The following is a 57,671-nucleotide window of genomic DNA, read 5'->3' on the forward strand; positions in this document are numbered from 1 at the left end:
TCATTACGCACGATATGGGCGTCGTGAACGAAATCTGTGACCGCGTTGCCGTCATGTACGCCGGCAGGATCGTCGAGCAAACGCTGACGGACGAACTGTTCGATCACCCGAAACACCCCTACACGCAAGCGCTACTGGACAGCATTCCCAGCCTCGACGGAAGAGAGACCCTCAATCCGCTGGCGGGACAGGTACCCGACCCAACCGCCAAACCGTCTGGTTGCCCGTTCGCCCCGCGGTGTCCGTCGGCGACGGCCTGTTGCGATACAGAGTTTCCACTCCTGTACCCGGTAACCGAATCGGATGAACCGCTCCCCGTTCGCGACGGTGGGGCCGACGGAGCCGCGCCGTCACCGCGCCGAGATGAACTGACCGGACACGACGTTCACTGCGTCCTCTACGGTAGCGGCGATAGCTTGGCACCGCATCGGTCTACGGCCGATCGGACCCGGCCTGAGGCGACTGGGGGTGAGTTATGAACGCGAACCACGAACACGACGTGGGTGTCGCTGACGGAGCAGCCAGCGATGCGGAGCCGCTGCTGGAAGTCTCCGAACTCGAGAAGTACTTCCCCGTGAACGAGGGGTTGTTTGCCTCGCTAGTCGGGGAAACACGGTACGTCAAAGCAGTCGATGGCGTCTCACTGACGCTCACCGAGAGAGAAACGTTCGGTCTCGTGGGTGAAAGCGGATGCGGCAAATCGACGCTCGCGCGGACGTTGCTTCGACTGGAAGACCCGACCGGCGGGTCGATTACCTATCGCGGGCACGACCTGACCGAGCTGTCGAACCGCGCGTTGCGCCCCTTCCGTTCTGAGATCCAGTTCATCCATCAGGATCCCTCTTCTTCACTGAACCCGCGCAAGCGGATTGGGAAAATCCTTCGACGACCGCTCCAACTTCACCGCGACCTCGACGAGGACGCACAAGACGCGGAGATCCGATCACTGCTCGATCGCGTCGGCCTCGATCCAGGGATGCGCCATCGGTACCCACACGAGCTCTCTGGCGGCCAAAAGCAACGCGTGGAGATCGCACGGGCGATCAGCGTCAACCCAACGTTCATCGTCGCCGACGAACCCACGAGCGCACTGGATGTCACGGTCCAAGCGCAGATCTTGGAACTCATCACCGAGATTCAGGATGAATACGACCTAACGCTCGTATTTATCTCGCACGACCTGCGAACGATCCGGTATATCACGGATCGCGTAGGCGTAATGTATCTCGGCGAGATGGTCGAGGTCGCACCGACCGAGACGATCTTCGAGGATCCGAAACACCCGTACACGCAGTCACTCCTGTCTGCGGTTCCGGAAATCGGTGAAGCCGGAAGTGAAAAAATCCGACTGGAGGGACAGCCACCGGACCCGATAAATCCTCCCTCTGGATGCCGGTTTCATACTCGATGTCCGCTCGCCCAGGAAGCGTGTGCGGCGGTCAAACCCGAGCCTGCCGTCGAATCACCCGAGCATCAGTATCTGTGTCATTTCACCAATCCCGATACGCGATCTGGAACGGTCGGGGGGGTGACGGGGGTGGCTCCGGATCAGCTCCGCGGCACCGTTCCGGAGGATCCGGATGACTGACACGGAATCGTTTCGTCGAACGACCGCCCTACGCTCTCGTCTCGAGACCGGTATCGATCAGGGGCTGTTTGACGGTGCTGTCGTGGTCGTCGGATCGACCGACGGTGTCGATACACACCTCGATACGGGTCAACGAAACTTCGCTGGCGATCCGGTTACGCCGGACACAAAATTCGATGTCGCATCACTTACGAAGGTGGTTGCGACGACGACGATCGCCCTGCGCCTCGTTGAAACTGGGAAACTGACACTCTCGTCAACGGTGGGTTCACATATCGACGAACTCCACGATACACAACGAGGTGCAATCCCGCTACGGTCCCTGCTGACGCACACGTCCGGACTCCCTCCATACAAGGCCTTTCCGTTCGGCTGGGAATCCAAATCGGCTGTGCTCCAGTCGCTGTTCGAGAGCCCGCTATCGGTACTCTCAAAACCGGACGAGTGGTACGTCTACAGCGACCTAAACTTCGTTTTCCTCGCAGAGGTACTCCGCCGAGTAACCGGTGAGAGCCTTGCAACGCTCTTCGAGACGCACGTGACCGATCCGCTCGGACTTGGGGACACGGCGATCGGACCGATTCCAGCTGAGAACGTGGCTGCGACGCGTGATCGTCGCTGGAAAGATCGGGTTCTTAGGGGGGAGATACACGATTATCTCGGCCGAGCGATGGACGGCGAAGCCGGAAACGCCGGCGTCTTCTCTACCGGTCGGGATCTAGCGACCGTCGCACAGATGTTGTTGCGCCGAGGCATCCACGAGGGGGGACGATTCCTCTCACCGGACATGGTCGATCAGCTTCGCACGGATGCGATCGATTCTATCGACACGCCACAGGGACTCGGCTGGAAACTCGGACAAAAAGACATTCCCGGAACCGCGTGGTCACCGAGCGCGTTCGGTCACACCGGGTTTACGGGTACCTCGATGTGGATCGATCCAGATCGCGATCAGTTCGTCGTCCTGCTCACGAACCACGTTCTGACGACGGACCCCGACGGATCGCTGCAGTCGTTTCGTCAGCAGGTTCACGACATCGCCGCCGCAACAACAAAGCGGGCAAACGACTCATGAACGTGACCGTCCGTCCGTACAAGCGGGACGACCTCGCTACGGTCGACACCATCCTGTCGACGACGACCCCGTGGACGGAGTATGAATCTCCGTTCCGCCTCGACGCTGCGACCGTCGCAGACGAGGATCTGCTCGCCGTCGCGACCGTTGACGAGGTTGTAACGGGCTTCACGTGGGCCGTTCCGAACGGCGCGTTCGACCGATCCGGCTATATCAAACTCATCGGCGTCGCGGAAAATGCACAGGGGAAGGGAATCGGAACGACATTGTTGGACCACGCCGAGCGCTACCTCTCGTCGGAGACCGCAAGCGACGACCTGTTTCTTCTCGTATCTGACTTTAACGAAGCAGCACAGGAGTTCTATCGCCGTCACGGCTACGATCGAGTTGGAGTACTCGAAAACTACGTGGAGAGCGGTATTGACGAATACGTGTTCAGAAAACAAACTTATGACCAGTAATCCAGAGCAGTCGACTACGCAACCGAATAGCCCAGATGAATACCACCAGACGAGTGTGTCGTCTGATACGCGCTCTCGATCCGGTCGGTCATCCGTACGAACGGATGGCGGCAACGCGAGGTACGCCGTCGGGATCATGTCAGGAACCTCTCTCGACGGCATCGACGCTGCCTGCTGTTCAGTGACGGAGACAGGAACGAACGAAGAGTACCCATACGAAGTTGCCGTTGAATCCTTCGTCTCCGAGAGCTACCCGACGGACCTCAGAACGCGATTGGTCGAACTGTGTGACGAAGAGACGGGGACCGTCGACGAGGCGTGTCGGTTGAATATCGGCCTCGGGACGCTCCTTGCGGATGTCGCAACAGCTGCGATGGACGAAGCTGGAGTCGACCCCGAAGACGTCGACGTAATCGGGAGTCACGGTCAGACGATCTGGCACATCGGTGTCCAAGAAGAACTCCCGGGTGTCGACCACCCCTGCCGATCGACGCTTCAAATCGCGGACGGAAGCGTCATCGCCCGCGAGACGGGAGTAATAACTGTTTCCGACTTCCGGACGGCTGATATCGCGGCTGGTGGTCACGGTGCCCCGTTGGCACCGTACTTGGACGCAACAGTATTCAGCGACGGGGAAAAACATCGGTCATTGCAGAACATCGGTGGCATCGGAAACTGTACGCTCTTGCCACCATCGCCGGGCCGCAGTGATGTGCGTGCGTTCGATACCGGCCCGGGAAACATGGTCATCGACGCCGTCGTCGAAATCCTCACAGATGGTGAGCAAACGTACGACATCGACGGAGAGATCGCCGCACAGGGAACGCCAGATGAATCCGTAATCGACCAATTTCTGAACGAATCCTATTTCGAAGCGTCGCCCCCAAAAACGACTGGACGTGAAGACTTCGGTCACGAATACGCACGACGGTTCATCGAGGCTGGACGTGAGCATGGACTTGACGACGCAGACCTCGTAGCGACGGCGACGGCGTTCACGGCCGCGACAATAGCTGACGCGTACGATCGCTTTGCCGATCCGTACCCGGACGAAGTGTTTGTCTCGGGCGGCGGTGCGTACAATCCCACGCTCCTGACGATGCTATCCGACCGCGTAGCGTGTGATGTCGATCGACTCTCGTCGCTTGGGTTCGACCCGGATTCGAAGGAGGCTGCGTTGTTCGCGCTTATGGGCATCGCCCGTCTGGACGGTCGACCGAACAACGTCCCCGGCGCGACGGGGGCGGAGGAGCCGGTCGTAATGGGGAAGGTGAGCCTCCCATGACGAACCGTTCGATCGACGAGTCCCCCGGCGTCACCGTCCCCGAGACGTCGGCGTGGGAAACAGCCTCTCGGCCAGAACTCGTGGTGTTTGATTTCGATGGCACCCTCGTAGACCAGCGTGGCGGCTGGCTCCTCCTCCAGGAGCTATTCGGAACGCGCGACCAAGGGAAGGTACTGACCGAGCAATTCCGCGAGGGCGAACGGACGTTCCCGGAATGGTGTGCGGAGAACGCGGCCTTACTGGCCGATCGCGGCGTCACTGAAGCCCACATTCGCCGTGCTGCGGCGGCCGTGAAACTCACCCGAGGTGCGGGGGCCTTGCTCGAGACGATCGAGAACGCTAACGTTCCGTTCGGGACGGTTAGTGCCGGAGTGACCAACCTACAGGACGTGCTAACGGAGTTCGGCCCCGAATTTACCTTCGGAAACGAGATTCAGTTCGATGATTCGGGGACGATCACGGGTGTCGATGCCGGAGTCGGCCCGGATGATAAAGACGACGTACTCGAACGAGTCTGCCGAGATCGCGGGATTACGACGGACGACGTGTTTTACGTCGGTGACTCGCACACGGATGAAGAGGCGTTCGAGGTCGCGGGAACGTCGGTGTTATTCGACCCAGATGACCGGATCGACGACGGCGTGTATGAAGTAGTTGATGTGGTAATTGACACACGTGATCTCCAGTTGGTCGAAAATCTGTTCGCCACCATCATCCGCTAGCGAGTACGGTTACCGGTTTCGCGCGTGAATCTCTCGGAAGAGGTCCGCGATTTCTTCTGTGAGGAACGCAAAGAGGATATCACCCTTTTCTGCGGAGGCTCGCTTCGGTGCACCGATCGCACCCGACTCCGAGTAGTCCTCGAACGGCCGGTAGACTCCGAGTGGTCCCGGCTTGATGAGGTCTTCGTCACCGAGGTCGTACGGTTCGTCGAACGGCTCCGCGTCCATCGCGTCCCGGTCAACGAGAGCCGTGTCCAGGTGGAGCATGAGCGACGTTTCGAACTCTCCACCGTGGGCCATTCCACCGAGATCACTGTCACGAATCTCCTCGACGACATCGGTCGCGAGGTCGAAGTAGGTAAATCCGAGCACCTGATTGTCCGGATACGCATGTCCGACCTCGCTGACGACGGCACCGACGAGCGCCCGATTCCCGCCGTGGCCGTTGACGAGGACGACGGCGTCGAATCCGTTTGCGAGTCCGGCCTCTACAATGCTCCGGGTGTGAGTGAGAAGGTGACCGAACGCGGCCGTGAGCGTCCCACCGAGCGATCGGTGATGGGGCGAGTAGCCACACCAAATCGGCGGCGTTACGAGCACCGGGAGATCTTCCTCAACGGCGTCAGCACTTGCCATAGAGACAGCCGTTGCAAGCATCGTATCGGTCCCGACGGGGAGGTGGTATCCATGTTGTTCGATGCTACCGACGGGAACAACCAGAACGGACCCTTCCTGGGAGCCGATCGCACGAATTTTGTTTGCTGGAGTTGCAGCCCACGCTACAGACCGATAGCTGTCGTCGAAGCCGAGCATATCAGGAACTCACGGAGGAACCTCATAATTCATTCGACGTGACCGGCCGACAGGGAAACGTACTTGATGAACCCGCGGTAACGATTTACAGTACATGGACAACCGGGTACTCAAGGGTCAAACAGCTATCGTTACCGGTGGGGCGAACGGAATTGGACGGGAGATCGCATCCACGCTCGCCCGAGAGGGGGCCGCAGTCGTGGTTGCCGATGTCGACGCGGAAAACGCGGCCGAAACCGTATCCCGGATCGAGGATGCTGGTGGAGAAGCACTCTTCGTAGAGACCGATGTGACCGAGACGACATCCGTTCGTTCGATGACCGGCGAGACGGTTGAGGAATTCGGGACGGTAGACATCCTCGTAAATAATGCCGGCGGCGCGCTCGACGACGATATCGCCCACACCGTAGACCAAGACTCCTGGGAGACGATCATCGATCTGAACCTGACCGGGCCATACACCTGCACACGCGAAGTGTTGCCGGTGATGATCGAATCGGGCGGCGGGTCCATCGTGTTCGTTTCCTCAGCAAACGCGCTCACCGGTATCGGCCTCCCCGCATACTCAGCGGCAAAAAATGGGATACACGCCTTTTCGCGTCTAATTGCCACGCAGTACGGTCGGTACGGAGTTCGATCGAACGCCGTCTGTCCAGGAACGATCATCACCGAATCCCGACGTGAACAACGCGCCGCGGACTGGGACGAAGACTTCCACGAACAACTGCTCGACCAGTATCCATTGCAAGAGTTTGGGACACCCGATGATGTCGCGAATGCAATTCTCTACCTGACCAGTGACCTCGGCCGGTTCGTAACCGGAACCGAAATCGTGGTTGACGGCGGGTTAACGTGCGGACTAGATCAAACCTTCCAGCGGACGCTCTACGACATAGACCGACTCGAGTGAGCGTGATACGCTCGTAACCGATTTTAGCGACTCGCCAAAATGAGATTGTCGCTCTCTTTACCGCTGTAACACAAGCCACGAAGCAATGACCACGCAAATACTGAGGACGACGAGAAATCCACTGTACGCCGCCACGTAGCCCGATTGACTGCTCACGAATCCGACGTACGAGGGACCAAAGCTTCCGAACCCCATATACACCGTTCCGACGACGCCGTAGTCTCCCCCCTTCTTTTCATCCGGAAACGTAGTCATGAGGTGGGACGTCATCGGAGGCCAAAACCCGGTCAGGCCTACGGCGAGAAACAGTACTCCGGTCACGGCTTCGGCGACCGAGGTGGTAAACAGGAGCAGTGTCAAGCCGACGAAGGCGCTACCGATCGCGGTGACGACGGTAGGGAGCGGACCGACACGGTCGCCACAGTATCCCGAAATCGGGGTCGCCAGCACCCCAATAATGAACACCCCTGCGTACGCGGCGCTGCTTGTACTGCGAGTAAGTTCTTGAACGCTCTCGAGGAAAAGTGGTAAGAAGCTGACAGTACCATTCCAGACGAACATGAATAGCCCGGCAAGGAGAACGGCGAAACGGAGATTTGGAGCCTGAACAACCCGTCGAAAGGTCGGAAGAACGGTGAGTTGGGGCCTTTCTATACTGTACTCCTCCGGGCTCCAATAATTATACAATAGCGCGACACACACGAGACCGATTAGGATTGGAGCGAACGCATACCGCCACGTTGCAATCGTGATTGCGACGACTGCAAAACCGGAAGCGAACACGCCAGCTAGACTAACGGCCGCATCGTTCAGCCCGAACGCACGACCTCGTTTCTGCGTGAAGACGTCTGAGAGTTGTGCAAAACCTGCCGGGACGTACATTCCGAGTCCAATCCCTACGAAGGACACTCCGAACAAGAACGTCACGTATCTCGTTGCGGTCGCGAGGATACAGTAGCCGACGATTAGCGAGAAGAAACTGAGAACGATGGCTGTTTTCCGAGAGAGGTCATCGGAGAGACGACCGCCCGGATATCGAAACACCGCTGTAAGCAAGGCGAGTAAGCTCAGTCCGAAACCTGCCTGAATCTCCGAAATTGAGAGCGTTACGATGATTTCCGAGAGCAATGGCGGGAGGATAAGATATCCGAGCTGACCACAAAGCGTCCCAAGAGTGATTACAAGCAGAATCCGTCCAGAGTATCCACTCGCAAGTTTCTCGTCTGCAGTCTGTTGTGCTGTCGCTGAGCTCACTACTGTACGATTATCGATTTTGTACTTTAGCCTTTAGATTCTCACTGTCTTCCACCTAAAGCAGAGGATACGCGTTGCCAGACATAATGTCAGAAACAAAACTATATTAAAATACTAATCAGAATTAATATTTCAACGGTACTGTCTAGTTCTGAACCTCCTCGTCTGGCGTGTTTCCATCGTGCGATTGATTCGGTCTCTGGCGGTCATAGTAATGTGTAAATCGATCAATATACTTGCGTGTGCTCGGCCGACTACTGACCCACGAGTTATGGAAACGGTCGATCCACATTTTGAGGGGACGAAACCACTTTTCGATAGGGTTCGGTCAGTATAGTTCATTCGACTATTCAACCCTAATTGTGAAAGTGGAGTCCGGTAGCCGGATTAATTGACACGAAACTCACCGTCCGAAAAATCGTGTTTCTCACGGAATCCATAGAGAAATGCAGCCGTCGGACCAGTACCAATCTGATCAAACAACGCGACATCGAGAACCAACGTTGTCTCGAAGTATATTTCAGAATACAGCCAATATCATTCACGATTAATCTCGACGGATACACACGATTGCCATTCCGATCACGATCGCTGGCTTCCTGAACCGGCTGGTCACCGCGGGCGCACACCTTGCGTGTACGCTGCTCGTCGTCGGCAACGCCTTGCGATCGTTGCTCTCGAAATAACACCGAGAGCAACAGAACGTCGATCGATGACACACCGGTTCGTGAGCGCGCTGCGAGTCAATCCCAACGAGAGGAGCCGCTACTGATACCCGTTCAGAGTCGGTCGCTATTGGTACAGACGGATGGCGAAGTGAGACATCATCTTTACGAATACAGACCCATTCGCTGGGATTGACTTGGACAAGTGTTGCGATCCAGAAACTGAGAGGCCAGACAAGGACGCGAAAGCGATCGTCCAACGACTCCCACACTGACGTCGCGCCATCAGAGACGGGCCATCACGTCCTCGTTCAGGGAGGTCTCCCACCTGGGCGAAGCCGCCGAGACTGAGTCGAGATGTACGATCAATCTCGTTTCGTTACTGTCACAGCGGAGCACGTCAGCGGGACGACGATAGTGATTGATAGAAGCGGGACTGAACGATGCCCCCGACAGCTATGTGAACAGTTGAGAGGGGAAAATTGCGCCTGCAATGGCCGCATCTGCGAGGAAGAGCAAAAAAGCGAACTCCCTATTAAATTCGTGTTCAGACGTGCGAACCGACGCATAGACGTACGCGGCTAAACTGAGTACCATAACCCGGATCACGAGTCATCTTCTAATAAAGTAGTCGGACAACCCCATTCAGATCAGTCACTACGCAGCCGTAGTGATCAAGGGTATCACAAGATGTGACGCATGACGAAGCGGATTCTTCGGAAGAAATTCTGAAGATACCGGTTCGTGAAAACCCGACAGCCGTCCAACTACGATCGCCTGTGATTCAGTACTGCACCAATGACGATACCAGTCAACGGGCCAATCGTTAGCCGGGATTGGATATCGTCTACCAGATAACCGATTCCAGCACCGAGAGAAATTGTCACGACCAGCACCCCGCCGACCAGTGTCGCGTCGAATCCATCGATAAATCGTCACTCGACGTGAACCAGGAGATGGTTCGCCGTAAGAATCACTCTACCGGTTCCGCTCGGGTTGCCAGTCGGCACCGCTCTCATTCGATAGGGTATTCTATTGCGACGATAGATACTGCGCTATCCGACAGCGATCCCCCCGTCACAAGCCGAAGATCGCCGTCGTGGGTCGGCCTCCCCACACGCACAGCACGAAACTCACGATGACCAACCGTAGACGCACATCACGACGCACTCGTCGACGTTTGAACTCCGACAGCCTCCGAAACCGCACCGATACGCGGCCATCCCTCCCCGAGGGTAGCCGCGGTCGAGATAGCCAGTGGTTCTCCCGAATTCTGGCACTTAGTAACGGCGTTTTTGGCATCTCTCTGACTCTGCTCGTACTCAATATCACCATTCCTGCTGGGATGTCCCCCGCTGATCTCGGTCGGTCGATCGTCGATTTGCTGCCAAATTTCGTCGCGTTCGCGCTGACCGTCTTTATCGTCGCCTTGTACTGGTACAATCACAACTCTCTCTTCGAGTCACTCCGCGGAATCGATATGCCGATGGTCGGTCTCAGTATCGTCTATCTCGCGCTCATTGCCCTCGTTCCGTTTCCAAACGACCTTCTCGGGAACTATCCAACGGAACCGCTCCCCTACGTGGTCTTCGCAATCCTGCTGACCGGGCTAGCGACCGTGGATACATCAATGCTGGCCTACGCAAAACGGCGTGATTTGACAGATCCGCGTATACCGACCGAAACGCATCGCATCGACCTCCTGCGTGGCAGTATCACGATTGTAACCTTCGCAGTAAGCGTGCCGCTGTCGTTCGTGTTGGTTCAGTGGACACCATTATTTTGGCTGTTACTGCTCGTCTTCGATCAGGTGATCTCACGATACAAATGAGTTATAGATACGTTGCACGAGCGCATACTCGCGTCTTCAGGCGCGGGAAGAGGTCAATTCTGTAGACGCTGGCGCTCACCGTAGGTGAGGGTCCGCCAGACCCATTCGACGGGACCATATCTGAAATATCGAAGCCACAGCACTGACACTGGAATCTGGACCGCCCAGATTATGACTACGACTGCAAGCGCCTCCAACCGTGTAACCGTTCCGAACAGACCGAGCCCGTGTCCGTAAAAAATCGATGTTGCAAAAATTGTTTGAATCAAATAGTTCAGAAATAAATACCCAAGAGGAAGGTTTGTAGCTGTACCAAGCGAACAGTGGATATGGAACAACATATACTCGTTCCAATAGACCGATCGTCCAGTTCTGAGAGCGCCTTTGAATACGTCTTAGAAGAGATTCCACAGTCGAAAATAACCCTCCTGCACGTACTCAATCCACTCACCCTCTTCAACTACGTGCGTGCTGATGGATTCGACTATGAGAAGTCACAACAAAAAGAGCAGGAGCGACGCGAAGCCGTTGAAGAGATCTTTGACGAGTACCGCAGCAAGGGTGCAGCACGTGATCGTGAAATCAAAACAATCATTGAGGCGGGCGATCCTCCGGAGAAAATCCTCGAATATACGGAGAGAAGCGGTGTAGATCACATCGTAATGGGCAGTCGTGGCCGATCCAGTATTCAGGAAGCACTACTCGGTAGTGTGGCGAGGGCCGTTGTGAAGCGATCGTCTGTACCTGTAACGATCGTCCCATAGCAAATTGCTGTCGGCATGCTGCATACATTCTCTGTATCGGTCACGCAGATTCTGACAGGGAATGGGCAGATAGATAGCACTCATGCGAGATACACAGCGCATACTCACTGCGTCGACAATCCAGCACCGATTGCAATCCCAACGCCCATACCGATTGCAATACCTAACGCGATGTTATCCATCACGACTCCGAGCGCAACACCGAGTCCTGCTCCAATAGCGATTCCAACTCCCAGCCCTTGGTCATCTCCCTCAGTTTGACTCATTGATACTGTCTTTTTCCTATACGATATAAACGTTCTTCACCCATGGTCACAACTTGTACTCGTTTTGTGTTTCCACTGTTCAAAGGCCTGTATGCAGCAGAGTTCTACTGACATCTACTGAGTAGATTGGTCAGCCACTGCTGCATACAGAGCGCGAATGTGGCACGACATTCGGCTTGATCTGCGAACGAGGTGATCGCTTAGTACAGGTTACAGACAGAGCAGTCGAAGACATTCACTCAGATACTTACATAATTGTTATAGAGGAAGTAAACCGTCAATAGTTACAATGCCTGATAGAGAGAGTGAACGAACAGTTGTTATTTGTTCATCCTGCGGTTCTGTCTATGCGGCCGAGAGGGTCTGACGGAACGATTCAACCCATCGGGAGAAGGACGGGCTGTGATTGCGGGTCAGAAAAGTTCGATGTTATCGAATATACAGATAGTCCCACTGTCCAAGACGAAGAAATAGACTGACTGTTAACACTCGTTCAATATACAGTTGTACTGAATAACTGATTCATTGTGCCAGCAACTGTACACGATAGTTCGCGTAGTGTGGAGCGAAACAAACTACGGAGCAACCCTCCAACGGCGGAGGCTTTATTTGCTTGCGTTGTGAGGTAGCTGAACGATGGCTTCGCCTCCGTTGACCGACACGCTTCGTGAAACTCTTGCTCTCTTTGACAAGGAGGGAGCGCCCATGACGACAACAGAGGTAGCCGAAACGGTCGACCTCGGCCGCCGGAGTACCTACGAGCGTCTGGAGCGCCTCGTTGACCACGGCCGGCTCGAAACGAAGAAAGTCGGTGGCAATGGACGCGTGTGGTGGCAGCCACCCAGGGCAGAACGAGAGACAACGAGGGAACCGAAACCATCCGACGATCAGTTTCAGGCGCTCGTTGATGCAACCGACGAGTACGCAATTTTCATGCTCGATCCCGATGGGTATGTGCAGACGTGGAATGCGGGTGCCGAACAGATCAAGGGATACGAGGCCAACGAGATCATCGGTGAACACTTTTCAACCTTCTATAGAGCGGACGGTCGCACGTCTGGTGTTCCAGAGGCCAATCTCACAGAAGCCGCTCGTCACGGTTCGACCGAAGATGAAGGGTGGCGGGTCAGGGCCGATGGGTCGGAATTCTGGGCAAACGTGACGATCTCGGCGATACGGGACGACGACGGCACGCTCGAGGGATTTACAAAGGTCACCCGGGACATGACCGACCGGCGGGAATACGAACGTCGACTTGAGGCCCAAACCGACCGGCTGAAGCGCCAGCGCTCGACGCTCATCGATAATGTCCCGGGTATAGTCTACCGGTGTCGCAACGAGCCGGGCTGGCCCATGGAGTTCGTCAGCGATGCCTGTCGTGAGATCACTGGGTACGAACCCGAAGCCCTCGAGAGCGGCCAGATCGACTATGGACGAGATATCATGGTCGACGAAGATCGAGATGACGTGTGGGAGGAGATCCGACGGACGGTTGACGAGCAGGGATCGTACTCCGTAACCTACCGCATTGAAACCGCCGAAGGCGACATTCGGTGGGTCCGCTCACACGGTCGCGGAATCGTAGACGATGATGAACACATCGCTCTACTCGAGGGGATCATCTCCGACATCACGGAACAAAAGCAACGCGAAAAGACGCTCGAACAGCAAGCGGAGCAGCAACAGATCGTTGCCGACCTCGGTCAGGCTGCTCTCGAAACCGACGACCTGGACGAGCTCATGGACGATGCGGCTCGCAAGGTAGCGGACGTTCTCGACAACGAGTATTGCAAGGTACTCGATTTCGACCCTGAGGCCGAGGAACTCCTGCTCCGACAGGGGGTCGGCTGGCACGACGGCATCGTCGGCGAGGCGACCGTCTCCTCGATCGAAGCAAACTCCCAGGCTGCGTACACCCTCGCGAATAATCACCCGATCGTCGTCGAGAACCTCGAGACGGAGACGCGGTTTAGCGGTCCCAAGTTGTTGACGAGCCACGACGTCCGGAGTGGTATCAGTACTGTCATCGGCTCGTTTGACGACCCGTGGGGGATCCTCGGCACCCACGACACCGAGCGGCGGCAATTCTCCGAGGAGGACGTGACCTTCGTCCAGAGTGTCGCGAACATTCTCGCGGAGGCGATCGAGCGCCACCAGTACCAACAGGAACTCGAACAGTTAGTCGACGATCTCGAGGAATCCAACGCACGGTTAGAGCAGTTCGCCTATGCGGCTTCCCACGACCTCCAGGAACCGCTCCGGATGGTCTCGAGTTATCTGCAGTTGATCGAGAGCCGGGCCGATGACGAACTGAGCGAGGAGACCGAGGAATTCCTCGAGTTTGCCGTCGACGGAGCTGACCGGATGCGCGACATGATCGACGGGCTACTGGCATACTCACGCGTAGAAGCCCATGGGGAGTCGCTCGAACCGATCGACCTCGATGAAGTGGTCACAGACGTCCGCGATGACCTCGAAATGCGGATCACCGAACGTGGTGCCGAAGTAGACGTCGATGAGCTACCACGAGTGTGGGGAGATGAACGTCAGTTACAGCAGGTGTTTCAGAACCTCCTGAGTAACGCACTCGAGTATAGTGGGGACGACCCGCCACGTGTGCACATTTCCGCCGAACGGGACAGTTCCATGTGGGAAGTGTCGGTTCATGATGAGGGAGTTGGGATCGAGCCAGACGAGCAAGATCGGATATTCGAGATTTTCCAACGGCTCCAGTCTCAGAGGGACCACAGGGGATCGGGTATTGGACTGGCGCTGTGCGAGCGGATCATTGAGCGTCACGGCGGTGAAATATGGGTCGACTCCGAGCCTGGCGAGGGATCGACGTTCTCATTTACGCTTCGAGCCGAGGATACGCATGCCGATTGAATTCGACGCTGCGGAACCAGCCGATATTCTTCTCGTCGAGGACAACCCTGGTGATATTCGTCTCACGAAAGAGGCGTTCAAGGACGGACGGATCGCGAATACACTTCACGTCGTCGAGAACGGTGTCGATGCCCTCGATTTCCTCTTCCAACGAAACGACTATGCCGACGCACCTCGGCCAGACCTCGTGCTGTTAGACCTCAATCTTCCGCGAAAGAACGGGGACGAGGTGCTCGAAGAACTGCACGAGGATCCAGACCGCCGGCGCATTCCAGTCATCGTACTCACGAGTTCGGAATCCGAAATGGATGTCGTACAGTCCTACGAGCTCTGTGCAAGTGGATACCTCACGAAACCGGTTGATCCCAACGAGTTCATAGACCAAATTCAGGAGTTGGAGCGGTTTTGGTTCTCCGTCATGCGACTGCCGACTGATACAGATCTGGATTGAGCAGATACTCATATTTGGGATGGGGCCGATCGCGTGTACGCATACCCACTTTGGGACCTTGTATTTTTCATTATTATATACAATTGAGAGAACCTTCAACTGGGCGATAGACTGCGTAGTTCGCAGACGTACTTAACGGCTGTTTCGCTGCTGACGATCCGAAACGAACTATGATCTTCTGCTGACTACACGCTCTTTCTTCCAGTTGCTGGATGAGTTGAGTGGGCAGTGCGAGATACAGGGCATGACTATGGTACGAACACAATGAGACTAATCGACGTACTGTGACTCCCACTCTCGTCGGTTCTCAATAACTTCCGCTCCTGAATCGTCGAGATCATAGTAGTTGGTCCGTCGGTCGACCTCGCCTTTCTCGACGAGCTCCTTGTTGACCAGGGTGTCGAGATTAGGATAGAGCCGTCCATGATTGATTTCGCTACTGTAATACTGCTGGACCTCCGCTTTGATATCTTGGCCTGATGAGTGATCGGATCCCGCGATGACGTACAACAGGTCGCGTTGGAACCCTGTCAGATCGTTCATCTCACAGGACGTTCCACCGAGCGTGATATTTGTTATTTCTCGCGTATCTGAGATGGGTTCACATAACTGACGAGTACAGGTTGTGTAAATAGCGATTATCCTTCCGAATCGGAGGATGAGAGCCATCTATAGCAGGCAGCAGAAAGAACGTATGCGACCCAGTAACAATCCAAATGAACAACGAGGAACGACGTGCCAGTTCCGCCTCCGATCAAGCTATAGAGGACGGCGAGACGTACGACCATGCCGAGCACGGATACGTCGAAGTCACAGGAATCTGGCACCGAACCCAGCGCCTCGACACGACGCGTGACGCAGATGAGCAAGACCTGATCGTCGTCCGCTACGTTCCCGGTGAGGAAGGAACGTGGCTCGACGAACTCGCCCAGTCGTTAGATGACTTTCGCGACGCGATCGTTAGGAACTGAAGGGCGATCAACACTCCGAACAATATGCCGCCGGTTCGGGTTGTTGCCCGTTCGATACCGCCGCGTACTGCGTTCGTTAGGTGGAGGGCCATGACCTCAAATCATCGATCGATTTATTTAGAGTTTTACACTATTTCCGGTCCGGGAGCCGTGGGGATAGCCGTATGCTTCTAGTGATGGGGGTTTCGAGTCTTGTAGCTGCGTTGGCCGGGTTCAGAACCGGATCGATCGTATCGGTGTTGGGTAGTGAGGATTGACGCTTGACCCGCTTCGTCACGAGTCGAACTCACGGGCGTCAGTAGCGTTTCTCCACCTCGAACTACCGGACGGTGGGTAGAATCGAAACAGAAGCAATCTTTTCCAGAAATCACGAGATTCAAGCGTTGATACGATGGTTATCAACTTGTGAGAACATGGTGACGCTCGTTTCGAGCCCGTGAAACGGTGATTCGTGCACTCGAAATCCCTGCTTTGATTTAATACTCCTCATCAATTATCCGATGATACCGTGTCCGCGATTCCGCCCTGGATCGACGAACGGATCGATCGAAACCTCGACAACGCGCTCACACAGGAGCATGTCGTCGAGACGATGCTTGAGTCCGATCGCCCGTTCTTCTCGATTCGCCAACTGCAAGCGCGCATCAAGCCCGACGTCAGCAGGGCCACCGTCCGCAACCGGCTTCGGGAACTACAGGAGATTGACGTCGTTGCAACGGAAACGTACCCCGACTCGATCGCGCTGTACTACATCAATCACCCGGAGTCGCCGTGGCCGCTCTCGCCCGAGGGCAAACGCGCGCTGAACGCAGACACCGCGCTGGATCGGCTCTCCACCCGCGGTTTCCTCACGCTTTCGGACACGGCTGGGATCCGCACCCTCGTGCTCGCTGGCTTTCAGTTGAGTCTGGTACTGTTCGCATTCGGCGGCGTACTCACGATTATTGGCACCGACGTCAGCAGTACACAGAGCGATATCGTCCTCTGGGATACTGCGTTCGATCTCCTGTTCGTGAGTCTGGCGCTGCTCGTTTCGGAGCGGACGGCCCGATGGATTCGCAGTAGGTACGGTCCGTTGAATATCCTTCCATCAACGTAATCGATGGAGATGAACACCTTGCAGATCACCGATCACCACACCCATGACATATACATCAACTGTACCTGGTCCCGAACTGCTCGATGAACGCTCCATCGGTGGCATCCTCGTCCACCTGCTCGGACTGTTTACTGGATTTCTCGGACCCATAATCCTGTACGCTGTTTCAGATTACGAGTTTACGCGGTCGAACGCCCGTCACGTCATCAATTGGCACGACACCATCTTTGCACTCATGGTCGTCGCCGTTGTGATGTTTTTCCTCGGCGCCGATGAGGTCACTATTGGAGGGGAAACAACTGAGATGTCCTTGCTCCCAGCCCCGCTCGATATAGAATTTGGGCTCGTCGGATTCCTTCTCCTAATCGTCCTACTGATTGTAGTATTGCTCACGTTCGTGTACACCATCGTCGCAACGGTAAAAGCGATATTCGGATCGATCTGGACGTATCCAAGGGCAATCGCTTTCGTCGAACGATATTGGTAGCACATCCATGTCTCCTCAACAAACCCAGGGGCCGCCGTCGACGACCAACGGGCCGAAACTCCTCGAGGAGCGATCGGTCGGTGGTATTTTCGTCCATTTCGTTGCGATACCAACCGGTGCCATCGGGGCCGGTCTGGTATATCTCGTTTCGACCAACGAGTTCACCAAACGAAACGCTCGCAACGCACTCGAATGGCATCTCACGGTGCTGGCGTTGACAGTGGTCACGTTCGGTTCACTGTTTGCCTATGCTGAGCTGACAGGCCAGGGCGTCACCGACGTCGCCGTCCTTCCTTCACCGATCGCCACTGTTGCTGGTGTCGTCGTTCCTGCGTTGCTGTCTCTTTGGATGGTGGTGACGTTCTGGACATTCATCGTTGGGTTCATTGCGATGGGCAAAGCGACGTTCGGAACCGCATGGCGCTACCCATTAACGCCCGCACTGGTTGACCGATTTGCGCACCGCGTTGCACTTCCTGGTGGCTGGTCCCTGCTAATCATGGCGTACACCGTTTTCGCACCCCTCATCATCGGGACCGTCTTTCTTGGGCCACGAGGTGGGGCAATGTTCTTCGCATCGGGATTCGCGATGATCGGCCTGATTATGGTACTGACACCGTTCGCAGGCGTTGCGATGTATCTCCACGGCGAACGTACCCGTCCGGCGGACGCGACATGGCAGCCACCAGTCGTTGCGTACCTCGGCGTTCCGATCGTCGTTGCCGTTGCCGGATACGCGCTTTCAGCGACGTTCACTGACTCGATCAACCCCGCCGGAGATGCGATGTATGTTTTCCTTGCTGCGTTTTGGGTATCTTCTCTTGTGTATGTCGTTCGGTGGCTGACCACGAGGTCGTAATGACCGCCATCAACTCGAAACGGACACGTCTGAGCCGCTCGCGTTGAGGTCTCCAACCCTTCCAGGTAGCGCGTCACGGGCTGGGTCGCGATTATACGGCTAACTCAATTCAAGATTCGACGGATTGGGCCTTGAGACGTATTCTTCCCCACCGCCTGATCGCTGGGATTCCTGCTAATCAGCGTATCTCTTCGATAAGTCGTGATGAATACGCAGCGCGAACGTGGTACGAGTCCAAGATTAATCGAGTGGAGGTTGTGATTGGTAAGTCCAGACTGTTTACGTATTGTCGTCGCCTGCGGCAGGAAGCGAAAACGAGAACGTCGTGCCCTCGCCGGGTTCGGAGTCGACCTGAATCTCATCGCCGTGACGCTCGACGATTCGTTGACAAATTGCGAGTCCGATCCCGGTTCCGGCGTGTTCCTCGCGGCTGTGCAGACGCTGGAACACCTCGAAGATACGATCTTGGTCTTCTGGATCGATCCCAATTCCATTATCCCGAACCGAAACGATCCATTCCGTGCCACTACGTTCAGCAGAGATGGCGATCTGTGGCTGCACGTCGCCGCTGTAATCGATCCCGTTCGAAATGAGATTCTGAAAGAGTTGGCGTAATTGCCTTCCATCTCCCCTAACGCGTGGTAACGTCTCGGATTCGATAGCGGCGTCGTTCTCCTCAATTTGCAGCTCGAGATTCTTAAGACTCTCAGCAAGTACTGTATCAAGTTCGACGGGTTCGAATGGCTCCCCTTGTGTATCTACACGCGAATATTCAAGTAATCCATCAATCATCTCTCTCATTCGCTCGGACCCATCGATCGCGTATTCGAGAAACTCCTCGCCGTCCTCGTCGAGTTCTGCACCGTATCTGTTCTCGATGAGTTGTAAGTAACTCGAAACCATTCGAAGGGGTTCTTGTAGATCGTGAGATGCGACGGACGCGAACTGTTCGAGCCGCTCGTTCGACGCTTCGAGTTGCGTTTGAGTTCGTTCCAGTAGCCGGTTTTGTCGTTCGAGTTGACGGGCATTCGTTTTCGCTTTCGCGTCGAATGTCCCCACGCCGTAGCCGGCGACACAACTGAACCCCGTGAGTTCAGCGACCGATAAGAAGGGACGGGAGATGTCCAGACTGGGCTGGAATTCGTAGACCGTGAGAATAGCGATCATTAGCCCGATTCCGGCGAGGCACCAGCGTGCAACGACGGAATAGTATCTCGGGTGGATGTCGGTGTGGGGCAATCGGTATCCGCCGACAAGAACGATCAAACCGGAACTACCGATGAAACTGGTGATGACAAGTATACTCGTAATGTCCATCGACCCCGACGGACGCATGAGCGCCCATCCAACAGCAAAGAGAATATACAGCCCTCCGAGACCGACGAGAATTCTCCTCCCGCAAACGGCAGTCGCGGTGCGGTCATAATGACCCATGAAATCGTTTGGGACCGGATGAACGATAACCGTTTTGCAGCGGCCAGTGACATCCTCGCCCGGCGTAAACGCCGGGGCTTCCACCACGGGTGGAATACCAGCAAAGGTGCTGGATTGAGGTTTCAAGACGTGTGCGCGTCACCGGTCTCTGGCTCCATCCCCGCTCCCACCGCTGGTGAGCTATACGAAACCTTGTCATCGGAAGCCCGCCTCTCGGACGGGAGTCCCTCGTTCGGTGATGTGTCTTGGTGGGCCTGCCACTGGCCCCCGTTCCGAGGCGAGTCATCGTCTGCCGTTTTCCAAGGCAGGCTCTCTCCCCACGGATTCAGCCGATTGGCTATGTTCGCTGCTGCGTTCAAATCCGCCTGAGATTCCGACACCCAACACGCCTCATTCGTACACTTGAACGTGCCCTGATGCGGTCTGTATCCGACGTGTTGACACGCATGGCACGTTTTCGATGTGTGGTGCGGATACACGTATTCCACAGGAATACCGTGTTCCGCTGCCTTATCCTCGATGCGTGACTGTAAGCGAGAAAATAGCCACTTACCGAGGCGTCGATTCCAGTACTTCCCAATATCCTCGTCCGTGATACCGTCGAGGTATTCAAGGACGATGACCGAGTTCTTGAACTGGGCTGTGTATGCGACGGCTCGTGTGGAGGCTTTCTCAATTTCGTCTTCGATGGCTTCTTGCCACCGTCCCCACACGAGGCCGTCCAAGAGGTTCGAGGCATACCGTGGTTTCAGCCGGTCTTCAGCACTGGCTTGTTTCTGTCGGAGGTGTCGAACGCGACCACCATCCACGAACAACGGATCAACAGGAATGTCGTTTCGGAGGACACAGCCCACCAAGAGTTTCGATTCACCCACATCAAACCCGACAGGAGTCACATTGTCATTGTCACACGAACATGAGTGGTTTGGTTCGACTTCGTAGTTCGCCGTGACGTGCAACACCCATCTGTCACCGTCGAGTTGTAAGCGGAGTTCGCCAGCCCACACGCTGTCGTCTTCGTCGTCAATCAGAGAGTGCCACCAGTCTTCTTGTGAGGGGTTCAACTGGAGCGGTATCCAGAAATTCGTCCCACGACCGGGGAGTGGGACTTCCCAACAGATTTCGTGGTGTCGGTCGTCATTGCGGTCAAAGACGGCTGCGGTGTTGGCGTAGCGGATCGGGTGATCGTCTGCGAGTTGCTTCGCATCATACGTGTCCTCATCGAGGAGGTTTGGAACGTATTGTTTGAGTGCGTTTTTCGAGTGCCAGTTGAGGTCTTCACCGCTGACAACCTCGTTGACGGCAGTCATCGTGCCACACTCGTCGTTGAAACTCTCGTGAAGGAGCGATTCGTAACGGTCGTGTTCGTCGTTGAGCTTGCGCTGCTTGTGCTGAGTGGGTGGGGCAAGATACGCTTCGAGCGTCTTACACTCCTCACTCATTCTTCCACAGCGTCAAGTCCTTCTTCCACGAGTTCGGCGTATGCGAAGTCCATTCGCAAGCCGTTCTCGCGGGAGTACTCTTTCACTCGTTCGTGGAGGTCGCTTCCACGTTCGATGGCGATGTCAACTCGCATCCGTTTTTCAGTACGTTTTACCGTATCTTAAAGGCTCGTATTGGCGTGGGGTATTCAGAGAACTGTCGCACGTGGTTCGCGTAGTGGAGTGACGCGATTCACGCCCGCCGTGAACGGCGGGATTCTCTCGCTGCTTAAAGAACGCGAGGCATTATCGTCTCGTTCGTCCGGAGCAACGATGCGGGCCACAGCGGCTTCCTCGAGTTCCCCGAGGAAGGGCCTCGCAGGTTGAACGTCGCGCTCACACGGGCCCGAAAGCGATTAGTCCTGGTCGGCAACTGGGAGACCCTGGGAACAGTAGCTCCTCATCGATCACCGGAGGAGAGCTGCGCTCACTTCTATGCAACTCTCGCTGACCAACTGCGATCGGAAGAGCGGATGATATCGATCGGTGAATAGAAACAGAAACCCTCGATCGAACAAAGCGAAACGAAGGCAGAGTGGCGGTATCTATTACGAATGCGAAATCGACGTACCGATCGATGCGGCTCTTTCGACGATTGAGGACGGAGTCGACGTCGACGAGCCGAGTCAAGTACGAGTGCATCTGTGAGTCTTGACATCCACCCACGACTGAAGGTTGTGGGCTTTCTCCTCGACTCCCTGTAACTCTTAATTTGCGCAGAAAAACTCCGCTCCGTTCGAAACTGGACCTCGACAGCAGATGCTACACGTCCTTTTTTGCGCCGACAGGTGTGAGGCGCAACACAGTGTGCCTCGAGACAGTGTGCCTCGAGATTACCGATGAGTACAAATCATCCGATCCAGAGCGAGCCGCAGCGAGAAAACCAACCAAATCAGAAATACACGATCGATCGAAGTCGCAGCACCACTGGTGATCGATACGACGACAGATCGTGGTTTCTCGTAGTTGTCGATGCAGTGGATGAACTCATCATCGAATCGGCAGTTACCATTTCCATCGACGAAGCAGGAGCGACTCCGATCTAGCTCAGGTCGAGTAAGAATCCCGAGATCGACGAAATAATTGAGTACGTCTAGGAACACGCCGAATGCACCTATTCCGACACTGTCGACCTGTACAACGTAATGGACGGGACACTGAGGGAGCTACGGGCAGACAATGGGTGACCTCGGTGACAGTCACCCTTTTTTCAGCGCTATAAATCTGCATCTCGGCCAGTTCCACCACATCGTGGATATTCGATCGGTGAACCACTAGAGCGAGTGCCTTGGGGCTTGACCTCTAGGCGATTCACTACTCGGTAGAGTGTTCTCGAAATAACCAACAGAACGAGAATATCGGCCAACAGAACGAGAATATCGGAAACGTTGGTTAAAACAGAATCCGAGAGCTCAAGAATCGTGGGGGGTTCTAAAGAATCGAGCACCCTTCTATCGATGTGTTCTCGGAGGCTACGAGAGAAACTGTAGGTGCACCTGATCAAGACGACGTGTTTGGATTTTTCCGGTGGTTCTTCGAAGGGATCACACAGACACCCCTCTATCGATGTGTTCGATGTCTTTCGAGGGCGGGCGTAGAACGGCTATGTTCGAGAAGGTTATACCCATCAAGAACGACTCAGTCCAAGAAAACGCCGGTTAGACGGAATAGACCGCGATAATACTACATCAGATTTCCACCAATTCTTCCTTCTTCTTCTAGCTTTCTAGCTAGAACACTCACACACACCTCTATCGATGTGTTCGATGTGTTCCGTGTTCGGTGATATATTGTCCTTTCAAGGACAACAATTATAGATAGTCCTGATCGACTCACTATCCGCAGATGGCAGATGCAGACCACCTTCTGACCGTCTAACGTTTTCGTTTTCGGCTTCTTGACTGTCTCAATCGTCCCCCCAGTTGGTTTCTTGGAGGTCCACTCGAACACATCGAACACTTCGATAAAGGGGTGTCCGTCTGGAAGTGGGAGAATTCTACCAGATCCCGTTCTGTTCAACATTTCGTCGCCGCTCACCGAATCAACCATCGGTTTTCGATCGACGCCTGTTCTGGGAAGCAACTCATCGTCTAAAACGCCGAATTTCACTTCGATATAGGTGGGGAACTTTTTTGACCCCTCCCTGAATGGTTACCTAGCATGGGTTCTGACGACTCCGAGTCTTCCCGCTCCGAACCGGAAAGCTCGGAGGATGAGAGTACAAGGCGATCTGAGTTTCCATCAGATTCATCTAGTTCAGAACTTCCGTCGGATCAATCCGATGATCTGGATCAGTTGGGCGTCACTGATCAGTCGAACAGCGACGACCAGTCGAACGATGCCACCCCACTGGGCAACGACGATCAGGTCGACTCCGCGGAGCAAACGGGTGATCGATCGGGGGATATCCTGCCTGGAAACGACGAAAACGTGCCGACAATGGCGGCTTCTGGAAACGAGCCATCGAACCCTGGGAACGAGCCATCGAACCCTGGGAACGAGCCATCGAACCCTGGGAACGAGCCATCGAACCCTGGGAACGAGCCATCGAACCCTGGGAACGAGCCATCGAACTCGACTGCTTCTATCGACGGATCCGGTGGCGATTCCAAGTCGATCGAGGATATGCTTCTGGAGTTCGATGATCAAAAGGGACTGATTCGCGAGCGATCACTCCTCGATCCAAACTATATCGTTCGAGAGGATCGAATTGTCGGTCGTGATAGACAACTTCAGGAAGTCACGAAGATGCTTCGGGTCGCGCTCGGTGACAACCGACCGCCGAATCTCTTCCTCTATGGTCCGTCCGGGACCGGAAAATCCCTCATCACGAAGGCCGTCTGTAAGAATATCAGTCGTATCTGCAAGTCTCGAAACATTCGCTTCGGAACGATCGAGGTCAATTGTCAAGATCTAGATACACTTGGCGTTGCGGTTTACGAACTCGCGAGTTGCGCTGCAGCGGAAGCCGAAGTCAGTGTCGAGGTTCCAAAACACGGTGTCGCGACGAAGGAGAAGTGGGATGAACTGTACCGAATCGTCAACGAAAACTTCGATTCGGTCGTATTCGTTCTCGATGAACTCGACATGCTCGTCGGGCGTCGGGACAAACAGGAACCGGCGTTTTCTCGACTGCTCTACCAGTTATCACGAGCTGGTGCCAACGACGAGCTGACTGCGCACATCTCGGTCGTTGCAATCTCGAATGACACAAAAATGATGGAGTCGGTTGGCAGTCGAGCGTTGAGTTCGTTCACACCCGAGGACGTCCACTTCGACGACTATGACGCGAACCAGCTGCAATCTATCCTTCGCCGACGGCAGGACGCCTTCTACGAGGGGGTTCTCAACGATGACGTCATTCCACTGGCTGCCGCGTTCGCTGCCCAGACTCACGGTGACGCACGGAAAGCGATCGATCTGATGCGTGTCGCTGGAGAACTTGCCGAGCGGGAGGGCGATAAGCACGTTCGCGAAGACCACGTTCGAAAAGCACAAGACAAGGTCGAGAAAAACCGCGTCCTCGAGGTTGTTCGCGGTATCAGCACGCAAAAGAAGCTCTGTCTATACGCGACAGGCGCCGTCGCTGCGGAGACTGACGATGGCACAGCTCGTAGTACGATCGGCTACCGTGTCTACGAGTTTCTAACCGATGCGATCGGTGCCGACCAGTACCATCAGGAAACCTACGTCAACAAAATGAAGGAGTTGACGACGTACTCGTTGGTCGACTTCGAGCGCCGGAGTCACGGTCCGAGTTCAGGCATGTTCCTCGAGTTTCAGTTCGGTGAGCGACCGGAAACAATTCTCGAGACGCTTCGCGAAGATTCCCGTATTGACTCTGTTACTCCCGCCGAAATACAGTCGGTCGTAAGAGCACAACTTCGCAACAAGAAGTGACAGCTTGCAGGGGTGGAGAATACCGCACTCGTCCTGATCGAAACTGGGTTGAAGATATCACGGTTACAATGGGGACACCCCTCTATCGATGTGTATTGATTGATCAGTATCATATTGCGTTCGATATTATGACTGACGAATTTTGATGGAGTACTGTTTATGTTAATAGCTTCTTACGTTTCTCATTCTGTGACAAACCACACACCTCTATCGATGTGTGTTCGGGCGGATTAGGGGTTTATGATGAAGAATTCACCATTGTGGAGAGCAATATCCCAAATTAATTGGTTGGGTAAATAAGGAAAAAACGGGGGTTTCGCTACTAACACCCCTCTATCGAAGTGTTCCAATAAGAGTGTACGAAGCGACACCCCTCTATCGATGTGTCTTCTTCAAAGATTTCTTTTTTTACCTCGGCACCGCCTTCGAGTACGACTTGGCCGCCCGCAGTAACATCGCCTTCTATTTTGCACCAGCTTGCAGTGCACCTCGACGAGAAACCGTGGTGATTTCGGTGGTACGGTCGACATCGCTGGCCTGGAGGGAATCATCTCTATCGAGGATCATAACTCGGCTACGGAAGTTGGAATTTTGAATCTTTTGTATTCCTGAACTGGTGTCGTTCAGTTAAGCAGGTTCCAGTAGTATGCGAAGCTTTGAAGCCAGGTTTCGGCGGTTTCTGGATCGGCGTTCCTGAAACCGTTTCCGAACGATGAGATTCGTCGTTTGATCTCTTGAAAGACAGGTCCGACAGCATTCCGATTTCCGTGGCGCTCGTATCCAAATCGGAAGCCACGTCGGTGAATTGCAGCCAGTAACCACGGTACGGAATCGACGAGAAATACGGCATCGTCGACATCATGTTTTTTGGAGAGTTCGGAGAGAAAGATTGAGGCAACAGCGGTATTTCGCGTCGGAAAGAGTGTACGTGGAGGAATTCGTGGGTCAGCGGATTGACCGCAGCATACAGCCAGTAGCACTGATTGGTTAGTTGGATCACCGTCTCGTCGAGGCGACGTGATCCGGTGATTTACCGACTGTAGGCTGTGAGTCTGCCTTTTGCACCCAGTTGTGAACGGTGAAACGAGCCTGTTCGATACCGAAATTCTCGAGTGTAGAGACAGTATGTGAAAGCGACACTCCACGCGGATGAAGCTGGATACTGAGGCCCACCAACTCGCGCGATGTCGCTTCGAGCAATACAAACGCTAACCGAATGTCGCTGCTAGATCCGCCGAGGCGGTCGAATTCGATTAGAGGAACCTAGCATTTCACTCCCCCTTTCTTCAAACTCTAATCCGAACAGTGCCGAAGGAGGCGGCGAAAGACCAGTTGAAGGAGGCAATCATAACAGGGACACCAGTTCAAGCTACCTATCTTCTATACTATGAAAACACGTATACTATACCGTTGTATGGCAGTTCATCACGAATGAAACAAATTTTAAAATCAATCTGTTTGTAGTGTACTATTGTGGGAGGAACAACAACATAATAAAATTAATGTGGGTACGGTACCAGATATCCGTCCACAACTCTCACGTAGCCCGTTTTTACATATGGTTGTAGAAATTCTCTCCGAGAAAATCAAAACGAAAAATGACAATAATAATGACTAACTATACAATGTCTAGTCCGGGGTATTGACGACGTCCCGTGGACGATCACCGGAGAGCACTGTGCGAACGTTCGTGGCGGCCGCCCGTCGCCGTTGATCGTTCGCTTCCACAGAATACCATGCTACGTGAGGGGTCGTGAGAACACGATCGTGAGACCGAACTGGATCGTCGCGTACCGGAGGTTCCTCGGGGAGAACGTCCAAGCCCGCACCCGCGATCTCGCCGGCATCTAGCGCCAGAAGAAGATCGTCCACATCGACGATCGGCCCTCGAGAGACGTTGATCAAAACGGCGGTTGATTTCATCCGCCGAAACGCGTTTTCGTCGATCATACCGCGAGTCTCGGGAGTCAACGGCGAGTGGATCGAGATGTAATCTGCGCGGTCGAGGAGTTCCTCGAACTCGACAAGCGTCCCTCCCTGGGCCTCAACAGTCTCCGAATCGAGGTACGGATCGCTGACGAGTATCTCGGGTCCGAAGGCTGCCAGCCGATCACAGACAGCTTTGCCGATTGCACCGAGACCGACGAGACCCACGGTTTGCGTCGACAGTCGGTGAAGCGGCGACCCGGCCTCCCGCTCCCACGTTCCCTCGGCCACCGAATCATCGTACGTGTGTATCTCTCGTGCGAACGAGAGCAAAAGGGAAATCGCGTGAGTCGCAACCTCCTCGAGACAGTAATCTGGAACATTCGTAACGAAAATACCCTGTTCGTTCGCAGCGTCAATATCGATGTTATCGACGCCGATACCGTACCGGGAAATGACGCGGCAGTTCGAGAGGTTGTCGATCGTCGAACCGTCCAGCTGTGCGCGAAGATTCAATACGGCGTCCGCTTCGTTCAAAATCGCCGCATCGAGATCGGGTTCGCTGACAGCGTCGTTGAGTTCGACGACCGCTGCAGTATCTTCGAGTATTGATCGTTCGATTGACAGGTCCTCGAAATCGTGATCGGTAACGACGACAGTGCGTTCGGACATAATAGTCGCTTCAGAACAGATCAGTATAAAAATTATCCCTCAAGACCGAACGAGCGGAGCCACCGTCGGCCAGCACACCGATTGCCTGGGCGATTCGAAGTGAGCAAGAGGCAAAGCGAGCGTCGATCGGAACGCGGGGTTGGTGCGACCGACGCGAGCGAGAGTCGCGGCCGATCGGTGTAAGATAAGCCCGGTCGGTATCACGCCAGCCCGGACAGTGTCGATTTCGACGGGATGTCCGTACGGTTCGTTGTGATTCCGTACCGGTGATCGATCGATTGGGAAGCGATCATCGGTAGCACGATACAACGATCCGTCTGAAGCGCGGTTACCAGCCACCGATCGTCCGGAGTAAAGCGATCGAGACGACGAACCCGTAGCCGATAGCGAACGAGAGAACCAGCGAAACGGCCCAGACGAGCGCGGTTCGGAGCATCTTTGTGCGGCTGATCGAACTGCTCCCGCCCGCGTAGCCGCTTCCGATTATCGTACTCACCATAATTTCGTTAAACGAGACCGGTATTCCGAAGAGAATCGCAGTTTGGGCGATACCGAACGCTGGGATGAGCGCGGCGATAGAGCGACGTGGTCCGAGTGCAGAGTAATCTTGTGAAAGTGCTTTAATCATTCGTGGTGCACCCATCCACGATCCGGCCAGTAAACCGAAACCACCGCCGATCAGGATTGGAAGGATCGGTATCGAGAACGGATCCAAAAGCGGCAACAGCGGTCCGATAGCGAGACCCACCTGACTTCCACCGGCAGAGAACGCGACGAGAGCGCCGAGTACGAGTAAGAAATGACGCTGAGCGAGTACCGAATTCCGTCTCATATCTGCTGCCACCAGGAGTGCACAGACGATCGCGATAACGAGCGAAACGCTACCGTCCACCAGAGGCAGTCCAGAGACGGTCGTGGTGCCGAATTCGGTGCTCACCGAACGAGCAATCGATGCGCTCTCTCCCGGCTCTCCGAGAATGACGAATTCCATGTTAGCGATGATGAGTCCGATACCGCCCGCGAGCAGTGGAATCGCGTGGTGTATCGATACCGATTCGGTACTCAACAAATATACTGTTGCGTACGCAACACCGGCACCCACGAACGGCGTGACGATCCAGAGCGACAGTATTTCGACGTATTTGGCCCACGCCGGTTCGCCGCCGGCTGCCAGGCCGACGCCGACTATCGCTCCCGTAACGGTAAAGGCAGTAGCTATTGGATATCCGGTGAATACGCCAATAGAGACGAGCGTCGCCGCTGTCACCAGACCGATAGTGGCCGCGGTGGGTGAGAGTGTCGCTCCCTGGATAAGATCCCGGCCGATCGCTTCGGAAACCGAGGCTCCTTGCGTTATTGCGCCGGCAAATCCGAAAATGCCGACGATAAATCCCGCGCGCATTATCGAGATCGCGTTAGCCCCAACGGCGGGTGCAAACGGTGTCGAACCCGAAGAGCCGGCACCGATCGTCCAGGCCATGAACAGACTTGCAGTCGCTGCGCCGACGAGTGTCAGTAGCGTCGTTATTTCGATCATCATCTTCACTCTTTCGGAGTACGGATCACGCTGACGGCACGCGGGCGACTGCCCGATACAGTGAACGGTGCCCGTCAGAACTGCGACGGGAGACCCGTTTCCCGCGTTGGTGAGAACGAGCAGCGCAAATTCGGTCGACCGAGACTCCCGGTAGCGGTAGATTGACGGACCAATTTGCCAGTCGAAGCGGAGGGCGACGGTCGAACTGCGAACGCGCTGAGTGCTCTTTCGGGCCACTGTGCTTTGAGTCGATCGTGATCGCGCCGATCACACGCGAGTTCCAGTTCTCTTGCAAGACGGTTACACGATCATTCGTCGAGAGGGATAATATTCAATATTGTGATTGTCTCCTTCACCGTCGATACTGTCTCCGTTGATTCCGTACCGGATAATCGTCCAGTTTGTGACCGTGTTTTTATATGCGGGTACCGCCCGGTTTCCGTCGAGTTTCGATCGTTGCGCGTCTCAACTGTATCTCACTTCCGAGTATCGCACCATCGTGTCTGGGATGGCCTCAGACGTGACTCGGGTCGGATCTCCAATGACCGCCAGCAGAGGGACCACTGACAGTCGGTGCAACTCGTTTCAATCGGTACGATAGTAACCTCGACTATCCCGACAGCGCGTGTCAGCGGAGCCGTATCAGCACGCTACCAGCCGATGCCGTTCAAAAAGAGCCGAATCCCGATAAAAGCGAGCAACAGTTTGATGAAGAGTGTGAACAGACGCTCATTGACGTACGGGCGAAAGACGGTTCCGGCGTACACCCCAATAAAGACGGGAACTGTAAACATCGCTCCCAGGACGAGTTCTCTGGTGTGAAGCAAATCAGCGTTCGCAAGGAAGATAACCCGCACTGTGTGTGCCACTAAGAATAACGCTGAGGTACCCGTCACGAACAGTGTACGGTTTTCGTGGATTGTGTTGAGATACGAATGAATAACGAGTGGCGGACCGGGTGCGCCGATCGCACCGCCCAGTAACCCACTCAACGTACCGCTGAAAATACTCGCACTCGAATGCTCCGCGTACTCGTAAATTTGTTTTTCAACCCGCTGGAACACGAGAAAGAGGCCGACGTACGCAGCAATCGCAAGGTAGAGAACCTGCGGCGGGAGCACTTCGAGTAACCAGACGCCGACGAATAATCCGGCCGTGAGCATGATCAGAAATCCACGCTGTTCGCGAAGAAACTGAATTGGAAGGCCATCCCTGTACAGTACGACCACGTTTGAAACGAGAAACGGAATGGAAAGTGCAACAAGTGCGAGTTGCGGAGGAAACACCTGAACGACGCCAGCAATCGTGATCAGACCCACGGCGAATCCGACAGTACCCTTGACGAACCCACCGAGTAACAGGATACCGATCGCAAGCATCACAGCGGCGAAAGTAAGTTCAACACCAGCAATTACGTACATACCAAGCCTTACTGTGTGGTCGAATCGACACATCATGTAACTTTCGGCATCGGAACAGTACTACCAGACCGGCCGAGCGCTCATCGGATCGGAGCGTGATACGGTATCACTGTGCCGTACATTCGCAGGTGGGTCGCAGTTGCTCTGGAACTGACGTACCATGGTCTCTGTGTCAGAAAGAATCACTCTGAATCAACACCGCCTCGTGCGGTTACGAGGACGTCTAGATGGAACGACTCTGTTTGGGATTGCTACTGTCTATTCAATTCGTTCGACCACATCGAACAGAACTCTGCACTCGGATTACGTATGACTGACACATTCAATCCTAGTGTTACCCCACCTTGCCCTGTAAGCAAACGTCAGCAACAATCATGATAAATATATTACAACGGTACAGATGTAATAAGAATGTCTTTGTCAGGGAATTGCTTCCAGAAACAGTTATAAATCGTTATAAACCTTCGAGATCCGAGTCATTTCGTCATTCCGAACCCGTTCGATGCAGTCGAACACCACTGTCTGAAGCTCACGGATCACGAGACCACAAACGGAGCACATAGACGAAGCCACACGCGCAAAAATGGTATGAAGCCAACGAGAGGTGAGGTCTGCCGAGAGCACCGCTGGCGGCTACTCGCCTCAATCGTGTGAACGGTGATCAATATCGACGACGATAGTACTGACGGGCGAACAGTGATCGCTCCACGAACGGCAAAATACGTCGGCGCCACCCTGACGCCTATCGTCCGGGACCGATATCGCTTCTATTCTATCGAAAGCGCACGCTGGGATGCGGCCGCTCGTGCACTTATCCGGCTCGCAACCTCCCGTGCTGCGGTGGACGGGGCGGTTCCGGACTCTCTAACCGCGATCGGCGGCTGCGCCGTCGATTCTTCGTGTTCTCGTTCCTCTCTGGTTCGCGGTAACTGGATCCGGCCGATCAGGGGAACCGACAGTCCCGCTGGCTCGTCATCGGCGGCGTCGTGGTCCTCGAGTGATCCAACGCGCGGATCCAGCGGTAGTCGTCCCAGCACGGGAACCTCGAACTGTTCTGCCAGATCGGATGCACCTCCGGAGCCAAAGACGTCGTGCGTCGACTCGCAGTCCGGACAGGTGAATCCAGTCATATTTTCGACGATTCCGAGAATCGGTACTCCGTAGCGGACGAACGCTTCGAGTCCGCGCGCTGCGTCATCGGTTGCAACGTCCTGGGGCGTCGTGACAACGACTGCACCGGCTACCGGTAAATGCTGTGCAACGGTTACCTGAGCATCCCCGGTTCCGGGCGGGAGATCGATAATCAGATAATCCAGTTCGCCCCACTTGACGTCGCTGACGAGCTGTTTGATGAACTCATCGACGATCGGTCCCCGCCAGATTACTGGATCCGATTCTCCGACCAGAAAATCCATACTCATCACCCGCACGCCGTACGATTCGCGAGGGACGATGTTGTCCGACAGCGTCGCCGACGGCGTCCGGTCCGAGAGACCGAGCATGGACGGTGCGTTCGGGCCGTAAATGTCGGCGTCGAGTAACCCGACCGACGCGCCCGCATCTGCCAGTGCGACCGCCAGGTTAACCGACACCGTACTCTTACCCACGCCTCCCTTACCGCTCGTGACCGCGATCACGTTTCTGACATCTGGAATGAGATCCACTCGCTCTCCGGCGTCCGACGCCTCGGGATGCCAGTGACACCGCGCCTCGGTTATGCCCTCGACGGACATCGCTGCAACCCTGACCTCCCGCTCGACGACGCGGCGAATTCGCTCGCTCGAGACGGGGAGCGTGAGATCGATGTCGGCCACACCATCGGTGATACCGATCGATCCGATCCCTCCGAGGGCAGCGACTCCCTCGAAGAGTTCGGATTCTCCGGCGTCGGCGGCGGCAATCGACCGGCGGATTTCATCGCGGGCTCGGTCCCGCTCGTCGGTTATCGGGTCAGTCATCGGTGCTCGTCGATCTGGTTTCCGGGTTCCACCGTTCGGACCGTCCGACTGAACCGTCGGTGTACCAGGCACCATCGCTTCCCTCGTCGGTCGGAGGCGCGATCGGTCGCTTGAGCCACTTCGGTCGGCGAAGCCCCTCCGGTCCCGGCGCGGGATCGGTCTTTTCGACCCACTCCCGGTAGATCTCGAAGGCCCGATCGGTATCCACGTAGATGTCGCCGTAGTGATCGTCCTCGTCCGCGGGTCGGACGGTTACTTTCTGGTGCCAGCAGTGCATTCCCGAAATCGGGTCCGGATGCGGCGCGTGGGTTAAATTCTGTGCGACGCCGCCGTCGTTCCACCACACGCGCTCGCTGTCGGGATCGTCGCTCTCGAACGGGCCGATCCCTTCGGCCTGGCGCATCCCCCACTGTCCGTGTTCCGAGTCCAGGTCGACGGTCACTTTGCCGTACGGATCACCGCCTTCATCGATGTCGCGATCATCGTCGCGGTTGATTTTCCACTGGCCCATATGGTGGGACATCGCGACGATACCCGGCTTGATGCTTTCGGTCACCCAGACTTCGTTAACGAAGTAGCCGATTTCAGTCACGACTCGAATGAGGTCGCCCGTCTCGACGCCCATCCGCTCGGCGTCTTTCGTGTGGACCCATACCGGATTGTTGTGGGAAATCTCTTCCAACCACTTCGAGTTCGAGGAGCGAGAGTGGATCTGTGTGGGCAACCGGAACGTCGGTACGAGTACCCGTTCTCCATTTTCGTAGTCGATTTCTTCCGGATGGACGTGCGATTCGATGTAGTGGGGAAGCGTATACTCCGGATCGTCCCACCCCCACTCCGCCATCGTCTTCGAGTAGAACTGTTGTTTGCCCGTCGGCGTCGGGAAACCGCGTTTCGGCTCGCCGTCGACCATCACGCCGAGGACCTCCGAGCCGTCGTGCTCGGAGTACAGGTCGGGCGAACTCTCCCGCCGAATCGTTCCGTACTCGTCGACGAACACGTCGTCTTCCTCGAGAACGTCCTCGGGGATGGAATCCTCGTGAAGCTCGTAATCGTTCGTGGACGCCTCGAACGCCCCGTGGTGCTTCATATACTCCAGAGGCTCCATCCCCTCTTCCGCCGCGGCTTCGACCAGGTTCTCCTCGTGTTCGAAGATGTACCGATAGTACTCGTCGATCGTCATCTGGACCGGGTCGCCGTCTTCACCCTCCCGATACGGGCTTTCGAAGTACTGTCGGATGCCGAGTTCGCCGTCCTCGTCGACTCGCCACGAGAGGTCCATCCAGAACTCGTCTTCTTCCCAGACCTCGCCGGGGTTTGCCTCGTAGGTCCTGTCGACATTTTCGCCCTCGCGTTCGGCAAACTCTCGGAGGACGGGCTGGCGGTAGGTCACCCACGTACCGGCGTGTGTCTCCTGACTCTGGATATCGTGGCGTTCGGGGCTGTGGCCCATCGGCAACACGTAATCCGCGAAATACGCCGTTTCGTTCCACGTCGGCGTCATTGCGACGTGCATACCGATCTTGTCCTCGTCGCTCAGCGCCTCGATCCACGAAAAGCCGTCGGGATACGTGTACACCGGGTTGAACACACGCGTAAAGTACACCGAGATCTTCCCTCGGTTCTCCTTCAGGAAGTACGGCAGCAACTGGCTCATCTCGTAGTGGGCGAACGGCCACTCGCGTGGCAACTGCAACTCGTCCCAGAGCTTCTGTCGCGGCGGTTCCTTTGGCAGTTCCGGATCGAACTGATGCCACGCGTTCGGCGACGTTCCGCCCTTCGTTCCGACGCTGCCGGTCAGTACCTGCAGGAAGTGAAGCGTTCGCGAGACCTGCCAGCCACCCTCGTTGCCAGACGCAGCCGAACGCCAGATGTGACTCGCAAAGCGATCGCCGGCGCGCCCGATTTTTCGGGCGACCGAGGTGATCTGCTCGGCGTCGACCCCGCTCTCTGCCTCGGCGTACGCCGGCGTGAACTCCGCGTAAATCTCGTTTCGTAGCAGGTCGATGTACGACTGGAACGTCGACTCGCGGTCCGGATACTCCTCGTCCAAGAACTGCTCCCAGTTCACCCAGTTTCGGACGAACTCCGCGTCGTAGAGTTCCTCGTCCAGAATGATCTTCGCCATCGCCAGCAACACCGCCGCTTCGCTGCCGGGCTGGGTCGGCAACCAGCAGTCGGACATCGCCGCCGTATTCGAAAGACGCGGGTCCATGACCGCCAGCTGGCCCCCGTCTTGCATCCCCTCCATAATCCGCTGTGCGTGCGGATTGAAGTAGTGGCCCGATTCGAGATGCGCCGACAGCAACAGGATGAACTCCGCGTTCGCGAAGTCCGCACTCGGCCGATCGTATTTGTGCCAGAGTGCATACCCCGCTCGCGCGCCCGAACTGCAGATATTCGTATGCGAGTTGTGACCGTCGAGTCCCCAGGCGTCGAGTACTCGGTCCATGAACTCCTCATGGCCGGGACGGCCGACGTGGTAGGTGATCTCGTTCTCGCGATCGTCTTCGATCGTCTCGCGCATCTCGCTAGCGATGTCGGCCAGCGCTTCCTCCCAGCTCACGCGCGTCCACTGCCCGCTTCCCCGCGGGCCGTCGCGTTTGAGTGGGTAGCGGATCCGGCCGGTGTCGTTCAACTGGTTGATGGTCGCCGGCCCCTTCGCGCAGTTTCGCCCGCGACTGCCGGGATGTTCGGGGTTCCCCTCGATTTTACGAATATCACCGGTTTCTTTGTCGATATACGTGAGCAAACCACACCCGGCTTCGCAGTTGAAGCAGGCGGTCGGCACCAGCGAGTAATCTCGGGGTTCGCCCTCGGGGTTGTACTCCGTCCACTCATCCCATTCGCTGGGGTCTGGATACCCTCCGAGGAGTCCCTCGTCGACCATTCGATCGACGCCGTCGACGCCGCGGCGCTGTCGCTGTTTCGTGGTCTCGGTCGTCCTGTTAGACAGGAGTCCGATCTTCTGTGCAAACTTCTCGATCGTACTTGGGTCGAATTCAGATCCCATATGTTATGCGAGTGATATCGTTTGTGGGGCGATGATCCAGCAGTACTCGAAGGCGAAGAGGCCCGCCAGCGCAACTACGCCGGCGCCGGCGACGACGGGTGCGCTTGCGCCGACCGCGAGTGCGACCAGCGGGACGACGATTCCCGCGCCGATCGCACCGATCCAGAACGCGTTTTTGAATCGCCCGCGCGTGATCCGCGCGGCCGCCTCCTCTGCGTCCTCGGTCTGGTGTGGTGTGAAGATTTCCGAGCCGACCAGCGCGACGTGAGCCAGCAGTCCGCCGATCAGCGCGAGTCGCGACGGCCCGACCAGTTGATCGAAGCCGACTGCGCCCAGTATCGCCGTCGCAGCAGCGCCGGCAATCAGGGCCTGAACGAACATGTGAAGCGGCATCGCGGGACTTTGCCAGAGGTCACGACCCTTCGATTGGCTAAACAGGAAGGCCGTGTACACTGCCGTCGCGGTCGCGAGGACGGCTGTGACGAGCAACGCGATCGGGTGGACGATCGCGGTGATGTCGAGCAGCCAGCCGGCGACCAGAACGCCGAGCCAGGCGCCGAACGCGGTGATAATGTACGCTCCTTTTACCAACCACGAGGTCCAGTTCGGCCGTAACAACACCCAGTGAAACCGCATCGGCTGGTCGAGATCCGCGATGAGCAACAGTCCGGTCAGTCCCAGGAACGCACCGCTAACAAGCGCGCTAACCCCGAGAACGGTCGTGCTCGGTTCGATGATCCCGCCGAGCATGAGCAACGCCGGGAGAAGCAACACGCCGGCGGAGATAGACTTCGTCCACGTGTAGGAGTACACCTCCCATCCCCACGAAGTGTAGTGACTCTCTCCGATGTCGTAGACGCGATTCGCTTCCTCGTGGAGCAGTTCGTACGCCTGCTCCATTCGCCCGGTTTGTGAATCGGACGATGCGGCAGCAACGTCGCTCGGATCGGCAGCAACGCCGCCGTCGGACGCAAACTGTTCAGTATCGCTGTCACATCCGCAGCTACCACCACAGCCACCGTCCGTTTGAACGGGTGTCTCTGGATCGGAACCGGCCTCCGCCTCCACATTGCCACTCGAGAACGTCACGTCGGATTCGGCGAGCGATCGCGCGGCTTTCTCGATATCGAAATCCTCGCGTTCACCGCCCTGAACCTCCATGTTCGAGGGTGCATCGCTCCACATGTAGTGGTCCTCTCGGGACGTCGTTCCCGGAGTGATGCTCCCTTCGTCGCCGTTTACGTAGAACAACTTCGGTTCAGTCCCCTTTTCGGGTTTACGGGCCTGTACCTCCTGGGTAGAGATCGTTTTGGCGATGTCCGTCTCGGCGTTCTCCATGTCACCGGCGATAATCGCGTCCTCGGGACAAACGGTGACGCAGGCGGGTTCCCGTCCGGAATCGACGCGGTGGGAACAGTAGTTACACTTTGCCGCGGTAGACGTTTCCGGATCGATATACAGGGCATCGTACGGGCACCCTTGCATGCAGGCTTTACAGCCGATACACCGGTCAGTATCGAAGTCGACGATGCCGTCTTCGCGTTCCCAGAGTGCGGTAACGGGACAGACATCGGTACACGGTGAGTCGTCGCAGTGGTTACACCGCATAACCGAAAAATTGCGGTTCGTGTTCGGGAACTCTCCCTTTTCGATGTATTTCACCCACGTCTTGTTGACGCCGATTGGATCGTCGTGTTCAGCCTTGCACGCGACCGTACAGGCGTGGCAACCGATACACCTCCGATTGTCGATAACGAAGCCATAATTGGTAATGGGTCTCACTCCCGTTCTATGTCAATTCACCACATGAAAGGCAAGGCCTTAAATCTTGAGGATTGTACCGACCGATATTAGATATCGACACATAAAATTTTGAATGTTCTGGATATATTTTGAAAATAACTACTGCACTCAGTACCGTCGATTGGTGCGAGTCGATAGACAGTCTCGACTCGGCGGAAGACGGAAGATTCCTTGTCACAGCGGGTTTCGAGTAGGTGACATGTGTTGATACGGTGAACAGAACGTCTATAATGATAATCGCTGAGAGAACAGTCGGTCAGTAAGATATAAATCCCTCGTTTGGTATGTCAACGTATCACCGAGTGTGTGAGAATGATTATCGGGATTCCAACCGAGACGGTCGAAACTGAGACGCGGGTCGCACTCGTCCCCTCGCTCGCCGCAGAGTTAGTGGACGACGGGTTCGACGTGTGTGTGGCTGCCGGTGCGGGCGAACGTGCTGGCTGGTCCGACGCGCAGTACCGTGAGGCAGGATGTAACGTCGTCGATGACCGCCAGGCAGTGTTCGAGCGGGCAGACGTGATCTTTCAGGTCCGCGGGCTGGGTGCGACACCGGGGACAGAAATCGACCCGTATCAGGATAGCCAACTGGTCATCGGCCAGCTCGGTCCGTACTCGATCGAGGACGAACTGTCGACGCTGGCCGATCGTCGGGTGACCGCGTTCGCGCTCGAGCTGGTTCCGCGGATCAGCCGCGCACAGAGCATGGACGCACAGTCCTCTATGGCGAGTATCGGAGGGTACAAAGCCGCGCTGGTAGCCGCGGAGGCGTTGCCGAAGCTGTTCCCAATGCAGATGACCGCAGCCGGAACCGTCCGTCCCGCCGACGTCTTCGTCGTCGGAGCGGGCGTCGCCGGGTTGCAAGCGATCGCGACTGCCGAACGGCTGGGTGCGAACGTTCGCGCCTACGATATCCGCCCGGAAGTAAAAGAGGAAGTCGAAAGCCTCGGGGCCGAGTTCGTCGAACTCGACCTGGAAACCGACGACGCCTCCGACGAGGAAGGCCACGCCCGCGAGCAAGACGAAGAGTTCTACCGCAAGCAACGCGAGATGATGATCGACGTCGTGGGCGACTCGGACGTCGTAATCACCACTGCGGCGGTTCCCGGTCGACCGTCACCGGAACTCGTCACCAACGAGATGATCGACGGGATGGACCCCGGCTCGGTCATCGTCGATCTTGCTGCTGGCGGTGGCGGCAACTGTGAACCGACGATCGCGGACGAGACGGTCACATACGAGGGCGTGACGATCTTCGGGCCGACGAACCTCCCGGAGTCGGTTGCCCGGACCGCGAGCCGACTCTACGCGAACAACGTGACGAACTTCTTCAGGGCCATGCTCGACGACGACAACTCGATTACGATCGATACGACGGACGAAATCGTGGATGCGACCATGCTCGTCCAGGACGGAACGATCCGCAACCCGCACGAACAGGACGCCGAAACCGACGACGGCGAATCCGACGAGGACGAGGGCGACGCTGCCGACTCGAGCGACGCCACCGACGACGGTGTCGACTCGACTGAGGAAGCCGGCGGAGGTGATGACGATGAGTGAGATCATCACCTACCTGACCTTCTTCGTGCTCGCTGCCTTTCTTGGCTACTCGATCATCACGAAGATTCCAGCAACGCTCCACACGCCGTTGATGTCCGGTGCCAACGCAATTACCGGCATCACGCTCGTGGGTGCCGTCGTCGTCGCCGGCTCCGGATCGACGAGCCTCGCGACGGCGCTTGGCTTTCTCGCGGTCGTGATGGCAACGGTGAACGTCGTCGGCGGCTACCTCGTGAGCCACTTCATGCTCGCGGATTTCCACGGAGGAGGTGACTGATCGTGGTCGAACTCATTGGCGAGACGGTGCTGTCGGTAGCGTATCTCGTCGCTGCCATCCTGTTTATTCAGGGGCTCAGAGACATGACCCACCCGCGAACGGCCGTTCGTGGGAACTTCACGTCCGCCGGCGGGATGTTCGTCGCCGTCGCCGCGACCGTACTGTGGTTCGAGATTATTCAGCCGTGGGTGCTGATCGCCGGCCTGATCGTCGGTACGTTGATCGGTGTCGGTCTTTCGCTCACCGTCGAGATGACCGAAATGCCCCAGCTCGTCGGGCTATTTAACGGCCTGGGCGGCGGTGCGTCCGCCCTCGTCGCCGGCTCCGAAGTGCTGGAACTGGGCGCGGCGAACGGCGGCGTCGTGGCGACCGACATCGGTATCGCGGCGGCCGTTTCGGGTATCGTCGGCGCGGTCACCTTCACCGGAAGCATCGTGGCCGCCGGGAAGCTCCACGGCCTGATCGCGGGCTCTGCGGTCCGGTACAGCGGGGAGCACGCCGTCAAGGCGCTGCTCTTGCTCGTTGCGGTGCTGGCCGGGGCGTACACGATCGTCCAGCCGGAGTTACTTGCCGACACCCTGCAGGGATCGGCGGTGCCATCCTACTGGGTCCTGATAGTGGCGGCGGCAGTACTCGGAGTCATGCTGGTCATTCCGATCGGCGGGGCGGATATGCCCGTCGTTATCGCCCTGTTGAATTCGTACTCCGGGCTGGCCGCAGCCGGAACCGGATTCGTACTGGGCAACAGCGCGCTGATCATCGCCGGAACTCTCGTCGGCGCGGCCGGAATGATCCTGACGGTAATCATGTGCGAGTCCATGAACCGATCGCTGACGAACGTTCTCTTTGGCGGCTTCGGCCAGGAAGCGGCGTCTTCCCAGGAGATGGACGAAATCTACGAAGGCAATATCACCGAGACCTCTCCCGAAGAGGTCAACATGTTGCTCGATACGGCCCGTCGCGTCGTGATCGTGCCGGGATACGGGATGGCGGTCGCCCAGGCCCAGCACGCGGTCGCCGAACTGGCCGAGTTACTCGACGAGAACGATGTCGAGGTCGAGTTCGGTATCCACCCGGTTGCGGGACGGATGCCCGGACACATGAACGTGCTGCTGGCGGAGGCGGACGTTCCTTACGACAAAATGAAAGAACTGGAGGAGATCAACCCCACGTTCGCACAGACCGACGTCGTGATCGTTATCGGGTCGAACGACGTGGTGAACCCGCTGGCCAACACCGACGATTCGAGCCCGATCGCCGGGATGCCGGTTCTCGACGTCGGGGAAGCAGGCACGGTCGTCGTGAACAAACGGAGTCTCAGTCCCGGATTCTCGGGAATCCCCAATCCGCTGTTTGCCGAGGATAACTGCCTCATGCTCTTCGGAGACGGCCAGGAGATGATGCAAGAGTGCGTCAACCAATATAAAGGGAGCCACTAACGTCGAACGCTCCGACGATCGACGGCCGTTAGAACGCGAGGTCGTCAGCGAACCGATCGTCCCGTTTTGCCGATGGGAAACGTACGTCGACGAGTTCGATCGCTTTCTACGGGATGTCGGCTGGAAATTGCCGGTAGCACCGACCGAAACCGTCAGTCCCGACCGAAACGACACCCCGAGGTCGGAGCACAGTCGCGCGACCGGGGCGTGATTCTGTGTCCGTCAGCCGTGTTGCTCTTGACCGTCAGTCGCTGCGATCGCGTGGCGACGCCGGATCGACCGTCACCGTCACCCCGTAGGGTTCGTACGCGTTGTTTCCGTATCCGCGTCGGTTCCAGGGGAACTCGTCGTTGTCGAACGCACCGGCTGCGTCTTTCGGAGACGATGGACGTGACGGCTGCGTTCGCCCGCGATCGTCCGTCGCCCGTGAGAGCAGTCGATGCTCTCCGGGGACGGCCTCCCACTCGATGGAAAACTGTCGCCATGCTGCGTCGCCGCGAACCGGATCGACGAACGACGCCTCTTCCCACGTCTCGCCGCCATCGAACGAGACGCTAACCGCGTCGACGGCGTCGTCACCTGCCCACGCCATGCCTCGAATGTCGGTCGTCCCGGCCGGAATCGTCCCGTCGCCATCCGGGGACGCGATCACCGACATAACGGTCTGGTCGTAGGCGTACGGGTGTTCGATCTCGTCGGATTCGAGTTGCGCCTGCGTGTCGAACGTCTCGATCGACGCGCGGTGGGTCGGGTTCGCCCCTTCGTCGCGAACGAGACGATAAGCGTGCTGTTGCCAGTGGGTGTCTCGCGCCCACTCGTCGCCGTGGATCATCTCGTCCATCACCCGGAGTTCGGAGACCCACTTGACGCTATTGACGCCGTACCAGCCGGGGACGATCAGCCTGACCGGGTATCCGTGGTCGGGTGGCAACGGGGCACCGTTCATTTCGTACGCGAGGATGCAATCGTCGCGCACCTTCTCCATGGGGATCGAACGGGCGAATCGATCCGCCCCGTCAGGGGCATCTCCGCCGACGGCCGTGAGCCACTCCCCGTCGAGTCCGTAGTCATCGAGTATCGATCCCACCGACGCCCCGACCCAGATCGCGTTCCCGACGCCGTCGAACTCCCACTGGATCGTCTCTCCGGACGGCTCCAGATACGCCCGGCCGTTTCCGGCACACTCGATCGTGTGTGCCACCGTCTGGGGCGGATACGAACGCAGATCGGCCATCGAGAGCGTCCGTTCCGTCTCGTCTGCAGCCAGCAGTGAGATTTCCCACGTGTCCCCATCGAGTTCCGGTGTCGGGTAGTGGTTCAAAACGAAAAAGTGGTCGATCGGCGTGAGCCACTTCTCGTAGACGTCGCGGCGACCGACGCCGGCGGCGTACGCTTTCTCTCCGTCGACTGGGTCGAGTTCGGGGTAGCGGTCGTCGATCGTTTCTCGAAACAGACGGGCGTGTTCGTCGTTGCTCATTGGGGCGTCACTCCGTACCGACGTAAACACGTCTTTCCAGTGGCATATTCCTTGTCATCAGCGGAACGAGTGGGATGATCCGTCGTATTCGGAAACGACTGATACGGATCGTCCTACCGTGTAACCGTGGCGAGCGCTCTCAGACGGTACGTTCGCGGTAACGGTACCCGACGGAAGATTAATAGGGGTTCTTGCACAAATTCGGAGTTATGGTAATTGTTGCAGCTATCGATCCGGAAGAGCACGCGTCGGTCGTCATCGAAGAGGCGCTGGAACTATCGTCCGCGTTCGACGATTCGGTCCACGTCCTTCACGTAATGTCCGAATCGGAGGCAAACGAGAGACGACGCGCGACGGCGAGCGAAGAGGGCGGACCGATCGACGAAGACGACGAACGGACCATCGCTGCCAGCGTGGCTCAAAACGCCACCGGCGACCTCCCCGACGACGTGGAGTTCGTCGGTCGAGTCGGGGAAGCGAGCAAAGAGATCACGGCGTACGCAGAAGAAATCGACGCGAGATACGTCGTCATCGGTCCCCGGAAGCGATCGCCCGCGGGCAAAGCGCTCTTTGGCAGCGTCGCACAACAGGTGTTATTAAACTCGTCAGTCCCCGTCGTCGCCGTCGTCGCATAACGCGATTCGGCCGAGATTCGAAGACCGGCGCGTCTCACACACGACCCGGTCTGCCGTATCGACATTCTAGCGGAACCCCGACTTGTCTGTGACTCCGTTACACTAGCGGACTGTTGCCCGCCCCGGTGGATCCGATCGGCGGACCTCAGAACTCGTGTTCGATCGCCTCCTTGTCGGCCTGCTGGATGATGATTTTCCCGTCTCTGACGCGAACGAACACCTCGGAGCCGATGTCCATACCCGCGACCGTGAGCTCGTCTCTGTGCAGGTTGAGGTGGACGTTGTGATAGTTCCCGTCTTCGTCTCTCGCACCGCTTGGACTTAGCTTCTTTTTCCGTACCATTGCGGTATCGTACGGCAAGTGTCGGTACAGAACGCACTTAAGTGTTTTCTAGCCGCGAATCGAACCGTCCGTATCCGGCGGTTGCATCGACCCCTACGGGGACTCGACCGTCGTTATGAGCGTACGAGCAAGCACCACGATGAGCACGACGACGCCACCGAGGAGGAAAAACGAAGTGCGAAACGAACGCCAGTCCGTGATCGCTCCGACAGCGATCGGTCCGAGCGCACCACAGCCGATATAACACGTCCGGATCAGCCCGTATCCAGTCCCCTCGACAACCGACGGGACGGCAGCAATCGTATAGGTATGTGCTGGCGGAAAGCATCCGAGCAAGCAACTCGAGAGAACGATACCGAGACCGATCGACCCGAGTCCATTTCCGAAAAGAAGCAGGGCGATCCCGGGTACACTAGCCGAGGCGAACAGGGCGATGACCACCTCGGTTCCATACCGATCTGCGAGGAGTCCTGAGACGAACTGCATGAGAACGGCGGACGCAAAAAAGAAGCCAAAGAGGGCCGTCGCAGCCGCGTTCGTCACACCTTTTTCGTCGATGAGAAACGTCGGCAGAAAGCCGGTAAGACTCTGGTAGACCAGCATGATACAGAGCAATACGCCAGTCCCGTACAGCACTGGCTCCAATCGCAACGCCCGAGTGGTCTCCGCGTACATCTCGCGGAGCGAAAGCACCGGAACGGCTCCCGGCGATTCGGAGAGCGCGATCCAGAGGCCGACGGAAACACCGACGAACAGGGGAAGCAGGTAACTGAATCCGAGTCGCCAGCCAAAATACGCGGTCACGGTTCCAGCGACGACCGGCAGTAACGCGTTACCGACGTTTCCAGCCGCTTGACTGATACCGATCGCCGTCGTCCGATACTCGGAAAACGTGTGCGAGAGGACGGTTACTCGACTCGGCCCGTATACGCCCGCCCCGGCACCCATAATGATACTTCCGAGAACGAACAACCCGAACGCCGGGGCGGTTGCTACTGCCGCGATGCCGATCATCGTTCCGGCCAGTCCTATAATCAACGCAGTTCGTTCTGTCGTCACGTCTGCGAGCACGCCGCCGGGAAACTGCATGACCCCGTAGGCTGCCCAGATCGATCCGACGAGGAGTCCGGCAGTCGTATACTCGAACGCGAATTCGACGCGCATCTCGGGAAGCAACGCAGGGTACACGATCCGTGTTCCGATCGTGAGCATCCATCCCAGTGAGACGGTCAATAACACCCATCCGCGACCATCGTCTTGGAGAACCCCCCACACGGTTTGTAGGCGTCTTCGCATAAATCGTACAGACACGTGTACTATTGCAAATCGGGATTATAACCTTACTGAATGTGGCGATCCAGTTCGCAACGGAGAAGGCGTACTCGGAGATCACTCGACGGTCAGTTCGAACGCTGCTGGTGTTCGTCTCAAATGCGGTTGTGCAGTTGCTGGAACAGGAGGCCCACCGGAATCGCGGTGAGAACGATAATTCCGTACGTGATCGCCGCTCCGATGTCGTATGGTTCGAGCGAGTGGTACAGCGAACCGGCCCAGATGAAGGTGACGAAGACGACGAACACGGGGGTCGGGATTACTCGAAGGAAATCTGCGATGGGATTCTTGCGGTTCGATGGTCGATCGCCGGATGCCATACCGTGTTACTAGTGGGATGGCTTCAAAACCGTACCGATCGATTACTCAGGTCGTCGTCTGCGCGCGGCGTTCGGTAGCGATGTGCGATGCGCCAGAGAGCGCGACCAGAACTAGCCCGATGACGGCCAACTCGAGGAGCCCGATCGGAACCATCGGCGGCGGGATGATCAGGACTAGCGCGCCGAGCGTGGCGAGTCCGCGGGCCAATCGATTGCTAACGGGCCACCCCCAGATGCCGGACTGAATCGCGATTACGGCGATTGTCAGAAGCACGAGATCGATCAGTGCGTACATGAGTCCCATCTCCAGAAGGATCGCTGGATGGAGTATGTACCGGGCAGGGATAATGAACGTCGGCAGGACGATCTTCATCGCGGTAAACGCGATTCGAATCGGATCGGAGTCAGCGATCTGGGCCGCAGCGAACGCCGCGAGGGCAACCGGCGGCGTGAGCGTCGAGTATACGGCGAAGGTGAAAATAAAGAAATGGCCTGGGAGTCCCCCGAGACCGACTGCCGTGAGACCGGGTGCAAGGAGGGACGCGGCCAGGATGTACGCGGCAGTCGTCGGCATCCCGAAGCCCAGGATGATCGAGAATGCCGCGACGAGAATCAACAGTAGCGGGATAATCCCCTGCGAAAGCGAGACCACGATCTGTCCGAACACGACGCCGAGTCCGGAGATGTTGAGCGCACCGAGGACGATCGCAGCGGCCGCACAGGCCATCGCGATCTGCGTCGCATTGCGTGCGCCCTTGTCCAGGGCCACGAGCAATTCCTTTACTCCGATTCGGGAATCGGGCTGAATCGAACTCACGATCATCATGACCGCGATGGAGAAGAAGATCGATCGGTAGATCGTATACCCCTGTATGAGCATGAAAAACAGGATGAAGATCGTCACAACGAGCGTGATCGCCTGCCCGGGTTTCTCTCTCAGTACTTCGAGGGCCTCGTTCTGTTCTTCTTTCGGGACCGGATCGATATTGAGTTTGACCGACTGAGCGTGGATCGAAAAGTACACTGAGAGATAGTACAATGCCGCGGGAATTATCGCGGCGAGCGCGATTACGGTATATTGCGTTCCCAGAAACTGCGCCATGATGAACGCGCCAGCTCCCATAATCGGCGGCATCAACTGTCCACCGTTTGAAGATGAGACCTCCGTCGCGCCCGCCATTCGGGAACTGAACCCAAATCGTTTCATCGCCGGAATGGTGAAAATACCGGTTCCGTACACGTTAGCAGCCGCACTCCCCGAAAGACTCCCGAAAATTGAACTCGCGATGACGGAGACTTTCGCTGCCCCGCCCACTAGATGGCCAACTAACGCGTTCGCCAGATCGAGCAAGAACCGTCCGGCCCCCGTCGCTTCGAGAAACGCTGCCAAGATGACGAACAGAAAAATGAACGACGCGCTGACGCGAACCGGAACGCTCCACAGTCCCTGTGTCGTGACGAAGAGTCCGTCGATCCAGTTCGACGGTGGAAGTCGTGGCGCCGTAAGCGGAGCCGGAAGGAGGTCCGAGTAGATCGTCGCGAGGAGCATAAAAACCGCCACCGCAGCCAGTAATCGACCGACGATTCGACGAGTGGCTTCGAGAACGAGAACAACGCTGAGAACACCGACGACCCAGTCCATCGTCGCGGGAGTCCCAACGTAGGGAGTGGCGTTTAGCAGTCTGTTATACTCGACGAGAACGTAGACCATCGCGCCTAACGAGCAGGCGACGAGAATCAGGTCGACCAGTCGATATCGCAGTTTTTCCTGGCCCAGGAAGGGCACGATTGCAAACGTCAGCGCCGCCAGGAGGTACACGTGAACCGGACGCTGAATAAGCGATCCGAAGACGCCGAATGCACCGGTATAGAGGTGAAAGAGGGATGTGATAATTGCGAGCCCAGAAATTCCGTAGACGCCGATCGTTCGGAGGGCAGATTCGTACCTCACAGTGGTAGCATCGGACATAGTGAATCGTTCACAATAGCCTATCTTATAATTGACGGTTCGATTCAGCTGCGTAGTAGACAGTATCTATCGAGTTGCTTCCCGGAGAGACGGATAGTGGATCGACAGAACGGGCACAGATAGAACGAACAACTGTCCGTAACAAATCGACAATGGTCGGCACGGATCGATGGAGAAATGTACGACGATCGCGGATTCGACGATCGTCAAACTGAGATCACCAGTTTGCATCGACGTACCGCGGTGTGTCCGATAGTTCGGATCGTTCGGTTACAGTATCTCACCGTCCCCCATCGTCCCAAGACGAGTATCAATAGTAGCCAGCTCTCTGTCTCATTCGTCTCTATCGATAACCCGTTTTCATTGCACATACGTGGGCGCACGTCGCGACAGCTCGTATTCGAAACGATTGCATCTAAAAAACCCACCACTGCTGATTGTAGATCGGACCTCGGTACGACGAGCGCAATCTATCCCTGTCCACGACGCCATCGTTTATATAATCCTCTTGAAACCAGAATCCAATACGAACATTTATTTACAATCCCACATAATCGTCAGGTGCTCCATGTTAGGATTTGACATTGACGTCCTTGCACTCGTACCAATGGAGTTGTTGTTCGTATTCGTATTCGGGGTCCTACCGATTCTGAACACGCTACGAAACGAAGGAGTACGGAGCCGATACGAGTGGCTACTCATGGGCATCATAGCCAGTGGGGCGGTCCTGACATGGATCGTAGACAGTACAATCAGTCGAACCCAATTCAACGTCTGGATCACGTTAGGAGTGATGGCCGTCGGACTCCTGTTGTACCTGCGCCTGATGCGTAGCCGAGGCCAGCTCCACGAGGAACCAGAAATGGGCGGTACGAGTTACGAGTAACAGTTGCAGTGGAAACGACGAATACAGTGGAAGACAATTTAACAATGAACGACAATACAGTCAACCGACGTAACATGCTCGGCATGTTGGGTGCTGCGGGCATAGCCGGCATCGCAGGGTGTACAGAGGACGATATCAACAGTGACGCGGATTCGGGGAACGGAGACGGGAACGGCGGCGATATGGTCCAGGGAGATGTCATGCTCCAGACGGCGGCCGGATCGCCCGGCGGTACTGGATACGTCATTATGACCTCGATGCTCGCCGCAGCGTCTGCAGCGAATCCAGACCTCGGGTACAACGTCCTTCCTGGGGGATGGCTCGGAAACAACAACCGACTGCAGGATCAAGAGATCGATATGGGTCACACGACGGTCGTCGCCGCGACACTGGCGGCAACCGGGCAAGACCCGTACGACGAGGAAGGCTGGGATATTCCACCGTCGAATATCCGATCCGTGCTGAACGATCAATCGGAGCAATTTTACTACGTGCTCACACAGCCGGACTTCCCGTACGACTCTCTCCAGGAGGCGGCTGACGACGAATACCCGATCGAGGTGATGAATCAGGCTGATGGAACGTTCGGCGGCTTCGTGTGGGATACAGTGCTCAACGAAGCCGACTACGGGCAGGAACAGATCGAGGATTACGGCGGCCGATTCGTCCGAACGGAGTGGGACGACGCGGCGGAAATGTTCCTCGACAACGACCTCGATGCCATACTGGCAGTCAGTGGCCGATCAGTCGGCTGGCTCGAAAACATCGCGGCGACGCGCGAACCGAACTTCCTCGACTGGACCGAAGACGACCAGGAGTTCTTCCAGGAGAACTACGGTCTCAGCCCGCACACACTAGAATCGGGTGGGCTGCCCGGTCTCGAACGCGAACTGAACACGATGATCGACGGCGGACACATCGCAACCCACGTCGGTGTCCCCGAGGAGTCGATCAAGATGTTCGTTTCGGGCGTTATCGAAGAGGCGGAGCAGGCGGCATCGTCCACCGACACCCTGCAAATGTTCGAGGCAAGCGAAGCGATGCACGAGGACACGCCGTTCGAGCTGCATCCGGGCGCAGTACAGGCATACGAAGACGCTGGTCTGATGTAGACGAGGCGGTTGGCCGCACATTCCCCGCCGTGAAACTAAAGTGGTTATAACACAGAGAAAACACATGGTAAACTTAGAAGATTGGGACTTCCCCATTCCGGATCCGATTATCTTGGCATGGCTCTCGCTACTCGAGGCGCTCGTCTGGGGCGGGGCGATACTATTCGCGGTCGCAATATTTTATTCGGGGGGATTCATTTCGCTCCCGTTCTCACCGAACGGTGCGATCGTCGTGGGAGGACTGCTTCTCCTGTTCGCCGTAATCACAGCACTACGACTGAAATATAATAACGTGTACTAGCCCCCCGAACGCTCGAGCGGCCACTGACGGTCAGTGGCGACGGGGACTTGCGTAATTTGGACCCAGGATCGCTCGTTCGGACTTCTGTACATCGTCTCCACCAAAACCACAGACCGATCGCGGTCTCACCGAAAAATCGTTACAAGAGACCGTATCAGTACACAGACGAGCATCACTCAACAGCCGAGACAGGCGATAATTTCTACCCAACACGGAGATCGATCAGTAGCCCGTTCGGCGGACCGCATCCGTTACTGGTGCTCCTCCGATTCGTCCGCGATAGCGCACACTGTCTCCCAGAGCTCCTCGTCGATCGTGATCGTCTCGGCGTCGGCTTCACGTTGTACTGTCCGTTCTCCTGGTAGACGGACACCATCAATACCTGAAGCAGTATCCTCGTTCTTGAGAGTGGCGAGGAACTCGCTCGCCTCGTCTACAAACGCTTCGCCGCCCAACGCAGCGGGATCGATCGCGATGAAGAGATCGCCTTTCGTGCACGGATCTTCAGTGTGGTACGTCCCCGTAACGTCTCTACCCATGGCTGCACCGACCAGCCCACCGGCGAGGATTTCGACCGCGATTGCCAGCCCGGATCCTTTCGGTCCGCCGAACGGGAGGATCGTTCCGTCGAGCGCCGCTTCCGGGTCGGTCGTCGGTTCCCCGTTAGCATCGAGTGCGACGCCGTCGGGAATCGTCTCACCCGCTTCGCGTTTTTGTAACACCGTCCCGCGAGCGATGGCTGACGTGCTCATATCCAGGTTAAATGGGGGCTCCGTCGGAAGCCCGATCGCGATCGGGTTCGTTCCGAGAACCGCATCTGCGCCACCGTACGGTGGCATCGCCGGTTCGGTGTTCGTCATTCCGATACCGATGTATCCGTCGGAACGTGCTTGTCCCGTGTAGTAGCCGAGCATTCCGAGGTGGTTGCTGTTGTGAACCCCGACAGCACCGATTCCGTGTGTATCCGCTCGGTCCATCGCCATCCCTATCGCTGTCGCCGCGGTGACCGGTCCCGGCCGTGAACCCCCATCGATCGTCGCCGTCGCGCCCGACTCACGGACCGGTTCGATCGTTCCATTCGGATCGACGTTCCCGTGTTCGATTCCGCGAACGTACCGTGGTAAACGAAGCAGTCCGTGTGATCCTTTCCCGGATGCGTCCGCGGTGACGAGAACCTCGGCAACCAACGCCGCATCGTCTTCGTGGAGGCCGCTTGCGCGAAACGCCTCCGTAGCGATTCGCTCCGCCCGATCGCGGTCGATTTCCATCAGACATCCCCTCCGGTTCGGAGGCCGGTCTCCCGACAGTCGATCCACCACCTGTGTGCTCGACGACAGCATCTCGAGCGGACCGTTGAGTTTACTCGGTCGAAAGGCGGAGTAGTGGTCGAAGCCTGCACTGACAGTCGAACAGTCATACCTCGCAATGTATCGTCATTCCACATAAATCATCGGTCAGCTATGGCACGATTCGCGGACCGGGATGTTTCGTTATTCGTCGCGAACCTCCCCGCCGCACTGACGACCGAGTGAGTTCTCCGTCCACCGGGAACCTAATAATATATATACGATATTACTGTTTTTCTGTATAGAGCTTCATGCGAACGTTGGAGTCGATCGTCGGTGACGACGGTGTCGTCCTGTACGACTCGAATTTCCAACTGCTCTTACTATCGACCGTGTTTCCGATTCTCGGGACAGCGCTGGTCTCGCCCGTACTAGACTCGATGATCGACCCCCTCGGAGCTTCTCCCGGGAACATCGGGTTAGTGATCTCGTTCGTTACGGCACCGGCAATCGTCGTCATCCCGATCTCGGGGGTGCTTGCCGACAGGTTCGGTCGAAAGCCGATGTTGGTCGCTGGACTGCTGTTGTTCGGTGCGGGTGGGTCGGCCATCGCGCTGACGACCGATTTCCGAACTGTCCTCGCGTTGCGCTTCGTCCAGGGGGTCGGATTCGGGAGCATCGTTCCGATCGTCACGGCGAGCATCGGAGATATGTACGATGCCGAGCGAGAAGTGACGGGACAGGGACTCAGAATGACGGTAAACGGGCTCAGTGCGACCGTCTTTCCGCTGCTTGCCGGAGCGTTAGTTGGACTGGCCTGGCAGTACCCGTTCTTACTGTACGCCGCTGCGTTTCCGGTCGCGGCGATCGTCTCCGTGCGGTTCAGGGAGCCGGCTGGTGACGCCGACGAGACGGAGACAGATGGGGCCACTTACCGCCGTGCACTGGGTAGCCTCGTCCGACGACCGCGCGTATCCTCGCTACTCGTCGCGCGATCGTTGCCGCTGTCCGTCTGGGTTGGGTTCTTGACGTACAATTCGCTCGTCGTCGTTCGGGTAATGGACGGAACGCCGTTTCAGGCCGGAATCTTGGTCGCTGTGGGAAGTCTCGTCTTCGCCGTCGGAGCCAGCCAGGTCGGACGGATACTCCGCTGGTTCGGGACCAAATTCTACCCGCTCATTATCGCGAACCTCTCGTTGGCTGTCGGATGTATCGGCTTTCTCTTCACGCCGTGGACGGCTCTTGCGGTGGTCTGGGTCGCACTGATCGGCGCTGGGTTCGGTATCTCCATCTCGCTGTATCGAAGCTATATGACGGAATGTGCACCCGGTTCACTCCGCGCAGGGGTCGTAAGTCTCGGGGCCGCAGGTGCCCGCATAACGGCGACGGTGACGCCGATCGCGATAGGGTTCGTTATCGACGTTTCGACGCCGGCACTCGGCGAGACGTTCGCCCTCCAGGTGGCGGGTATCGGCGCCGCGTTCGTCGGCGGGGGCGGTAGCATCTTCTGTCTCCTCGTCGCGTCCGTCTCGGAGCCCGGACCAAACGATTACGAGGAATTCGAAATCGACTAACGGTTTTCAGATCAAATAAAACGGCCTGCCGTACCGACGTACTGGATCACCGTAGATGCGCATGTACACCGAACCCGTTTCACTTGGGAGTGAACGACGGACAATCGATCGTACGAACGGATCGACGTGATGCCTCCTCACGAATCGTTTTCCGATCGGTAAAATAGGGCGTCTCGGGCGGTAGATTACCCCGAGACGAACGGAGAGGAAGTCCCAACGACTGAATGCCAGAGGCCGTCCGCGAAGTGTTACGTCGAGGGACCGATGCGGTGGATCGCGAACTGACTCTCGCCGAGGACTTCACTCAGCGTGAGTTTGCCGTTGACGACGTCGAGGATTTCCTCCCAGAGCTGATCGGTCGCCCACTCGGTCGTCTGATCACCGACGAGTGCCTCGCTGACGTCCACGTCGGTCTCCTCGGGCACGCGCTCTGCGCTGCCGGGGTTGCCCGTGATCTTGATCGTCGGCATGACCGCGTTCGAGAGCGTGTGGCCCTGACCGGTCGAGATGATCATGAAGTGAGCGCCGCCGGCACCGATCCCGGTGACCGACTCCGCGCCGTGGCCGGGCGTGTCCATGATGTACATCCCGCTTTCTTCGGGGATCTTCTCGCTGTAGTCGACCAGATCCTGGATCGGGCCGTCGCCGGACTTGACGAGCGCGCCGAGGGCCTTCTCCTCGATCGTCGTCAGGCCGCCGTCCATGTTGTCAGGCGTCGGCTGTGCGCCGCGGACGTCGTAGCCCGTTGCCTGCAATCGCTTCTCCCAGTTCTCGACGTACTCGAGGATCTTCTGGGCGACGTCGTCGTTGACGGCTCGCTCGGCCAGTCCTTCCTCGCCGCCGAAGAACTCCGGCGTTTCCGCGAAGACGGCGCGGCCGCCCTCGTCGATCAGTCGCCAGGCAGCGCCCGCGGTCGCCTTGTGCTGGCAGAGACCGCTCGTGGTGTCGGAGGTCGCGCAGTTGATCCCGAAGGTGAGATTCGAGACGTCGTGGGGCTGGCGCTGCTGTGCGCTCGCGTCCTGGACCATCTCCTGGGCGGCGTCGACCGTCGCCTTGAGACCGTTCATCACGCCCTTCTCATCGTGGATGTTGACGCTCGCACTCGGGCGGCCCGTCTCCGCGACGTCCGCTGCGAGTTCGTCACCGTCGACGATCTCGCCGGCGTGGGCGACGATCACCGCGCCGTAGGTGTTCGGGTGCGTGGCGTATCCCAGAAGCGTTCGGTAGGTCTGGAACACGTCGGGTTTCGTCTGGCACCGACCCAGCGGGTGCGTGATCGGAATCGCGTCGTCGACGATGTCCGCCGCTCGTTTTACCGTATCGTTCGCGTACGGTGCCGTCGCGATGATCGGGACGAAGTTTCGAATGCCAATACTGCCGTCGTCTCGTTCGTATCCGAGAAAATCAGTCATTATTCGCTCACCACTGCTGTATCGTCCGACAGGTCGCCACGGCCGTAGTTACTGTCGACGTTGTGGGCATGAACCCACTCGCCGGCCTCGATATCCGTGCTCGCATAGCCAATACTCAGCCCGTACTTGTAAACCGTCTCGCCCTCCGCGAGGTCCTCGAGGGCGACCTTGTGCCCGAACGGGATGTCTTCGTCGACGGTGACGGTAACGACTTCACCACTGCGATCGATATCGACTGTCTCACCGGCGTCGACGTCGCGAATCGCCGTCGCGACGTTGTCCTCCGGTTCGACAACGATCATATATCTGTCTGCCATGGTCCACTGTGGGATTCCGAATAGACGGACATATAGTTTGCGGTAGCATACCACAGCGGATCTCCGCCGAGAGCTCCCACGGTCGATTCCCCGCCCAGCGGTCAGTTCCACCGAAATCATCAATACCCTGGACTCGGAATGACGGTATACGTGAGCATGGATACATCCATAAACGAGAGCGGAGTTACGTACCGCCGGCGAGTGAGCGACCTCAAAAGCTGGCTAACGTACGCTCCGGAACACGTCGCTTTCGCACTGCACCGTATTACCGGGTGGCTCCTTCTCGGTTGGGTCGGCGTCCACCTCGCTATTCCCGCCGCGGGACCTAACAGCGTGTATCTCCCCGAGTCGACGACGGTAACGGTATTTGTAATTGCAGTACTCGTGTTCCACGGCTTCAACGGAGTGCGACTGATCGCAGCGGAGTTGTTCGGCGTCGGTCTCTCACAGGCGCGAAGGGTGTTCTACGGTACCCTGGTCGCTTCGGCGGCGCTCGTCTTCCTCGCGGGGGTGTCGCTGTAATGACCGCAAGTACCGTCGAGACGCGATCGCCAAGCGACGTGGGGTACTCGGCGTGGGTGTTACACCGGTTGAGTGCGCTCGCACTCGTCGTCCTGCTGGCGATCCACGTGGGAGTACAACTGTTTCCACAGTACGGATTTACGATCGTGGTCGATCTGAATCTCTACCAGCCGCTGCTAACGGCGACGCTCGGTCTGGTACTGCTCCACGGCTTTCTTGGCGTCCGCGCGACGGTCCTCGAAACCTCGATCGGAGCCGGGAGCAAACGGGCGCTCGTCTGGCTCGTTGGCCTCGCGTTTCTGGCGCTGTTGGTCCTTCGGCTGACGGGCTGAAACTCAGAATTAAACCGAAATCGCTGGGATTGTGCCGAGGGCTTTGCGGTCGTGCCGACGGTTCGCGACTCGCGTTGACGATTCTCCTCGAGTATCCCCGCGTGTGGTCAGTCGCTCGACGTGAGCTTCTGTTTTAGACCGTGTTTCACGGCTTCGCGTTTGAGATGCTGAATGCCTTCAGAGACGGGAATGTCCTTCGGGCAGACGCGCGTACAGTTTGCTTGCGTATGACAACTCCAGACGCCATCCGATTCCATGAGCCGTTCGAGCCGTTCTTCGGTCTTCGAATCGCGGGGATCTTTAATCATCTTCAGAGCCTTGTTAATCGCCGCCGGGCCGATGTAGTTCTCGCCGGCAACGCTGCAACTCGAGTAACACGCCCCACAACCGACACAGTCCGTCCGGGGTTCGATCATCTCCTGTTCGCCTGACTCGGGGTCCATTACCGCTACGTCGGACTCACGGTCCAAGTCGTCGGATTCGAAGGACGGTGCGATCTCACGAAACGTATCGAAAAACGGTTCCATGTCGACGGCGAGGTCTTTGATCACCGGCAGATTGAATAGCGGCTGGACGCGTACCGAACCTCCGGCGAGGTCACTCACTGGGGTCTGGCACGCCAGACGAGCGGAGCCGTTGATCGCCATACAGCAACTCCCGCAAACGCCCTGTCGACACGAAAACCGAAACGAGAGATTTTCGCCCTTGTCCTCTTGAATATGAAAGAGCGCGTCCAGTACCGACGTCGACGGGTAGATCGGTACGTCGTACGATTCGAAACGGCGTTGTTCGTTCGTTTCCGGGTCGTATCGGTGTACGTCAAATGTTCGGTGTTCCATAATCGGTGTTAGTGGTTGTCATTCGTTAATCTTTGCACCGGCGCTACGACTGGACGATCGGTCCTTCGTCGACGTCACCGGGTTCGATCGACGTCAGCTCGACCGGTTCGGTCCACATATCGACGGTCGAGTCGTTCTTTGTCATGTAGATGTTTTTCAGCCAGTTCTCGTCGTCGCGCTCGGGGAAATCACTGCGATAGTGTGCACCTCGGCTTTCGGTCCGCTTTAGGCCGCTCTTGGCGACGAGTTCCGCGATGGTTGCCAGGTTCTCGACGTCCATGACGTGATTCCACTCGAGATTGTATCGTCGGCTTCCGGTGACGCCGACATCGTCCAGTCGATCGTGAATGCTCCTGATCCGTTCGATTCCCTCCTGAAGACGATCGCCATCTCGGACGACGCCGACGTACTCCCACATCGTTTCCTCGAGTTCGGTTCGGAGGTCGTAGACGTCCTGATCGGCGTCGCGATCCAGCGGTTCGGTGACGCGCTCGACGATCTCCTCGACCTGCGAGTCGTCGTAGGGAACCCGCTCTCGGTCGTCGATGAACTCTCCGATCGCATCCCCGGCCCGTGATCCAAAGACGGTGGAGTTGACGACGCCGTTGCCGCCGAGACGGTTCCCGCCGTGGACCCCGCCGGTGTCCTCCCCGGCGGCGAACAGACCGGGAACGTTCGTCCGACACGAGTCGTCGATCGCAATGCCACCCATGTGGTAGTGAGCGGTGGGACTGACCTCTACGCGCTGGGTCGAGAGGTCCTGGCCGACGTTGCGCGTTCGATCGGTCATCCCCGGAAAGTTCTCCTCGACCAGTTCCTTGCCGAGGTGAGTCGCGTCCAACCAGACGCCACCGTTTTCGGTACCGCGACCGTCCATCGCTTCCTGATAGGCGGCTCGCGAAACGATATCTCGGGTTGCCCGTTCCATGTCTTCGGGTGCGTACTTTTCCATGAACCGCTCGTCCTCCGAATTGTAGAGATGTGCGCCGGCACCGCGGATGCCTTCTTCGAGAACGCCGCCGGTGAGTTTCGTGTTCCCGGCGAGGATACCGGTCGGATGGTACTGCATCATCTCCATGTCGAGGAACTCCGCGCCGGCGCGGAAAGCCATCGCTTGCCCGTCGGCTGTCTTTTCCAGCGCGGGGGTCGAAATTTTGTACATCGCGGCCCCAGCGCCGGTTGCGAGCAGAACCGCCTTGGCACTCACCGCGGTGAACGTTCCGGATCGGATATCCAGCACGAGACAGCCGACGACCTCGCCGTCCCGGGTGAGAAGATCGACAGCCCGGGTCTCTTCCATGATGTCGACGTTCCGGGTGAGCAACTCGTCACGGAGCTTTGTCATGATCTCTATCCCCGTCAGGTCTCCCTTGTGAACGGTCCGATCGAACGATTGGCCCGCAAACGGTTTCTGGTGGATGTGACCATCGTCGTCGCGGTCGAAGGCGACCCCGTACTCGTTTTCGAGTTCGCGAATGATTTCTGGCGCCCCCTCCACGAGCGCGCGGGCCAACCGCTGATTGTTCAGGAACTTCCCGCCAACGACGGTGTCAGTGAAGTGGCGGTCGATCGAGTCATCCGGATGCAAGACGGCGTTATATCCACCCTGGACCATTCGGGTGCAACCACTCTTCCCGGCGAGTTTCTTGACGACCAGCGAGATATCGAGATCTTCGGCCGCGTCGTCAGCGTGCAGTGCGCCGAAAAGGCCCGCCCCACCAGCACCGACGACTAACAGATCCGTCTGATGATGATTAACCGCTACCATGCTACATTATGCGGAGAGGGGGAGCTATTTCAATGTTTATATTTTCAGCACACGGTCCCCAAATATCATCAGTGGCGCGTACTATCATGTAACCTAGTACTTAATACGGACGGTGACCGTTGTCAGAGTGATGGCACCAGACGAAAGTATCTCTCGTGACCGATTAGAAGCCGCGCCGGGCGAAATTTACACCGAAACGATCGAGGAGCCAGTGTACGAGTTCAAACGCGAACGCTATTACGAACATCTCCTCGATACGAACGTCGCCTGGACGATCATGCTCGTCGAAACGGATCTGATCGCCGAGAGCGACGGTCGACAACTGCTTTCGGCGATCGAAGACCTTCGCGATATCGGTCCCGAGGCGCTCGGAGAGTACAATCCCGAGTACGAGTATTTTTATTCGCACATGGAGCAACGTCTTATCGAACGGGT

50 protein-coding genes and 3 pseudogenes (2 of these 53 cut by a window edge) are annotated in these 57,671 nt (G+C 57.1%); 27 read left to right on the forward strand and 26 right to left on the reverse strand.

Features of this window, described 5'->3' with window-relative positions; translation table 11 throughout:
- The 6 genes in view from AC6I6L_RS18020 to AC6I6L_RS18045 are tightly spaced (at most 55 nt apart) and all read left to right on the forward strand, a layout consistent with a single transcriptional unit that may run on beyond the window.
- Positions 1-479, forward strand: partial view of an ABC transporter ATP-binding protein gene (locus AC6I6L_RS18020; RefSeq protein WP_497919142.1) — the final stretch only. Its footprint begins 760 nt before the window's first position; 479 of the gene's 1,239 nt are visible here — the last part of the coding sequence; its start codon lies off the left edge, out of view; its stop codon occupies positions 477-479.
- Positions 476-1,588, forward strand: a complete 1,113-nt coding sequence (locus AC6I6L_RS18025) for an ABC transporter ATP-binding protein (protein ID WP_497919143.1) — start codon at positions 476-478, stop codon at positions 1,586-1,588. The genes AC6I6L_RS18020 and AC6I6L_RS18025 overlap by 4 nt, the downstream gene beginning before the upstream one ends.
- A complete protein-coding gene (locus AC6I6L_RS18030) occupies positions 1,581-2,663 on the forward strand; it encodes a serine hydrolase domain-containing protein (RefSeq protein ID WP_497919144.1) in 1,083 nt (360 codons plus the stop codon). Before AC6I6L_RS18025 ends, AC6I6L_RS18030 begins: the two co-directional genes overlap by 8 nt.
- The gene (locus AC6I6L_RS18035; protein WP_497919145.1) at positions 2,660-3,124 is read left to right on the forward strand and encodes a GNAT family N-acetyltransferase; all 465 of its coding nucleotides are present in this window, start codon (positions 2,660-2,662) and stop codon (positions 3,122-3,124) included. The genes AC6I6L_RS18030 and AC6I6L_RS18035 overlap by 4 nt, the downstream gene beginning before the upstream one ends.
- Positions 3,125-3,179: 55 nt before the next feature.
- Positions 3,180-4,409 (forward strand): anhydro-N-acetylmuramic acid kinase, encoded by a 1,230-nt coding sequence (locus AC6I6L_RS18040; RefSeq protein WP_497919146.1) that lies wholly within the window; start codon positions 3,180-3,182, stop codon positions 4,407-4,409.
- Entirely contained in the window at positions 4,406-5,131 is a 726-nt protein-coding gene (locus AC6I6L_RS18045; RefSeq protein WP_497919147.1) for an HAD family hydrolase, read from the forward strand. Before AC6I6L_RS18040 ends, AC6I6L_RS18045 begins: the two co-directional genes overlap by 4 nt.
- A 9-nt stretch (positions 5,132-5,140) precedes the next feature.
- Here AC6I6L_RS18045 and AC6I6L_RS18050 read toward each other — a convergent pair whose 3' ends face one another.
- Complete coding sequence (locus AC6I6L_RS18050; protein ID WP_497919148.1) at positions 5,141-5,944, reverse strand: creatininase family protein; 804 nt, start codon at positions 5,942-5,944, stop codon at positions 5,141-5,143.
- Between the two features lie 94 nt (positions 5,945-6,038).
- Between AC6I6L_RS18050 and AC6I6L_RS18055 the strand changes: the two genes are divergently transcribed.
- On the forward strand, positions 6,039-6,854 hold the full coding sequence (locus tag AC6I6L_RS18055) for an SDR family NAD(P)-dependent oxidoreductase (protein WP_497919149.1): 816 nt from the start codon (positions 6,039-6,041) through the stop codon (positions 6,852-6,854).
- Positions 6,855-6,911: 57 nt separating this feature from the next.
- On the opposite strand, the gene AC6I6L_RS18060 is transcribed toward AC6I6L_RS18055, so the two are convergent.
- Together AC6I6L_RS18060 and AC6I6L_RS18065 are read right to left on the reverse strand one after the other, a co-directional pair.
- Positions 6,912-8,108 (reverse strand): MFS transporter, encoded by a 1,197-nt coding sequence (locus AC6I6L_RS18060; RefSeq protein ID WP_497919150.1) that lies wholly within the window; start codon positions 8,106-8,108, stop codon positions 6,912-6,914.
- A gap of 145 nt (positions 8,109-8,253) precedes the next feature.
- Positions 8,254-8,642: pseudogene (locus AC6I6L_RS18065) on the reverse strand (transposase domain-containing protein); the annotation flags it as partial.
- Positions 8,643-9,911: 1,269 nt separating this feature from the next.
- Here AC6I6L_RS18065 and AC6I6L_RS18070 point away from each other — a divergent pair.
- Entirely contained in the window at positions 9,912-10,604 is a 693-nt protein-coding gene (locus AC6I6L_RS18070; protein ID WP_497919151.1) for a TMEM175 family protein, read from the forward strand.
- 53 nt (positions 10,605-10,657) lie between these two features.
- Here AC6I6L_RS18070 and AC6I6L_RS18075 read toward each other — a convergent pair.
- Positions 10,658-10,885, reverse strand: a pseudogene (locus AC6I6L_RS18075) (DUF418 domain-containing protein); the annotation flags it as partial.
- Between the two features lie 48 nt (positions 10,886-10,933).
- Between AC6I6L_RS18075 and AC6I6L_RS18080 the strand changes: the two are divergent.
- A complete protein-coding gene (locus AC6I6L_RS18080) occupies positions 10,934-11,368 on the forward strand; it encodes a universal stress protein (RefSeq protein WP_497919152.1) in 435 nt (144 codons plus the stop codon).
- A gap of 104 nt (positions 11,369-11,472) precedes the next feature.
- On the opposite strand, the gene AC6I6L_RS18085 is transcribed toward AC6I6L_RS18080, so the two are convergent.
- Positions 11,473-11,634 carry a glycine zipper domain-containing protein gene (locus AC6I6L_RS18085; RefSeq protein WP_497919153.1) on the reverse strand — a complete coding sequence of 54 codons (162 nt, stop codon included), beginning with the start codon at positions 11,632-11,634 and terminating at the stop codon, positions 11,473-11,475.
- Positions 11,635-12,270: 636 nt separating this feature from the next.
- Here AC6I6L_RS18085 and AC6I6L_RS18090 point away from each other — a divergent pair.
- Together AC6I6L_RS18090 and AC6I6L_RS18095 are read left to right on the forward strand one after the other, a co-directional pair.
- Positions 12,271-14,520 carry an ATP-binding protein gene (locus AC6I6L_RS18090; RefSeq protein WP_497919154.1) on the forward strand — a complete coding sequence of 750 codons (2,250 nt, stop codon included), beginning with the start codon at positions 12,271-12,273 and terminating at the stop codon, positions 14,518-14,520.
- Complete coding sequence (locus AC6I6L_RS18095; protein ID WP_497919155.1) at positions 14,510-14,971, forward strand: response regulator; 462 nt, start codon at positions 14,510-14,512, stop codon at positions 14,969-14,971. Before AC6I6L_RS18090 ends, AC6I6L_RS18095 begins: the two co-directional genes overlap by 11 nt.
- 270 nt (positions 14,972-15,241) lie before the next feature.
- On the opposite strand, the gene AC6I6L_RS18100 is transcribed toward AC6I6L_RS18095, so the two are convergent.
- The gene (locus AC6I6L_RS18100; RefSeq protein ID WP_497919156.1) at positions 15,242-15,514 is read right to left on the reverse strand and encodes a PadR family transcriptional regulator; all 273 of its coding nucleotides are present in this window, start codon (positions 15,512-15,514) and stop codon (positions 15,242-15,244) included.
- 173 nt (positions 15,515-15,687) lie between these two features.
- On the opposite strand from AC6I6L_RS18100, the gene AC6I6L_RS18105 reads away from it, so the two are divergent.
- The 4 genes from AC6I6L_RS18105 to AC6I6L_RS18120 all read left to right on the forward strand — a co-directional run bounded on the left by AC6I6L_RS18105 (position 15,688) and on the right by AC6I6L_RS18120 (position 18,387).
- Entirely contained in the window at positions 15,688-15,942 is a 255-nt protein-coding gene (locus AC6I6L_RS18105; protein ID WP_497919157.1) for a hypothetical protein, read from the forward strand.
- Positions 15,943-16,450: 508 nt separating this feature from the next.
- A complete protein-coding gene (locus AC6I6L_RS18110) occupies positions 16,451-17,041 on the forward strand; it encodes a hypothetical protein (protein WP_497919158.1) in 591 nt (196 codons plus the stop codon).
- Positions 17,042-17,084: 43 nt separating this feature from the next.
- Positions 17,085-17,528, forward strand: coding sequence for a magnetosome magnetite crystal formation protein family (locus AC6I6L_RS18115; protein WP_497919159.1), 444 nt, complete (start codon positions 17,085-17,087; stop codon positions 17,526-17,528).
- A 7-nt stretch (positions 17,529-17,535) separates the two neighbouring features.
- Positions 17,536-18,387, forward strand: a complete 852-nt coding sequence (locus AC6I6L_RS18120) for a magnetosome magnetite crystal formation protein family (RefSeq protein WP_497919160.1) — start codon at positions 17,536-17,538, stop codon at positions 18,385-18,387.
- Positions 18,388-18,666: 279 nt separating this feature from the next.
- On the opposite strand, the gene AC6I6L_RS18125 is transcribed toward AC6I6L_RS18120, so the two are convergent.
- The 3 genes from AC6I6L_RS18125 to AC6I6L_RS18135 form a co-directional block, all read right to left on the reverse strand.
- A complete protein-coding gene (locus AC6I6L_RS18125; protein ID WP_497919210.1) occupies positions 18,667-19,821 on the reverse strand; it encodes an ATP-binding protein in 1,155 nt (384 codons plus the stop codon).
- A 122-nt stretch (positions 19,822-19,943) separates the two neighbouring features.
- Positions 19,944-21,263 (reverse strand): IS200/IS605 family accessory protein TnpB-related protein, encoded by a 1,320-nt coding sequence (locus AC6I6L_RS18130; RefSeq protein WP_497919161.1) that lies wholly within the window; start codon positions 21,261-21,263, stop codon positions 19,944-19,946.
- Positions 21,260-21,397 (reverse strand): hypothetical protein, encoded by a 138-nt coding sequence (locus AC6I6L_RS18135; protein ID WP_497919162.1) that lies wholly within the window; start codon positions 21,395-21,397, stop codon positions 21,260-21,262. The genes AC6I6L_RS18130 and AC6I6L_RS18135 overlap by 4 nt, the downstream gene beginning before the upstream one ends.
- A 153-nt stretch (positions 21,398-21,550) precedes the next feature.
- On the opposite strand from AC6I6L_RS18135, the gene AC6I6L_RS18140 reads away from it, so the two are divergent.
- Together AC6I6L_RS18140 and AC6I6L_RS18145 are read left to right on the forward strand one after the other, a co-directional pair.
- Entirely contained in the window at positions 21,551-21,796 is a 246-nt protein-coding gene (locus tag AC6I6L_RS18140) for an AAA domain-containing protein (RefSeq protein ID WP_497919211.1), read from the forward strand.
- Between the two features lie 2,131 nt (positions 21,797-23,927).
- Positions 23,928-25,202 carry an orc1/cdc6 family replication initiation protein gene (locus tag AC6I6L_RS18145; RefSeq protein ID WP_497919163.1) on the forward strand — a complete coding sequence of 425 codons (1,275 nt, stop codon included), beginning with the start codon at positions 23,928-23,930 and terminating at the stop codon, positions 25,200-25,202.
- 623 nt (positions 25,203-25,825) lie between these two features.
- On the opposite strand, the pseudogene AC6I6L_RS18150 reads toward AC6I6L_RS18145, so the two are convergent.
- From AC6I6L_RS18150 to AC6I6L_RS18180, 7 genes and pseudogenes are all read right to left on the reverse strand, one after another.
- A pseudogene (locus AC6I6L_RS18150) lies at positions 25,826-26,456 on the reverse strand (IS6 family transposase).
- Between the two features lie 375 nt (positions 26,457-26,831).
- Positions 26,832-27,800 (reverse strand): C-terminal binding protein, encoded by a 969-nt coding sequence (locus AC6I6L_RS18155; protein ID WP_497919164.1) that lies wholly within the window; start codon positions 27,798-27,800, stop codon positions 26,832-26,834.
- Positions 27,801-28,128: 328 nt separating this feature from the next.
- Positions 28,129-29,337: an inorganic phosphate transporter gene (locus tag AC6I6L_RS18160; protein ID WP_497919212.1), complete on the reverse strand. Its 1,209-nt coding sequence runs from the start codon at positions 29,335-29,337 to the stop codon at positions 28,129-28,131.
- A 650-nt stretch (positions 29,338-29,987) separates the two neighbouring features.
- Positions 29,988-30,758 carry a TSUP family transporter gene (locus AC6I6L_RS18165; protein WP_497919165.1) on the reverse strand — a complete coding sequence of 257 codons (771 nt, stop codon included), beginning with the start codon at positions 30,756-30,758 and terminating at the stop codon, positions 29,988-29,990.
- A 767-nt stretch (positions 30,759-31,525) separates the two neighbouring features.
- Complete coding sequence (locus AC6I6L_RS18170) at positions 31,526-32,716, reverse strand: Mrp/NBP35 family ATP-binding protein (protein WP_497919166.1); 1,191 nt, start codon at positions 32,714-32,716, stop codon at positions 31,526-31,528.
- Entirely contained in the window at positions 32,709-35,729 is a 3,021-nt protein-coding gene (locus tag AC6I6L_RS18175; protein WP_497919167.1) for a molybdopterin-dependent oxidoreductase, read from the reverse strand. The genes AC6I6L_RS18170 and AC6I6L_RS18175 overlap by 8 nt, the downstream gene beginning before the upstream one ends.
- Before the next feature lie 3 nt (positions 35,730-35,732).
- Positions 35,733-37,511 (reverse strand): 4Fe-4S dicluster domain-containing protein, encoded by a 1,779-nt coding sequence (locus AC6I6L_RS18180; RefSeq protein WP_497919168.1) that lies wholly within the window; start codon positions 37,509-37,511, stop codon positions 35,733-35,735.
- A gap of 333 nt (positions 37,512-37,844) precedes the next feature.
- Between AC6I6L_RS18180 and AC6I6L_RS18185 the strand changes: the two genes are divergently transcribed.
- Genes AC6I6L_RS18185 through AC6I6L_RS18195 form a run of 3 tightly spaced genes read left to right on the forward strand, consistent with a single transcriptional unit; the run spans position 37,845 to position 40,811 of the window.
- Entirely contained in the window at positions 37,845-39,095 is a 1,251-nt protein-coding gene (locus AC6I6L_RS18185) for a Re/Si-specific NAD(P)(+) transhydrogenase subunit alpha (protein ID WP_497919213.1), read from the forward strand.
- Positions 39,088-39,372 carry an NAD(P) transhydrogenase subunit alpha part 2 gene (locus tag AC6I6L_RS18190; RefSeq protein WP_497919169.1) on the forward strand — a complete coding sequence of 95 codons (285 nt, stop codon included), beginning with the start codon at positions 39,088-39,090 and terminating at the stop codon, positions 39,370-39,372. Before AC6I6L_RS18185 ends, AC6I6L_RS18190 begins: the two co-directional genes overlap by 8 nt.
- A gap of 2 nt (positions 39,373-39,374) precedes the next feature.
- Positions 39,375-40,811, forward strand: a complete 1,437-nt coding sequence (locus tag AC6I6L_RS18195) for an NAD(P)(+) transhydrogenase (Re/Si-specific) subunit beta (protein ID WP_497919170.1) — start codon at positions 39,375-39,377, stop codon at positions 40,809-40,811.
- Between the two features lie 244 nt (positions 40,812-41,055).
- Here the strand turns inward: AC6I6L_RS18195 and AC6I6L_RS18200 are convergent, their stop codons facing one another.
- A complete protein-coding gene (locus AC6I6L_RS18200) occupies positions 41,056-42,288 on the reverse strand; it encodes a sulfite oxidase (protein ID WP_497919171.1) in 1,233 nt (410 codons plus the stop codon).
- Between the two features lie 209 nt (positions 42,289-42,497).
- On the opposite strand from AC6I6L_RS18200, the gene AC6I6L_RS18205 reads away from it, so the two are divergent.
- Positions 42,498-42,923, forward strand: a complete 426-nt coding sequence (locus AC6I6L_RS18205) for a universal stress protein (RefSeq protein ID WP_497919172.1) — start codon at positions 42,498-42,500, stop codon at positions 42,921-42,923.
- 145 nt (positions 42,924-43,068) lie between these two features.
- Here AC6I6L_RS18205 and AC6I6L_RS18210 read toward each other — a convergent pair whose 3' ends face one another.
- From AC6I6L_RS18210 to AC6I6L_RS18225, 4 genes are all read right to left on the reverse strand, one after another.
- Positions 43,069-43,266 (reverse strand): SymE family type I addiction module toxin, encoded by a 198-nt coding sequence (locus AC6I6L_RS18210; protein ID WP_497919173.1) that lies wholly within the window; start codon positions 43,264-43,266, stop codon positions 43,069-43,071.
- A 93-nt stretch (positions 43,267-43,359) separates the two neighbouring features.
- Complete coding sequence (locus tag AC6I6L_RS18215; RefSeq protein ID WP_497919174.1) at positions 43,360-44,562, reverse strand: MFS transporter; 1,203 nt, start codon at positions 44,560-44,562, stop codon at positions 43,360-43,362.
- 131 nt (positions 44,563-44,693) lie between these two features.
- Entirely contained in the window at positions 44,694-44,918 is a 225-nt protein-coding gene (locus AC6I6L_RS18220) for a hypothetical protein (RefSeq protein WP_497919175.1), read from the reverse strand.
- A 46-nt stretch (positions 44,919-44,964) separates the two neighbouring features.
- On the reverse strand, positions 44,965-46,869 hold the full coding sequence (locus AC6I6L_RS18225) for a TRAP transporter permease (protein ID WP_497919176.1): 1,905 nt from the start codon (positions 46,867-46,869) through the stop codon (positions 44,965-44,967).
- Between the two features lie 948 nt (positions 46,870-47,817).
- Here AC6I6L_RS18225 and AC6I6L_RS18230 point away from each other — a divergent pair.
- Positions 47,818-48,885 carry a TAXI family TRAP transporter solute-binding subunit gene (locus AC6I6L_RS18230; protein ID WP_497919177.1) on the forward strand — a complete coding sequence of 356 codons (1,068 nt, stop codon included), beginning with the start codon at positions 47,818-47,820 and terminating at the stop codon, positions 48,883-48,885.
- A 64-nt stretch (positions 48,886-48,949) separates the two neighbouring features.
- On the forward strand, positions 48,950-49,186 hold the full coding sequence (locus AC6I6L_RS18235; RefSeq protein ID WP_497919178.1) for a hypothetical protein: 237 nt from the start codon (positions 48,950-48,952) through the stop codon (positions 49,184-49,186).
- A 251-nt stretch (positions 49,187-49,437) separates the two neighbouring features.
- On the opposite strand, the gene AC6I6L_RS18240 is transcribed toward AC6I6L_RS18235, so the two are convergent.
- A complete protein-coding gene (locus AC6I6L_RS18240; protein WP_497919179.1) occupies positions 49,438-50,454 on the reverse strand; it encodes an Ldh family oxidoreductase in 1,017 nt (338 codons plus the stop codon).
- A gap of 329 nt (positions 50,455-50,783) precedes the next feature.
- Between AC6I6L_RS18240 and AC6I6L_RS18245 the strand changes: the two genes are divergently transcribed.
- Positions 50,784-52,046, forward strand: a complete 1,263-nt coding sequence (locus tag AC6I6L_RS18245; protein WP_497919180.1) for an MFS transporter — start codon at positions 50,784-50,786, stop codon at positions 52,044-52,046.
- A 248-nt stretch (positions 52,047-52,294) separates the two neighbouring features.
- On the opposite strand, the gene AC6I6L_RS18250 is transcribed toward AC6I6L_RS18245, so the two are convergent.
- Complete coding sequence (locus AC6I6L_RS18250; RefSeq protein ID WP_497919181.1) at positions 52,295-53,458, reverse strand: UxaA family hydrolase; 1,164 nt, start codon at positions 53,456-53,458, stop codon at positions 52,295-52,297.
- Positions 53,458-53,775, reverse strand: a complete 318-nt coding sequence (locus AC6I6L_RS18255) for a UxaA family hydrolase (protein ID WP_497919182.1) — start codon at positions 53,773-53,775, stop codon at positions 53,458-53,460. The genes AC6I6L_RS18250 and AC6I6L_RS18255 overlap by 1 nt, the downstream gene beginning before the upstream one ends.
- A gap of 156 nt (positions 53,776-53,931) precedes the next feature.
- On the opposite strand from AC6I6L_RS18255, the gene AC6I6L_RS18260 reads away from it, so the two are divergent.
- Together AC6I6L_RS18260 and AC6I6L_RS18265 are read left to right on the forward strand one after the other, a co-directional pair.
- Positions 53,932-54,297 carry a succinate dehydrogenase/fumarate reductase transmembrane subunit gene (locus AC6I6L_RS18260; RefSeq protein ID WP_497919183.1) on the forward strand — a complete coding sequence of 122 codons (366 nt, stop codon included), beginning with the start codon at positions 53,932-53,934 and terminating at the stop codon, positions 54,295-54,297.
- Positions 54,297-54,629: a succinate dehydrogenase/fumarate reductase transmembrane subunit gene (locus tag AC6I6L_RS18265; protein ID WP_497919184.1), complete on the forward strand. Its 333-nt coding sequence runs from the start codon at positions 54,297-54,299 to the stop codon at positions 54,627-54,629. Before AC6I6L_RS18260 ends, AC6I6L_RS18265 begins: the two co-directional genes overlap by 1 nt.
- Positions 54,630-54,736: 107 nt before the next feature.
- Here the strand turns inward: AC6I6L_RS18265 and AC6I6L_RS18270 are convergent, their stop codons facing one another.
- The gene (locus tag AC6I6L_RS18270) at positions 54,737-55,468 is read right to left on the reverse strand and encodes a succinate dehydrogenase/fumarate reductase iron-sulfur subunit (RefSeq protein ID WP_497919185.1); all 732 of its coding nucleotides are present in this window, start codon (positions 55,466-55,468) and stop codon (positions 54,737-54,739) included.
- 43 nt (positions 55,469-55,511) lie between these two features.
- Positions 55,512-57,236 carry an FAD-binding protein gene (locus tag AC6I6L_RS18275; RefSeq protein WP_497919186.1) on the reverse strand — a complete coding sequence of 575 codons (1,725 nt, stop codon included), beginning with the start codon at positions 57,234-57,236 and terminating at the stop codon, positions 55,512-55,514.
- A gap of 130 nt (positions 57,237-57,366) precedes the next feature.
- On the opposite strand from AC6I6L_RS18275, the gene argH reads away from it, so the two are divergent.
- Positions 57,367-57,671, forward strand: the 5' end (the start) of a protein-coding gene (argH, locus tag AC6I6L_RS18280; protein WP_497919187.1) for an argininosuccinate lyase. 1,198 nt of this gene lie beyond the right edge of the window; the window shows 305 of its 1,503 coding nt (coding positions 1-305); its start codon is at positions 57,367-57,369; its stop codon lies off the right edge, out of view.

The sequence above is a fragment of the Halosolutus sp. DAT137 genome, from assembly GCF_059736405.1.

Coding starts and splice junctions, on each gene's coding strand:
- AC6I6L_RS18025 (WP_497919143.1), top strand. CDS start 476: ATGAACGCGAACCACGAACACGACGTGGGTGTCGCTGACGGAGCAGCC.
- AC6I6L_RS18030 (WP_497919144.1), top strand. CDS start 1,581: ATGACTGACACGGAATCGTTTCGTCGAACGACCGCCCTACGCTCTCGT.
- AC6I6L_RS18035 (WP_497919145.1), top strand. CDS start 2,660: ATGAACGTGACCGTCCGTCCGTACAAGCGGGACGACCTCGCTACGGTC.
- AC6I6L_RS18045 (WP_497919147.1), top strand. CDS start 4,406: ATGACGAACCGTTCGATCGACGAGTCCCCCGGCGTCACCGTCCCCGAG.
- AC6I6L_RS18050 (WP_497919148.1), bottom strand. CDS start 5,944: ATGCTCGGCTTCGACGACAGCTATCGGTCTGTAGCGTGGGCTGCAACT.
- AC6I6L_RS18055 (WP_497919149.1), top strand. CDS start 6,039: ATGGACAACCGGGTACTCAAGGGTCAAACAGCTATCGTTACCGGTGGG.
- AC6I6L_RS18070 (WP_497919151.1), top strand. CDS start 9,912: ATGACCAACCGTAGACGCACATCACGACGCACTCGTCGACGTTTGAAC.
- AC6I6L_RS18080 (WP_497919152.1), top strand. CDS start 10,934: ATGGAACAACATATACTCGTTCCAATAGACCGATCGTCCAGTTCTGAG.
- AC6I6L_RS18085 (WP_497919153.1), bottom strand. CDS start 11,634: ATGAGTCAAACTGAGGGAGATGACCAAGGGCTGGGAGTTGGAATCGCT.
- AC6I6L_RS18090 (WP_497919154.1), top strand. CDS start 12,271: ATGGCTTCGCCTCCGTTGACCGACACGCTTCGTGAAACTCTTGCTCTC.
- AC6I6L_RS18095 (WP_497919155.1), top strand. CDS start 14,510: ATGCCGATTGAATTCGACGCTGCGGAACCAGCCGATATTCTTCTCGTC.
- AC6I6L_RS18100 (WP_497919156.1), bottom strand. CDS start 15,514: ATGAACGATCTGACAGGGTTCCAACGCGACCTGTTGTACGTCATCGCG.
- AC6I6L_RS18105 (WP_497919157.1), top strand. CDS start 15,688: ATGAACAACGAGGAACGACGTGCCAGTTCCGCCTCCGATCAAGCTATA.
- AC6I6L_RS18115 (WP_497919159.1), top strand. CDS start 17,085: ATGACATATACATCAACTGTACCTGGTCCCGAACTGCTCGATGAACGC.
- AC6I6L_RS18120 (WP_497919160.1), top strand. CDS start 17,536: ATGTCTCCTCAACAAACCCAGGGGCCGCCGTCGACGACCAACGGGCCG.
- AC6I6L_RS18125 (WP_497919210.1), bottom strand. CDS start 19,821: ATGGGTCATTATGACCGCACCGCGACTGCCGTTTGCGGGAGGAGAATT.
- AC6I6L_RS18130 (WP_497919161.1), bottom strand. CDS start 21,263: ATGAGTGAGGAGTGTAAGACGCTCGAAGCGTATCTTGCCCCACCCACT.
- AC6I6L_RS18135 (WP_497919162.1), bottom strand. CDS start 21,397: ATGCGAGTTGACATCGCCATCGAACGTGGAAGCGACCTCCACGAACGA.
- AC6I6L_RS18145 (WP_497919163.1), top strand. CDS start 23,928: ATGCTTCTGGAGTTCGATGATCAAAAGGGACTGATTCGCGAGCGATCA.
- AC6I6L_RS18155 (WP_497919164.1), bottom strand. CDS start 27,800: ATGTCCGAACGCACTGTCGTCGTTACCGATCACGATTTCGAGGACCTG.
- AC6I6L_RS18160 (WP_497919212.1), bottom strand. CDS start 29,337: ATGATCGAAATAACGACGCTACTGACACTCGTCGGCGCAGCGACTGCA.
- AC6I6L_RS18165 (WP_497919165.1), bottom strand. CDS start 30,758: ATGTACGTAATTGCTGGTGTTGAACTTACTTTCGCCGCTGTGATGCTT.
- AC6I6L_RS18170 (WP_497919166.1), bottom strand. CDS start 32,716: ATGACTGACCCGATAACCGACGAGCGGGACCGAGCCCGCGATGAAATC.
- AC6I6L_RS18175 (WP_497919167.1), bottom strand. CDS start 35,729: ATGGGATCTGAATTCGACCCAAGTACGATCGAGAAGTTTGCACAGAAG.
- AC6I6L_RS18185 (WP_497919213.1), top strand. CDS start 37,845: ATGATTATCGGGATTCCAACCGAGACGGTCGAAACTGAGACGCGGGTC.
- AC6I6L_RS18190 (WP_497919169.1), top strand. CDS start 39,088: ATGAGTGAGATCATCACCTACCTGACCTTCTTCGTGCTCGCTGCCTTT.
- AC6I6L_RS18200 (WP_497919171.1), bottom strand. CDS start 42,288: ATGAGCAACGACGAACACGCCCGTCTGTTTCGAGAAACGATCGACGAC.
- AC6I6L_RS18205 (WP_497919172.1), top strand. CDS start 42,498: ATGGTAATTGTTGCAGCTATCGATCCGGAAGAGCACGCGTCGGTCGTC.
- AC6I6L_RS18210 (WP_497919173.1), bottom strand. CDS start 43,266: ATGGTACGGAAAAAGAAGCTAAGTCCAAGCGGTGCGAGAGACGAAGAC.
- AC6I6L_RS18215 (WP_497919174.1), bottom strand. CDS start 44,562: ATGCGAAGACGCCTACAAACCGTGTGGGGGGTTCTCCAAGACGATGGT.
- AC6I6L_RS18220 (WP_497919175.1), bottom strand. CDS start 44,918: ATGGCATCCGGCGATCGACCATCGAACCGCAAGAATCCCATCGCAGAT.
- AC6I6L_RS18230 (WP_497919177.1), top strand. CDS start 47,818: ATGAACGACAATACAGTCAACCGACGTAACATGCTCGGCATGTTGGGT.
- AC6I6L_RS18235 (WP_497919178.1), top strand. CDS start 48,950: ATGGTAAACTTAGAAGATTGGGACTTCCCCATTCCGGATCCGATTATC.
- AC6I6L_RS18240 (WP_497919179.1), bottom strand. CDS start 50,454: ATGGAAATCGACCGCGATCGGGCGGAGCGAATCGCTACGGAGGCGTTT.
- AC6I6L_RS18245 (WP_497919180.1), top strand. CDS start 50,784: ATGCGAACGTTGGAGTCGATCGTCGGTGACGACGGTGTCGTCCTGTAC.
- AC6I6L_RS18250 (WP_497919181.1), bottom strand. CDS start 53,458: ATGACTGATTTTCTCGGATACGAACGAGACGACGGCAGTATTGGCATT.
- AC6I6L_RS18255 (WP_497919182.1), bottom strand. CDS start 53,775: ATGGCAGACAGATATATGATCGTTGTCGAACCGGAGGACAACGTCGCG.
- AC6I6L_RS18260 (WP_497919183.1), top strand. CDS start 53,932: ATGGATACATCCATAAACGAGAGCGGAGTTACGTACCGCCGGCGAGTG.
- AC6I6L_RS18265 (WP_497919184.1), top strand. CDS start 54,297: ATGACCGCAAGTACCGTCGAGACGCGATCGCCAAGCGACGTGGGGTAC.
- AC6I6L_RS18270 (WP_497919185.1), bottom strand. CDS start 55,468: ATGGAACACCGAACATTTGACGTACACCGATACGACCCGGAAACGAAC.
- AC6I6L_RS18275 (WP_497919186.1), bottom strand. CDS start 57,236: ATGGTAGCGGTTAATCATCATCAGACGGATCTGTTAGTCGTCGGTGCT.